54 protein-coding genes and 1 tRNA gene (2 of these 55 cut by a window edge) are annotated in these 56,150 nt (G+C 65.3%); 31 read left to right on the top strand and 24 right to left on the bottom strand.

What is annotated here, in order from left to right; all coding sequences use genetic code 11:
- The 3 genes from I6F21_RS29520 to I6F21_RS29510 form a co-directional block, all read left to right on the top strand.
- A protein-coding gene (locus tag I6F21_RS29520) for an extracellular solute-binding protein (RefSeq protein ID WP_225140151.1) crosses the window boundary here: on the top strand, positions 1 to 1,133 show its 3' portion. Its footprint begins 712 nt before the window's first position; the window shows 1,133 of its 1,845 coding nt (coding positions 713–1,845); the start codon falls outside the window, past its left edge; it ends in the stop codon at positions 1,131 to 1,133.
- 4 nt (positions 1,134 to 1,137) lie between these two features.
- Complete coding sequence (locus I6F21_RS29515; RefSeq protein ID WP_074447962.1) at positions 1,138 to 2,640, top strand: class I adenylate-forming enzyme family protein; 1,503 nt, start codon at positions 1,138 to 1,140, stop codon at positions 2,638 to 2,640.
- A gap of 87 nt (positions 2,641 to 2,727) precedes the next feature.
- Entirely contained in the window at positions 2,728 to 3,951 is a 1,224-nt protein-coding gene (locus I6F21_RS29510; protein WP_225139958.1) for a GGDEF domain-containing protein, read from the top strand.
- A 132-nt stretch (positions 3,952 to 4,083) separates the two neighbouring features.
- Here I6F21_RS29510 and mfd read toward each other — a convergent pair whose 3' ends face one another.
- The gene (gene mfd / locus I6F21_RS29505) at positions 4,084 to 7,602 is read right to left on the bottom strand and encodes a transcription-repair coupling factor (protein WP_225139959.1); all 3,519 of its coding nucleotides are present in this window, start codon (positions 7,600 to 7,602) and stop codon (positions 4,084 to 4,086) included.
- Positions 7,599 to 7,889 (bottom strand): succinate dehydrogenase assembly factor 2, encoded by a 291-nt coding sequence (locus I6F21_RS29500; protein WP_057029242.1) that lies wholly within the window; start codon positions 7,887 to 7,889, stop codon positions 7,599 to 7,601. Before I6F21_RS29500 ends, mfd begins: the two co-directional genes overlap by 4 nt.
- 253 nt (positions 7,890 to 8,142) lie before the next feature.
- Here I6F21_RS29500 and recG point away from each other — a divergent pair, with 253 nt between their 5' ends.
- Positions 8,143 to 10,251 carry an ATP-dependent DNA helicase RecG gene (gene recG / locus I6F21_RS29495; protein ID WP_225139960.1) on the top strand — a complete coding sequence of 703 codons (2,109 nt, stop codon included), beginning with the start codon at positions 8,143 to 8,145 and terminating at the stop codon, positions 10,249 to 10,251.
- Between the two features lie 160 nt (positions 10,252 to 10,411).
- Here recG and I6F21_RS29490 read toward each other — a convergent pair whose 3' ends face one another.
- From I6F21_RS29490 to glmS, 3 genes are all read right to left on the bottom strand, one after another.
- Complete coding sequence (locus tag I6F21_RS29490) at positions 10,412 to 11,269, bottom strand: NAD(P)-dependent oxidoreductase (protein WP_225139961.1); 858 nt, start codon at positions 11,267 to 11,269, stop codon at positions 10,412 to 10,414.
- A 103-nt stretch (positions 11,270 to 11,372) separates the two neighbouring features.
- Positions 11,373 to 12,143, bottom strand: coding sequence for a DUF502 domain-containing protein (locus I6F21_RS29485; RefSeq protein ID WP_036012517.1), 771 nt, complete (start codon positions 12,141 to 12,143; stop codon positions 11,373 to 11,375).
- An 83-nt stretch (positions 12,144 to 12,226) separates the two neighbouring features.
- Positions 12,227 to 14,053, bottom strand: a complete 1,827-nt coding sequence (glmS, locus tag I6F21_RS29480) for a glutamine--fructose-6-phosphate transaminase (isomerizing) (RefSeq protein ID WP_225139962.1) — start codon at positions 14,051 to 14,053, stop codon at positions 12,227 to 12,229.
- A gap of 220 nt (positions 14,054 to 14,273) precedes the next feature.
- Between glmS and I6F21_RS29475 the strand changes: the two genes are divergently transcribed.
- Positions 14,274 to 14,492, top strand: coding sequence for a hypothetical protein (locus I6F21_RS29475; RefSeq protein WP_036012532.1), 219 nt, complete (start codon positions 14,274 to 14,276; stop codon positions 14,490 to 14,492).
- A gap of 6 nt (positions 14,493 to 14,498) precedes the next feature.
- Here the strand turns inward: I6F21_RS29475 and glmU are convergent, their stop codons facing one another.
- Entirely contained in the window at positions 14,499 to 15,854 is a 1,356-nt protein-coding gene (glmU, locus tag I6F21_RS29470; protein ID WP_225139963.1) for a bifunctional UDP-N-acetylglucosamine diphosphorylase/glucosamine-1-phosphate N-acetyltransferase GlmU, read from the bottom strand.
- 174 nt (positions 15,855 to 16,028) lie between these two features.
- Here glmU and I6F21_RS29465 point away from each other — a divergent pair, with 174 nt between their 5' ends.
- The 3 genes from I6F21_RS29465 (at position 16,029) to I6F21_RS29455 (ending at position 18,255) form a co-directional block, all read left to right on the top strand.
- Positions 16,029 to 17,408: a hypothetical protein gene (locus I6F21_RS29465; protein ID WP_225139964.1), complete on the top strand. Its 1,380-nt coding sequence runs from the start codon at positions 16,029 to 16,031 to the stop codon at positions 17,406 to 17,408.
- A gap of 133 nt (positions 17,409 to 17,541) precedes the next feature.
- A complete protein-coding gene (locus I6F21_RS29460; RefSeq protein WP_036012541.1) occupies positions 17,542 to 17,982 on the top strand; it encodes an MgtC/SapB family protein in 441 nt (146 codons plus the stop codon).
- Positions 17,983 to 18,099: 117 nt separating this feature from the next.
- The gene (locus tag I6F21_RS29455; protein WP_157786023.1) at positions 18,100 to 18,255 is read left to right on the top strand and encodes a hypothetical protein; all 156 of its coding nucleotides are present in this window, start codon (positions 18,100 to 18,102) and stop codon (positions 18,253 to 18,255) included.
- Positions 18,256 to 18,288: 33 nt separating this feature from the next.
- Here the strand turns inward: I6F21_RS29455 and I6F21_RS29450 are convergent, their stop codons facing one another.
- On the bottom strand, positions 18,289 to 18,435 hold the full coding sequence (locus I6F21_RS29450) for a hypothetical protein (protein WP_156447140.1): 147 nt from the start codon (positions 18,433 to 18,435) through the stop codon (positions 18,289 to 18,291).
- Between the two features lie 141 nt (positions 18,436 to 18,576).
- On the opposite strand from I6F21_RS29450, the gene I6F21_RS29445 reads away from it, so the two are divergent.
- Entirely contained in the window at positions 18,577 to 18,957 is a 381-nt protein-coding gene (locus I6F21_RS29445; protein ID WP_036012544.1) for a hypothetical protein, read from the top strand.
- Here the strand turns inward: I6F21_RS29445 and I6F21_RS29440 are convergent.
- The gene (locus tag I6F21_RS29440) at positions 18,917 to 20,476 is read right to left on the bottom strand and encodes a beta-(1-6) glucans synthase (RefSeq protein ID WP_225139965.1); all 1,560 of its coding nucleotides are present in this window, start codon (positions 20,474 to 20,476) and stop codon (positions 18,917 to 18,919) included. The two genes, I6F21_RS29445 and I6F21_RS29440, sit on opposite strands and share 41 nt — an antisense overlap.
- 327 nt (positions 20,477 to 20,803) lie before the next feature.
- On the opposite strand from I6F21_RS29440, the gene I6F21_RS29435 reads away from it, so the two are divergent.
- The 8 genes from I6F21_RS29435 to I6F21_RS29400 all read left to right on the top strand — a co-directional run bounded on the left by I6F21_RS29435 (position 20,804) and on the right by I6F21_RS29400 (position 29,025).
- A complete protein-coding gene (locus I6F21_RS29435; protein WP_036012549.1) occupies positions 20,804 to 21,391 on the top strand; it encodes a hypothetical protein in 588 nt (195 codons plus the stop codon).
- Positions 21,392 to 21,622: 231 nt separating this feature from the next.
- A complete protein-coding gene (locus I6F21_RS29430) occupies positions 21,623 to 24,286 on the top strand; it encodes a glycosyltransferase (RefSeq protein ID WP_109143693.1) in 2,664 nt (887 codons plus the stop codon).
- A gap of 315 nt (positions 24,287 to 24,601) precedes the next feature.
- Positions 24,602 to 24,677: transfer RNA gene (locus I6F21_RS29425), tRNA-Lys, on the top strand.
- 1,189 nt (positions 24,678 to 25,866) lie between these two features.
- A complete protein-coding gene (locus I6F21_RS29420; RefSeq protein ID WP_036012559.1) occupies positions 25,867 to 26,214 on the top strand; it encodes a response regulator in 348 nt (115 codons plus the stop codon).
- 116 nt (positions 26,215 to 26,330) lie between these two features.
- Complete coding sequence (locus I6F21_RS29415; RefSeq protein WP_225112455.1) at positions 26,331 to 26,522, top strand: hypothetical protein; 192 nt, start codon at positions 26,331 to 26,333, stop codon at positions 26,520 to 26,522.
- 1,447 nt (positions 26,523 to 27,969) lie between these two features.
- Positions 27,970 to 28,164: a hypothetical protein gene (locus I6F21_RS29410; RefSeq protein WP_225112456.1), complete on the top strand. Its 195-nt coding sequence runs from the start codon at positions 27,970 to 27,972 to the stop codon at positions 28,162 to 28,164.
- A 207-nt stretch (positions 28,165 to 28,371) separates the two neighbouring features.
- A complete protein-coding gene (locus tag I6F21_RS29405; protein ID WP_164936882.1) occupies positions 28,372 to 28,530 on the top strand; it encodes a hypothetical protein in 159 nt (52 codons plus the stop codon).
- 324 nt (positions 28,531 to 28,854) lie between these two features.
- A complete protein-coding gene (locus tag I6F21_RS29400; protein WP_225139967.1) occupies positions 28,855 to 29,025 on the top strand; it encodes a hypothetical protein in 171 nt (56 codons plus the stop codon).
- 13 nt (positions 29,026 to 29,038) lie between these two features.
- Here I6F21_RS29400 and I6F21_RS29395 read toward each other — a convergent pair whose 3' ends face one another.
- Positions 29,039 to 29,710, bottom strand: coding sequence for a hypothetical protein (locus tag I6F21_RS29395; protein WP_036012564.1), 672 nt, complete (start codon positions 29,708 to 29,710; stop codon positions 29,039 to 29,041).
- A 1,275-nt stretch (positions 29,711 to 30,985) separates the two neighbouring features.
- Positions 30,986 to 34,084 (bottom strand): DEAD/DEAH box helicase, encoded by a 3,099-nt coding sequence (locus I6F21_RS29390; RefSeq protein WP_225140152.1) that lies wholly within the window; start codon positions 34,082 to 34,084, stop codon positions 30,986 to 30,988.
- Between the two features lie 500 nt (positions 34,085 to 34,584).
- Here I6F21_RS29390 and I6F21_RS29385 point away from each other — a divergent pair, with 500 nt between their 5' ends.
- On the top strand, positions 34,585 to 34,869 hold the full coding sequence (locus I6F21_RS29385) for a hypothetical protein (protein WP_036028134.1): 285 nt from the start codon (positions 34,585 to 34,587) through the stop codon (positions 34,867 to 34,869).
- Between the two features lie 4 nt (positions 34,870 to 34,873).
- On the opposite strand, the gene I6F21_RS29380 is transcribed toward I6F21_RS29385, so the two are convergent.
- A complete protein-coding gene (locus tag I6F21_RS29380; protein WP_157286040.1) occupies positions 34,874 to 35,266 on the bottom strand; it encodes an NUDIX hydrolase in 393 nt (130 codons plus the stop codon).
- Positions 35,267 to 35,411: 145 nt separating this feature from the next.
- A complete protein-coding gene (locus I6F21_RS29375) occupies positions 35,412 to 36,497 on the bottom strand; it encodes an AI-2E family transporter (protein WP_109143691.1) in 1,086 nt (361 codons plus the stop codon).
- Positions 36,498 to 36,717: 220 nt separating this feature from the next.
- Here I6F21_RS29375 and I6F21_RS29370 point away from each other — a divergent pair, with 220 nt between their 5' ends.
- Positions 36,718 to 36,945: a hypothetical protein gene (locus I6F21_RS29370; RefSeq protein WP_225139968.1), complete on the top strand. Its 228-nt coding sequence runs from the start codon at positions 36,718 to 36,720 to the stop codon at positions 36,943 to 36,945.
- A gap of 102 nt (positions 36,946 to 37,047) precedes the next feature.
- Positions 37,048 to 37,350, top strand: coding sequence for a hypothetical protein (locus tag I6F21_RS29365; RefSeq protein ID WP_027575377.1), 303 nt, complete (start codon positions 37,048 to 37,050; stop codon positions 37,348 to 37,350).
- A gap of 24 nt (positions 37,351 to 37,374) precedes the next feature.
- On the opposite strand, the gene I6F21_RS29360 is transcribed toward I6F21_RS29365, so the two are convergent.
- Both I6F21_RS29360 and I6F21_RS29355 read right to left on the bottom strand, forming a co-directional pair.
- Entirely contained in the window at positions 37,375 to 37,821 is a 447-nt protein-coding gene (locus tag I6F21_RS29360; protein WP_225139969.1) for a hypothetical protein, read from the bottom strand.
- 126 nt (positions 37,822 to 37,947) lie between these two features.
- Entirely contained in the window at positions 37,948 to 38,163 is a 216-nt protein-coding gene (locus I6F21_RS29355; RefSeq protein WP_036012594.1) for a hypothetical protein, read from the bottom strand.
- Between the two features lie 657 nt (positions 38,164 to 38,820).
- On the opposite strand from I6F21_RS29355, the gene I6F21_RS29350 reads away from it, so the two are divergent.
- The 3 genes from I6F21_RS29350 (at position 38,821) to I6F21_RS29340 (ending at position 40,476) form a co-directional block, all read left to right on the top strand.
- Positions 38,821 to 39,408 carry a formyltransferase family protein gene (locus tag I6F21_RS29350; RefSeq protein WP_036012580.1) on the top strand — a complete coding sequence of 196 codons (588 nt, stop codon included), beginning with the start codon at positions 38,821 to 38,823 and terminating at the stop codon, positions 39,406 to 39,408.
- A 227-nt stretch (positions 39,409 to 39,635) separates the two neighbouring features.
- Entirely contained in the window at positions 39,636 to 39,986 is a 351-nt protein-coding gene (locus I6F21_RS29345; RefSeq protein WP_036012597.1) for a hypothetical protein, read from the top strand.
- Positions 39,931 to 40,476, top strand: coding sequence for a hypothetical protein (locus tag I6F21_RS29340; RefSeq protein WP_036012583.1), 546 nt, complete (start codon positions 39,931 to 39,933; stop codon positions 40,474 to 40,476). The genes I6F21_RS29345 and I6F21_RS29340 overlap by 56 nt, the downstream gene beginning before the upstream one ends.
- Positions 40,477 to 40,527: 51 nt before the next feature.
- On the opposite strand, the gene I6F21_RS29335 is transcribed toward I6F21_RS29340, so the two are convergent.
- Positions 40,528 to 40,926, bottom strand: a complete 399-nt coding sequence (locus I6F21_RS29335; RefSeq protein ID WP_225139970.1) for a RidA family protein — start codon at positions 40,924 to 40,926, stop codon at positions 40,528 to 40,530.
- Between the two features lie 153 nt (positions 40,927 to 41,079).
- Between I6F21_RS29335 and I6F21_RS29330 the strand changes: the two genes are divergently transcribed.
- The gene (locus tag I6F21_RS29330; protein ID WP_225140153.1) at positions 41,080 to 41,955 is read left to right on the top strand and encodes a DMT family transporter; all 876 of its coding nucleotides are present in this window, start codon (positions 41,080 to 41,082) and stop codon (positions 41,953 to 41,955) included.
- A 201-nt stretch (positions 41,956 to 42,156) separates the two neighbouring features.
- Positions 42,157 to 43,590, top strand: a complete 1,434-nt coding sequence (locus I6F21_RS29325; protein ID WP_057029251.1) for a caspase family protein — start codon at positions 42,157 to 42,159, stop codon at positions 43,588 to 43,590.
- A gap of 191 nt (positions 43,591 to 43,781) precedes the next feature.
- Here I6F21_RS29325 and I6F21_RS29320 read toward each other — a convergent pair whose 3' ends face one another.
- Together I6F21_RS29320 and cysK are read right to left on the bottom strand one after the other, a co-directional pair.
- Positions 43,782 to 44,021, bottom strand: coding sequence for a BrnA antitoxin family protein (locus I6F21_RS29320; RefSeq protein ID WP_036012607.1), 240 nt, complete (start codon positions 44,019 to 44,021; stop codon positions 43,782 to 43,784).
- A gap of 3 nt (positions 44,022 to 44,024) precedes the next feature.
- The gene (gene cysK, locus I6F21_RS29315) at positions 44,025 to 45,002 is read right to left on the bottom strand and encodes a cysteine synthase A (RefSeq protein WP_036012610.1); all 978 of its coding nucleotides are present in this window, start codon (positions 45,000 to 45,002) and stop codon (positions 44,025 to 44,027) included.
- A gap of 222 nt (positions 45,003 to 45,224) precedes the next feature.
- Here cysK and I6F21_RS29310 point away from each other — a divergent pair, with 222 nt between their 5' ends.
- Entirely contained in the window at positions 45,225 to 45,443 is a 219-nt protein-coding gene (locus I6F21_RS29310) for a hypothetical protein (RefSeq protein ID WP_036028144.1), read from the top strand.
- Between the two features lie 15 nt (positions 45,444 to 45,458).
- Here I6F21_RS29310 and tgt read toward each other — a convergent pair whose 3' ends face one another.
- Complete coding sequence (tgt, locus tag I6F21_RS29305; RefSeq protein ID WP_225139971.1) at positions 45,459 to 46,604, bottom strand: tRNA guanosine(34) transglycosylase Tgt; 1,146 nt, start codon at positions 46,602 to 46,604, stop codon at positions 45,459 to 45,461.
- 191 nt (positions 46,605 to 46,795) lie between these two features.
- On the opposite strand from tgt, the gene I6F21_RS29300 reads away from it, so the two are divergent.
- The 4 genes from I6F21_RS29300 to I6F21_RS29285 all read left to right on the top strand — a co-directional run bounded on the left by I6F21_RS29300 (position 46,796) and on the right by I6F21_RS29285 (position 51,026).
- Positions 46,796 to 48,004, top strand: coding sequence for a patatin-like phospholipase family protein (locus I6F21_RS29300; RefSeq protein ID WP_051057135.1), 1,209 nt, complete (start codon positions 46,796 to 46,798; stop codon positions 48,002 to 48,004).
- 135 nt (positions 48,005 to 48,139) lie between these two features.
- A complete protein-coding gene (locus I6F21_RS29295) occupies positions 48,140 to 48,886 on the top strand; it encodes a TetR/AcrR family transcriptional regulator (RefSeq protein WP_036012628.1) in 747 nt (248 codons plus the stop codon).
- A 253-nt stretch (positions 48,887 to 49,139) separates the two neighbouring features.
- Positions 49,140 to 49,742 (top strand): PepSY domain-containing protein, encoded by a 603-nt coding sequence (locus tag I6F21_RS29290; RefSeq protein WP_036012631.1) that lies wholly within the window; start codon positions 49,140 to 49,142, stop codon positions 49,740 to 49,742.
- A gap of 258 nt (positions 49,743 to 50,000) precedes the next feature.
- Positions 50,001 to 51,026 (top strand): aspartate-semialdehyde dehydrogenase, encoded by a 1,026-nt coding sequence (locus tag I6F21_RS29285; RefSeq protein WP_225139972.1) that lies wholly within the window; start codon positions 50,001 to 50,003, stop codon positions 51,024 to 51,026.
- 121 nt (positions 51,027 to 51,147) lie between these two features.
- Here the strand turns inward: I6F21_RS29285 and queA are convergent, their stop codons facing one another.
- From queA to coaD, 5 genes are all read right to left on the bottom strand, one after another.
- The gene (gene queA / locus I6F21_RS29280; RefSeq protein ID WP_225139973.1) at positions 51,148 to 52,221 is read right to left on the bottom strand and encodes a tRNA preQ1(34) S-adenosylmethionine ribosyltransferase-isomerase QueA; all 1,074 of its coding nucleotides are present in this window, start codon (positions 52,219 to 52,221) and stop codon (positions 51,148 to 51,150) included.
- Positions 52,222 to 52,365: 144 nt separating this feature from the next.
- The gene (locus I6F21_RS29275) at positions 52,366 to 52,830 is read right to left on the bottom strand and encodes a peptidylprolyl isomerase (RefSeq protein ID WP_225112460.1); all 465 of its coding nucleotides are present in this window, start codon (positions 52,828 to 52,830) and stop codon (positions 52,366 to 52,368) included.
- Positions 52,827 to 53,252: a hypothetical protein gene (locus tag I6F21_RS29270; RefSeq protein WP_225112461.1), complete on the bottom strand. Its 426-nt coding sequence runs from the start codon at positions 53,250 to 53,252 to the stop codon at positions 52,827 to 52,829. Before I6F21_RS29270 ends, I6F21_RS29275 begins: the two co-directional genes overlap by 4 nt.
- A gap of 8 nt (positions 53,253 to 53,260) precedes the next feature.
- Positions 53,261 to 53,824, bottom strand: a complete 564-nt coding sequence (locus I6F21_RS29265; RefSeq protein WP_036012644.1) for a peptidylprolyl isomerase — start codon at positions 53,822 to 53,824, stop codon at positions 53,261 to 53,263.
- A gap of 39 nt (positions 53,825 to 53,863) precedes the next feature.
- Complete coding sequence (gene coaD, locus I6F21_RS29260; protein ID WP_036012646.1) at positions 53,864 to 54,358, bottom strand: pantetheine-phosphate adenylyltransferase; 495 nt, start codon at positions 54,356 to 54,358, stop codon at positions 53,864 to 53,866.
- Positions 54,359 to 54,625: 267 nt separating this feature from the next.
- Between coaD and I6F21_RS29255 the strand changes: the two genes are divergently transcribed.
- Positions 54,626 to 54,883: a hypothetical protein gene (locus tag I6F21_RS29255; protein ID WP_036012649.1), complete on the top strand. Its 258-nt coding sequence runs from the start codon at positions 54,626 to 54,628 to the stop codon at positions 54,881 to 54,883.
- 179 nt (positions 54,884 to 55,062) lie between these two features.
- Here the strand turns inward: I6F21_RS29255 and gyrA are convergent, their stop codons facing one another.
- Positions 55,063 to 56,150: the 3' portion of a DNA gyrase subunit A gene (gene gyrA, locus I6F21_RS29250; protein ID WP_225112462.1), read on the bottom strand. 1,645 nt of this gene lie beyond the right edge of the window; only the last 1,088 of its 2,733 coding nucleotides appear in the window; the start codon falls outside the window, past its right edge; its stop codon occupies positions 55,063 to 55,065.

Here is a 56,150-nt window from a genome sequence, read left to right as displayed (position 1 = left end):
TGACACTCACGCGCAATCCCGATTATTGGGGCCGCAACCTCGCCATCAATCGCGGGCTCTACAATTTCGACGAGATCCGGCTCGACTATTTTCGCGAGGCCAACGGGCAGTTCGAGGCGTTCAAGCGCGGCCTCTACGATTTCCGCGTTGAGCACGAGCCGCTGCGCTGGCACGACGGCTACGATTTTCCAGCCGCCAAAAGCGGCGAGGTGATCCGCGACACCGTCAAGCCCGGCCTGCCGCAGCCGTCCGAATTCCTGGTGTTCAACACCCGCCGTCCTGTCTTCGCCGACATCCGCGTGCGGCAGGCTCTGACGCTGCTGCTCGATTTCGAGCTGGTGAACCGCAGCTATTTCTTCGGGCTCTATTCGCGCGTGGCCGGCTATTTCGCCGGCTCGGAGCTATCAGCCTATGGCAAGCCTGCGGATGCGCGCGAGCGTGAGCTGCTCAAACCGTTCGCCGCACGGATTCCGCCCGACATCCTGGACGGCAGCTACCGCCTGCCGGTCACTGACGGATCAGGCCGCGACCGCACCACGCTGCGCGCCGCGCTGAAGCTGCTGTCGCAGGCCGGCTACGATCTCGACGGCACCGTGCTGCGCAATCGCGCGACCAAGAGCCCCTTCACCTTCGAGATCATGGTCACGACGCGCGACCAGGAGCGCATCGCGCTCGCCTTCCAGCGCGACCTCAGACGCGCCGGCATCGAGGCCAGCGTGCGCTCGGTCGATCCCGTGCAATTCGACCAGCGCCGGCTCGCCTACGAGTTCGACATGATCCAGAACCGCTGGGACCAGTCGCTGTCGCCCGGCAACGAGCAGTACTTCTATTGGGGCAGTGCGGCCGCGGACAATCCGGGCACCCGCAACTACATGGGCGCCAGGGATCCCGCCGTCGATGCCATGATCGCCACCCTGCTCGAGGCCCGTGAACATACGGATTTCGTTGCGGCGGTGCGCGCGCTCGACCGCGCTCTGATCGCGGGCTTCTACACAATCCCGCTGTTTAACGTATCGGAGCAATGGATCGCGCGCTGGAATCGGATAGAACGGCCCAAGACCACCTCGCTCTCGGGCTATTTGCCGGAGACCTGGTGGTCGAAGGGGCAGCCGCAAGCTCATCAAGCGAAGTGACGCCGTGAACCAGCCAGCAATATCGCCGACGCTCGACACATTGTTTCAGCGCACGCTGATGCGGCAGCCGCACGCGACCGCCCTGCTCGATCCGCTCAACAAGGCACGCATCACCGGGCACCAGCCGCGGCGGATGAGCTATACCGAGGCCGATACCGCCATCGAGGCGCTGTCGGCGCATTTCGTCGAATCCGGCCTGCCCGCCAATTCCGTGATCGCGATCCAGTTGCCCAACACGGTCGAGTTCGTGCTGACCGTGCTCGCCGCCCATCGCGCCGGCCTCGTCGTCGCCGTGCTGCCGCTGCTCTGGCGCCATGCGGAACTGACCGCAGCGCTCAACCGCACCGCCGCGCGCGCCATCGTTACCATGAGCACGGTCGACGGCGTCAGCTATGCTGATCTCGCCATGCACGCCGCGGCCGAGGCGTTCTCGATCCGGCACGTCTACGGCTTCGGAAGCGACCTGCCCGAAGGCATGGCTTCGCTCGACGACGTCCTGGCACGCCCGCCCGGCACCACGCGCGCCGTGATCCAGGACGGCCGCAAGGCGGCCATGATCTCCTTCGACGTCACGGCGGAGGGCTTCCGTCCGGTGCCGCGGCCGCATTTCAGCCTGATCGCGGGCGGCCTTGCGATGTCGCTCGAAGCCGACATCAAGCAGGGCGCGACCGTGATGGCGGCGTTCACGCCGATGTCGTTCGCAGGGCTCGCCTCCTCGCTCGCGGTGTGGCTGCTCTCGGGCGGCACGATGGCGCTGCATCATCCGTTCGAGAACGATGTGCTGGAGCAGCAGATCAACGAGCACGAATGCGAGGTGCTGATCGCGCCGGCGCAGCTCGCGCTGCGGCTCGGCGATGCCGACCTCGCGGCGCGGATGCCGACTTTGCGCAACGTCATCGGCCTGTGGCGCGCGCCCGAGCAGGTCGCGGCGAGCGATGCCTGGATTGCGCCGCATGCGCCGCTGACCGACGTCTACCTGTTCGGCGAGGCCGGATTGTTCGGCGCCCGCCGCGGCGAGGACGGCATGCCGGTGCCGGTGATGCCGGGGCCGCACGGCGCTCCGCGCGAGCAGTCCGGCTCCTCCATCGCCGGCGAGATCCTGCTGACGCCGAAGGGCACGCTTGGCCTGCGCGGCGCGATGGTGCCGATCGCGGCCTACGCCCCGCCGCAGCCGGTCGGCGAGACGCTGACGGCGCAGCCGCCGCGCGACTATGTCGACACCGGCTATGCCGCGCGGCTCGATCGCCCGAGCGGCGCGATCTGCATCACAGCGCCGCCCTCCGGCATCATGGCGGTCGGCGGCTATCGCTTCCTCTCAAACGACCTGCAGGAATGGGCGCGCCGGCTCGGCCAGGGCGCGCTGCTCACGGCGCTGCCCGACCGCCTCTCCGGCCACCGGCTCGCCGGGCGCGCCCAGGACAATGCCCGCGCCCGCGAGGCGCTCAGCGAGCTCGGGCTTAACCCCCTGATGGTCGAGGCTTTTCGCGACCGCTCCGGGCCTGTCTAGGCGCGGTTTCAGCGCCTGCGTTGACGCAGCATTAAGGCGGCCAAACTAGATTGCGGCGGCAAATTGTTGCGCGATCAGAGTTTTTACATGTCCCAGGCGGGCCCGATCCTGTTTGTGTCCGATGCCGAACGCCCCGCCTTCGTGGCGGCGCTGGACGAGGCCCGGCTCTTTCCCGTCGTCGACACCGACTGGACCAGCGCGCCGCGCGCGGTCGAAGAGGTGCAGCCGGCCGCGGTTCTCGCTGCGGTCCATGCCGGACACGAGCCGCATGTGACGCGGCTTGCTCAGAAGATCGCCGCTCAATCGCCTTACCTGCCCTTCGTGGCGCTGGATGCGGCGGGCACGCTGCCGCACAACGCCCTGCCCTTCTCCTCGCGCGGCGGCAATCCCGACCGGCTGATCGCGCGGCTCCGGGCGGCGCTGCGCGTGCGCACATTGCACGCAACGGTTCTGCGCCGGCTGCCCGAAGTGAAAATCGCGCTGCCGCAGGGCGATCCCGCACGCGATGCCACCGTGCTCCTGATCGGCCGCGGCGCGGCTTACCCTGCGCTCTCCGTCGCGTTCGGCGAGCGCGTCGGCGTGGTCGGTGCGCTCTCGATCGAGGCGGCCGCGAAACACCTCAACACCCGCGATCTCGACGGCGTCGTGCTCGCTGAAGGTTTTACCGCGCGCGTGACCGATGCGTTTCTGACCGTGCTCGCCGAGGACACCCGCTTCCGCAGCCTGCCCGTGGTCGTCACCGCCCACCAGCTCACCCAGAGCTACGACCTGCCCAATCTCGAGCTGATCGCGGGCGAGCCGGCGAGGATCGCGGCCAACGCATTGCCCTTGATCCGCCAGCACGCCATGGAAGCGCAGCTGAGCCGCACCTTGCGCTCGATCGATGCCGGCGGCTGGCTCGATCCGCGCAGCGGCCTGCTCACGGTGGAAGCCTTCGCCCGCGATTTCGCCAAGGCGGTCGAGCAGACGCTGGCGCGCGGCGGCGGCCTTTCGGTCGCCCGCTTCGCCTTCGATCCCAACAATCCCCGCGCCCAGCTCGACGCCGCGCGTATCTTGAGCCGCCTGATGCGGCAGATGGATTTCGGCGCCGCGCAGAAGGACGGCTCAGTCATCGTCGTGTTCGCCGAGACCGACTTTCGCACCGCGCACATGATTGCGCGCCGCCTGTCGGCGGTGATGCGCCACACCTCCAATGGCAAGCACGAGATGCGCAGCGATCCCGTGGTCAGCGTGGACTCGCTGTCGCCGTCGGATACGGCAAGGTCCTTGCTGGCGCGGCTGTCGGCGGACGCGTCAAGGGCGGCGTCTTAGCTTTCTCGCGGGCTGTCGCAATAACCACCGTCATTGCGAGCGCAGCGAAGCAATCCAGAATCCCTCCGAGGAAAGACTCTGGATTGCTTCGTCGCAAGGGCTCCTCGCAATGACGCGGTGAGGCCGGTGCCTCTACGCCGCCTTCTTGCTCTCGGCGAGCTGCGCCAGCTGCCGCATGATCTCCGTGGTGCCGGCAAGACGCTCTTCCGGGGTCTCCCAGTCCTGCAGGAACACAACCTTCATGTCGGGCCGCACCTTGGCGGCCTGGCCGTAGCTGCGGATGAAGCTCACGAGGCGCTCGGGATGGGCGAAGGAATTGTCGCGGAAGACGATGACGGCGCCCTTCGGGCCGGCGTCGATCTTCTCGACATTGGCCCGGCGGCAGAACGCCTTGATCGCGGCGACCTTGAACAGATAGCGCACCTCGTCCGGCAGCACGCCGAAGCGGTCGCGCATCTCGGCGCCGAAATTCTCGATCTCCTCCTCGGTGTCGAGATCGGCCAGGCGCCGGTACAGCGACAGCCGCACCGAGAGGTCGCTGACATAGTCCTCCGGAATCAGCACGGGCATGCCGATGGTGATCTGGGGCGACCAGCGATCGGCGGCGGGCTCGGAGACGCCGGCCTTGAGGTTGACGATCGCCTCCTCCAGCATCGACTGATAGAGCTCGAAGCCGACCTCCTTGATGTGGCCGGACTGCTCCTCGCCGAGCAAATTGCCGGCGCCGCGGATGTCGAGGTCGTGGGAGGCGAGCTGGAAGCCGGCGCCCAGCGTCTCCAGCGACTGCAGCACGGTGAGCCGGCGCTCGGCCTGCGCCGTGATCTTCTGCTGCGCCGGCAGCGTGAACAGCGCATAGGCCCGCAGCTTGGAGCGGCCGACGCGGCCGCGCAGCTGGTAGAGCTGGGCAAGGCCGAACATATCGGCGCGATGCACGATCAACGTGTTGGCGTTGGGGATGTCGAGGCCGGACTCGACTATGGTGGTCGACAACAGAACGTCGAACTTGCCGTCGTAGAACGCGGTCATGATGTCCTCGATCACGGCCGGCGGCATCTGGCCATGCGCGACCGCGACCTTCATCTCGGGCACGTTCTTGTCGAGGAAGTCCTTGACCTCGGCGAGATCGTCGATGCGCGGCACCACGTAGAACGCCTGGCCGCCACGATAGCGCTCGCGCAGGAGCGCTTCGCGGATCATCAGGGGATCGTGCGGGGCGACGAAGGTTCGCACCGCGAGACGGTCGACCGGGGGCGATGCGATGATCGAGAGCTCGCGGACGCCGGTCAGTGCCAATTGGAGCGTGCGCGGGATCGGGGTCGCCGACAGCGTCAGCACGTGCACCTCGGCGCGCAGCGCCTTCAACCGCTCCTTGTGGCTGACGCCGAAATGCTGCTCCTCGTCGACGATGAGCAGGCCAAGGTCGCGGAATTTGATCGCCTTGCCGAGCAACGCGTGGGTGCCGACGACGATGTCGACCGAGCCGTCGGCGATACCCTTCTTGACCTCGTTGAGCTGCTTGGTCGGGATCAGGCGCGAGGCCTGCGCGACATTGACCGGGAAGCCTTTGAAGCGCTCGCTGAAGGTCCGGTAGTGCTGACGCGCCAACAGCGTGGTCGGCACCACGACCGCGACCTGCTTGCCGTCGAGCGCCACGGCGAAGGCGGCGCGCAGCGCCACCTCGGTCTTGCCGAAGCCGACGTCGCCGCAGATCAGGCGATCCATCGGGCGGCCCTTTTCGAGATCCTTCAGCGTGGACTCGATCGCGCCCAGCTGGTCCTCGGTCTCGTCATAGGGGAAGCGTGCGCAGAACTCGTCGTAGACGCCCTGCTGCACCGGCAGCTTCGGCGCTTCGTGCAGCATGCGTTCGGCCGCGATCTTGATCAGCTCGCCCGCGATCTCGCGGATGCGGTTCTTCAGTTTTGCTTTTCGGGTCTGCCAGCCCGAGCCACCAAGGCGGTCGAGCTCGACCGTGGTTTGATCAGAGCCGTAACGCGATAAGAGCTCGATGTTCTCGACCGGCAGGAACAGCTTGGTCTCGGCGGCATAATGCAGCTCGAGGCAGTCATGCGGCGCGCCGGCGACGTCCAGCGTCTGCAGGCCGATGAACCGGCCGATGCCGTGATCGACGTGGACGACGATGTCGCCGGCGGTGAGGCTCGTCACCTCCGAGATGAAATTGTCTAGCTTGCGACTGGCCTTGCGCGGCCGCACCAGGCGATCGCCGAGGATGTCCTGCTCGCTGATGACGGCGATCTCGTCGGTCTCGAAGCCGCTCTCGAGGCCGAGCACGGCGAGCATAGTCTCGTTGCGCGGCGTCGCCTGCACCGTCCGCCATGAGTTGACGCTGGTGGTGTGGGCGAGCTTGTGGTCGCGCAGCATCGAGGTCATGCGGTCGCGCGAGCCCTCCGTCCACAGCGCGATCACGACCTTCTTGCGCTGCGCCTGCAGCGCCATGACGTGGCTGACCACGGACTCGAACACGTTGACATTGCTGTCGTTGCGCTCCGGCGCGAAGTCGCGGCCCTTGCGCGCGTCGGCATCGACTACGCCGGTGCCATCGGTCGGCACCGAGAACGGCGTCAGCCGCGCCAGCGGGATCGCGCCGAGGCGCTTGGTCCATTCCTCCTCGGTCAGGTACAGCCGGTCGGGCGGCAGCGGCTTGTAGATCGCGCCGCCGCCGGGATGCTCCATCGCCTCGCGGCGGGCCTCGTAATAGTCGAGGATCTGCTTGAAGCGCTCGCGCACGGCGTCCTCGGCCTGCGGCTCGATCGCGATCGGAGCGCCTTGCAGATAGTCGAACAGCGTATCCATCCGGTCCTGGAACAACGGCAGCCAGTGCTCCATGCCGGGATGGCGGCGGCCCTCGCTGACGGCCTCGTACAGCGCATCGTCGCGCTCGGGCGCGCCGAACTCGGCGACATAGCCCATGCGGAATCTGCGGATGGTGTCGGTGACGAGCTGAAACTCGGAGACCGGCACGAGGTCGAGCGAACGCATGTCGAGCAGCGTGCGCTGGGTCTCCGCGTCGAAGGAGCGGATCGATTCCAGGCTGTCCCCGAAGAAGTCGAACCGCACCGGCTGCTCGAGGCCGGCCGGAAACAGATCCAAAATGCCGCCGCGCACGGCGTATTCGCCGGGCTCGCGCACGGTGGAGGAGCGGTTGTAGCCGTTGTGCTCGAGCCAGGCGACGACGGTGTCCATCGGCACGACGTTGCCCGGCGCGACCGACAGCGCCTGCGCCGCGACCAGCTCGCGCGCGGGCACGCGCTGCACCACCGCGTTCACCGTGGTCAGCACGATCAGCGGCTTGTCGCTGCCGGTGAGCGAGGCCAGCCGCGCCAGCGTGGTCAGGCGCTGGGCGAGAACGCCGCCATGCGGCGAGACGCGGTCATAGGGTTGGCAGTCCCAGGCCGGGAAGGTCAGCACCGGCAGATCGGGCGCGAAGAACCTAAGTGCGCGTTCGAGCGACTGCATGCGCCCGCCATCGCGGCAGACCACGGCGAGGCTGACCGCCGGCTTCTTCGGCCGCGCCGCGATGGCACGGGCGAGATCGGAGACGACGAGGCCTTCGGCACCTTCCGCGACATTGGCGAGCGTCAGCGCGCGGCCGGGCGCGAGCAGCTCGGCCGGAGATTTCATCCCCTGCTTCATGCGTTGTCGTCCGCGATCGGGAACGCCTTGATGCGGGCAAACAGCGCGCCGGTGACGTCGGCCGGCAGCACCTTGTCACCGGTGATGGCGGCATAGAGATCGGGATCGTTGACCTCGAGCAAGGTCTCGAGCTGGCTCAGCTCGTCGTCGGACAGATTGCCGATCTCGGCATCCGCGAAGCGGCCGAGGATCAGGTCCATCTCGCGCGTGCCGCGGTGCCAGCAGCGGAACAGAAGCCGCTTGCGGCGGTCATCCAGCCCGCTGCTCGATCGTGTCGTTCCCGTCATGTCTCAAATCCAGTCAAACGCAGAAAGCCCGGACGTGCCGGGCGGGGGTGATATAGCCACTTGGACCCCCGGTGTCAGCCCTTTGTTGCGGGAGGTCGTCCCTCCAATCCGTCATGGCCGGGCATAGCCGTCTGAAGGACGGCGTCGCTTCCGCTCGCCTATGTCCCGGCCATCCACGTCGCGCGGAAAAAAAGCCGTGGATGCCCGGCATAAAGCCGGGCATGACGGCGAGGAACGATCTTAGATTCCCCGAATGCGCCCCAGCCTGCTCAATCCACTGTTTGCTCCCGTGACCAGCCTGTCCGGCGTCGGTCCGAAGCAGGACAAGCTGTTGCAGTACCTGCTCAGCCGCAGCGAGACGCCGCGGCTAATCGATCTGCTCTTGCATCTGCCGAGCCAGGTGATCGACCGCCGGGCCCGGCCGAAGATCCGCGACGCGGCAATTGGAACCATGGTGACGCTGGAGGTCACCGTCGATCGTCACCGCCCGCCGCCGCCGCGCAGTTCGCGCGCGCCGTATCTGGTCTACGCCAGCGACGATACCGGCGACGTGGTGCTGACCTTCTTCCGCGCCAAGCCGGGCTTTGTCGAGAAGCTCTTGCCGGTCGGCGAGAAGCGCTTCGTCTCCGGCACGCTGCAAATGTACGACGGCATCCCGCAGATCGTGCATCCCGATCGCGTGCTCGACGAGGAGGCGATCTCGAAGCTGTCAGGGATCGACCCGGTCTATCCGCTGACGGAAGGGCTCGCGCTCGGCTCGCTCCGCCGCGCGATCGCGCAGGCGCTGCAAAAGCTTCCCGCGCTGCCGGAATGGATCAGCCCGGAGGTGCTGCGCCGATGTGACTTCCCGCCGATCGCGGAGGCGCTCAATCGCGTGCACCAGCCGGTCGAGCTGACCGACATCTTGCCCGACCGGCCGTTCTGGTCGCGCCTCGCCTTCGACGAGCTCTTGGCCGGCCAGCTCGCGCTCGCCCTGATCCGCGCGCAGCTGCGCCGTCCTGCGGGCGTGCGCAATGCCGGCGACGGGCATCTGCGCAACAAGATCATCGATGCCCTTCCTTACGCGCTCACACCGTCACAGCGCAACGCTGCGGCGGCGATTGCCGAAGACCTCAAGCAGCCGCTGCGCATGCTGCGCCTGCTGCAAGGTGACGTCGGCTCCGGCAAGACCGTGGTGGCGCTGCTCGCGGCCGCCGCGGTCGCCGAGGTCGGCAAGCAGGCCGCGTTGATGGCCCCGACCGAGATCCTGGCGCGCCAGCACATCAAGACCATCGCTCCGCTCGCCGAGCGCGCGGGATTGCGGGTCGCGATCCTCACCGGCCGCGAGAAGGGCAAGGAGCGGCGCGAGATCATCACTGAGCTCGCCGAGGGCGGGATCGACCTGCTCGTCGGCACCCATGCGCTGATCCAGGACGATGTCGTGTTCAGGGATCTCGCGCTCGCCATCGTCGACGAGCAGCACCGTTTCGGCGTGCGCGAGCGCCTCGCGCTGACGTCCAAGGGCGAGGCTGTCGACGTGCTGGTGCTGAGCGCAACGCCGATCCCGCGCACGCTGGTGCTGACCTATTTCGGCGATATGGACATCTCCGAGCTGCGCGAAAAGCCGGCCGGCCGCCAGCCCATCGATACCCGCGCCGTGCCGATGAGCCGCATCGGCGAGGTCATGGAAGGCGTCGGCCGTGCGCTCGAAGCCGGCAAGCTGGTCTACTGGATCTGCCCGCTGGTCGAGGAGTCCGAGGCTGAGGGCACCGAGCATCTCACCAACGCCACCAAGCGTTTCGAGACCCTGCAAAAGCGCTTCGGCGATCGCGTCGGCCTCGTCCACGGCCAGATGAAGGGCACCGAGAAGGACCGCGTCATGGCCCAGTTCGCCGCGCACGACATCGGCCTGCTGGTCGCGACCACCGTGGTCGAGGTCGGCGTCGACGTTCCGGCCGCCACCATCATGGTGATCGAGAACGCCGAGCGTTTCGGTCTTGCCCAGCTCCACCAGCTCCGCGGCCGCATCGGGCGCGGCTCCGAAGCATCGACCTGCATCCTGCTCTATGGCGAGCCGCTCGGCGAGATGTCGAAGGCGCGGCTGAAAGTGATCCGCGAGACCACCGACGGCTTCCGCATCGCCGAGGAAGACCTGAAGCTGCGCGGCGAAGGCGACGTGCTGGGCGTGCGCCAGAGCGGCCTGCCCGGCTACCGCATCGCGCGCCCGGAGGTGCATGGCCAGTTGATCGCCCAGGCAAGAGACGAGGCGCTGCGAATCCTCAAGGAGGATCCGAAGCTGAAGGGCGAACGCGGCGAAGCGCTGCGGTGCCTGCTGTATCTCTATGAGCGCGACGAGGCGATTCCGCTGATCGGAGCGGGCTAACTTTGAGGCAGTGCCGCAAGATTCGTGACAGACGCAAAGGCACCGGAACCTCCACGTCATTGCGAGCGCAGCGAAGCAATCCAGAATCTTCCCGCGGAGGCAGCCTGGATTGCTTCGCTGCGCTCGCAATGACGTGTTGAGAGAGCGAGAATGCGCGCGATCAGGCCTTCTTCCGCGCGATGCTCGCCGCGAAGGTCTTCATCAATCCCGCATCCACAGCCTCCCCCTTCGCATCCTCCGCCAGATGCTCGAACCACCGCGCAAAGCCCTCGTAGATCTGGCTGGCCGGATGATCGGGCCCGAGGAATCCTGAAATCTCCCGCATCTCGGCGACCCAGCGATAGGCCTTCGGGATCATGTCGGGCAGCGCGACTTCGAGCCGCGCCAAGATGGCGGGCTGGCTCAGCGCGAGCTCGTCGCGCAGTGCATCGGCCGCGCCCGCCTTCGTGGCTGCGATCACCATCGCCGATCCGATGCCGGCGAGGCCCTTGACGATGCCGGCATAGGACATTTTCAACGCCGAGGCCGCGCCGACCGGGCCTTCGACGATCCGCACGTCGAGGCCGAGATCCCCAAGCACGGCAACGTCCTTGGCATGCTCGCCCGACATGTAGAAGGCCGGGCTCTTGCCACCTGGCTGCGGCGGAAAGCCGATGATGCCGGCATCGACGAACGGCGCCTGCGCCGACCCGATGATCTCCTCAATTCTTTGCACGGTATCGACATTGACGGCGTTGCAATCGACCACGACCGGCTTCTTCTCGCGCCTGACGATCAGCGCGGCCAGCCGTTCGGCCAGCGCGACGGCTTCGCCCGGCGGCACGATCGAGAGGATGATGTCGGCGTCCGCGATCGCATCGTCCTCGGCGCCGACCATTCCGGCGTCCGCGGCGCGTTTGCGCGTCGCCTCGCTCCGCCCCTTGAGCGACGTCAGCACGCGCGCACCGTTCTCGCTGAGGCGCCGGGCCACGGCGCTGCCCATGGCGCCGGGGGCGAGGATCGCAATGGTTTTGGACATCGTGCACTCCAGGTCGAATTCCGAGCGGCAGGTTCGGTCGACCTGAGACTAACAGAGGACGAATGCGCCCGCGTGAACGCGACCATCCCGCGGCGGAATGGCCCTACTCCGCCTTCGCAGGCTCGGGCCGGAGCGTGGAGGCATTGGCAATCCGCGCAGCATTCGCCATGCCCGCAAGCGCGGCCGCCTTCTTCGGATCGGGCGACGAGCCCGGCTGCACCACGCCGGCCGACATGATCAGCGTCGCGGCGTCCTCGGCGGTGAGATCGACCTCGATGATCTTGCTTTTGGGGACATAGAAGAAGAAGCCCGTGGTCGGGTTCGGCGAGCACGGCAGGAACACCGACACGTGCTCCTCCTGCCCCGGCAGGCTGCGCGAGATGTCCTCGTTCGGCGACTGCGAGATCAGCACGATCGACCACATGCCCGGCGAAGGAAACTCGACCAGGCCCACTTTCCGGAAGCTCGAGCCCTTGCCCGAGAACAGCGTCTCGAACACCTGCTTCAGGCCGCGATAGATCGCGCGCACCGCCGGGATCCGGCCGAGAAAGGTCTCGCCGACATCGACCAGCGTGCGGCCGATCAGATTGGCCGCGAGGAAGCCGACCAGCGTCAGCGTGAAGAATGCGACAATCAGTCCCCAGCCGGGAATGACGTAGGGAAGATAGGTTTCCGGCCGGTAGGCCAGCGGCACGAACGGCCGCACCACGCCGTCGACCCAGGTAACGAACCACCAGACCAGATAGAGGGTGATCGCGATCGGCCCCGTCACCACGAGGCCGGTCAGGAAATAATTGCGGAAACGGCCCATCAGGCCGGTATGCGGTTCCGGAACGGGATCAAGAGGCGCAGGCGCGTCGTCGCGGGGGGTCATTCGGGTTCCAGGTCGGTCGCTACCACAAGCTAGGGTCTTCTAGCAGGTTTTGGAAGAGAGCGGCCGATCGATATCCAGATTGCCTATTCCACGGTCACCGATTTTGCGAGGTTGCGCGGCTGGTCGACGTCGGTCCCCATCACGACGGCCGTGTGATAGGCGAGCAGCTGCACCGGGACAGCATAGACCATCGGCGTGAAGGCTGCTGCCATATCGGGCATGACGATGGTGACGAGGGACTCGACCGTCGCCTCCGCCGCGCCCTTGGCATCGGTCATCAGAATGATGTTGCCGCCGCGCGCGGCGACCTCCTGCATGTTGGAGACGGTCTTCTCGAACACGCGGTCGTGGGGTGCGATGACGACGACCGGCATGGTCTCGTCGATCAGCGCGATGGGGCCGTGCTTGAGCTCGCCGGCGGCATAGCCCTCGGCGTGGATGTAGGAGATCTCCTTCAGCTTGAGCGCGCCTTCGAGCGCCAGCGGGAAGCTGGTGCCGCGGCCGAGATAGAGCACGTCGCGCGACTTGGCGATCCGGTGCGCCAGCTTCTCGATCTGGAGCTCGCTCGTGAGCGCATCGGCCATCAGGCGCGGAACCTCGACGAGCCCGTGGACCAGCTTGGTCTCGTCCTCGTCCGACAATTCGCCGCGCGCCTTGCCGGCCGCGATCGCAAGGTTTGCCAGCACCATGAGCTGGCAGGTGAACGCCTTGGTCGAGGCGACGCCGATCTCGGGTCCCGCCAGCGTCTGCAGCACCGTCTCGCTCTCGCGCGCGATCGTCGAGGTCGGCACGTTGACGACCGCGATCGTGTGCACGCCCTCGGCCTTGGCATAGCGCAGCGCCGCCAGCGTGTCGGCGGTCTCGCCCGACTGCGAGATGAAGATGGCGAGGTCGCCCTTGCGCAAGGGGGCCTCGCGGTAGCGGAATTCGGAGGCGACGTCGACCTCGACCGGCAGGCGCGCAAAGCGCTCGAACCAGTATTTGGCGACGAACCCGGCATAGCTCGCTGTGCCGCAAGCGGTGATGTTGATGCGCTGGATGTTCTTGAAATCGAACGGCAGCTTGACCGGTAGCGCGACGCGCTCGGTCGCCATATCGACGTAGCGCGCCAGCGTGTGGCCGACCACCTCGGGCTGCTCATGGATCTCCTTGGCCATGAAGTGACGGTAATTGGCCTTGTCGACCAGCGAGGTCGAGGCGGCGTGCCTGATCTTGTCGCGCTGGACGGCATGGCCGTCCTTGTCGAAGATCGCGGCGCTCTTGCGGGTCAGCACCGCCCAGTCGCCGTCCTCGAGATAGCTGATCGTGTCGGTGAACGGGCCGAGCGCAATGGCGTCCGAGCCGAGATACATCTCGCCGTCGCCGTAGCCGATCGCCAGCGGCGGGCCGTTGCGGGCGCCGATCATGAGGTCGTTGTCGCCGGCGAAGATGAAGCCGAGCGCGAAGGCGCCGCGCAGGCGCGCCAGCGTCAGCTTCACCGCTTCCACGGGCTTATTGCCGCGCGTGAGCAAATCGTCGACGAGATGCAGCACGATCTCGGTGTCGGTCTCGGTGTGGAACACCGTGCCCTTCTTTTCGAGCTCCTCGCGCAGCTCGCGGAAATTCTCGATGATGCCGTTGTGGACCACGGCGACGCGCTCGGTCGCGTGCGGGTGGGCGTTGTTGACGGTCGGCTTGCCGTGGGTGGCCCAGCGCGTGTGACCGATGCCGGTGGTACCCTTGAGCGGCTCAGCCTCCAGCCGCTTCTCCAGATTGTTCAGCTTTCCCTCGGCGCGGCGGCGCTCCAGGTGCTTGCCTTCGAGCGTGGCCACGCCCGCGGAATCGTAGCCGCGATATTCGAGGCGTTTGAGCGAATCCACCAATTGCTCTGCAACCGGCTCGCGCCCGAGAATGCCGACAATCCCGCACATGCGGATCACTATCCCCCAAATCGTCGAAAATCGCCTAAACGACACGCCCGGTTTTTAGCGAAAATCGCAGGGAACCAGATACTCAATAATTATTGCTGATTGAGTCAGCACGGGCCCGCGACCGCTGCGTCGTCTGCGTCGAATTGGCCGGCCTTAAACCGCGCCAGTTAACTCATTGTCAATACATTTGGCCAACGATTCGGGTCAGGAGAACCAGGCCATGAAAGGCTCATCCGACCGCAAGGGTCTGTCGTCGATGTATCTGCGCGCCAGCGAGACCACGGGCACGCACCTTGCGCATTGGCCGCCGCCGCTGCGCGGCAAAGAGAACAAGCCCCTCTTCATCAAGCATCCCGAAGGCGAGCCGGTGAAGCGCGCCAAGCCGCGCGGCTGGCGCCTGACCCGCGCGATCTTCTCCGAATTCGCCGACGAAGAATAGCGCCGCTCACGTCTCCGGCTTCTTGCCGCCGGTCTTCATCTCGCGATAGCGCGCCGCGCCGCCTTCCCGGATGGTCTGCGGGCTCCGCTCCAGCGCCATCGCGTCGTCGGGTACGTCCTTCGTGATCACCGAGCCCGAGCCGATATAGGCACCATTGCCGATCGTCACCGGGGCGACCAGCGAGGAGTTGGTGCCGACGAAGGCGCCCTTTCCGATCACCGTCTTGTGCTTCTTGAAGCCATCGTAGTTGCAGGTGATGGTGCCGGCGCCGATGTTGGAATTCGCGCCGACCGTGGCGTCGCCGATATAGGAGAGATGGTTGACCTTGACGCCGGCCTCCAGCGTCGCCGCCTTGGTCTCCACGAAATTGCCGATGCGCGCGCCGTCGCCGAGCGAGGTGCCGGGACGCAGCCGCGCATAGGGTCCGATCGAGACCTTCTTGCCGAGCGTCGTCTCGACGATGTGCGAGAACGAGTGGATCACCGCGCCGTCCGCGATCGACACGCCGGGGCCGATCACCACGAACGGCTCGATCGTCACGTCCTTGCCGAACACGGTGTCAGTGGACAGATACACCGTCTCCGGCGCGATCAGCGTGACGCCGGCCTCCATCGCCGCCTTGCGCAAACGCGCCTGCATTACGGCTTCGGCCTCGGCGAGCTGCGCCTTGGTGTTGATGCCGCGCACCTCGTCTTCGCTGGTTTCGATCACCACCGACTCCCATCCCTGCCTGCGGACGATTTCGACCGCATCCGTCAGATAATATTCGCCCTTGGAATTGGCATTGCCGATCTGCCCGAGAATGTCGAGCGCACGGCGGCCGTCGATCGCCATCACGCCGGCGTTGCACAGATCGATCTTGCGCTCGTCCGCGCTGGCATCGGCCTGCTCGCGGATCGCAACCAGGCGGTCGCCCTCGACGATGAAGCGGCCGTAGCCGGTCGGGTCGGCGGCGCGAAAGCCGAGCGCGGCAATGGCTGCGCCGCGGGCGAGCGGCGCGCGCAGCCGCGCAAAGGTCTCGGCCGAGATCAGCGGCGTGTCGCCGAACGCGATGAGGAGATCGTCGGCGCCGCTCGCGATCGCCTCGCGCGCCGCCAGTACCGCATGCGCGGTGCCGAGCCGCTCGGCCTGCACGAAGGTCAGCGCGTCGGGGCGGATGCGCTTGGCTTCATCCGCGACTGCCTGATGATCGGGGCCGATCACCACCGCGAGCGAGGTGCCGGTTCCCTTGGGTGCGGCGGCGAGCACGTGCGCGAGCAGACTCCGGTGCGCGACCGGATGCAGCACCTTCGGCAGGCTCGATCGCATGCGCGTGCCTTCGCCGGCGGCGAGCACGATCGTGAGGCTGGAACGGGCGGTCATCGAAATCCTGACAGCTATGGCCGAATCAAGTTGGCGCGGACGGGCGGCAACGCCCTCGGAAGCTATCGCCTTGCTACCCCCGCAAACGCCCGGAATTCAAGTGCGGCGCGCTTTTCCTGTTAATGTTCCCTGATTGATTCGGGGAAGCCGGACGGGGCTGGGCGCTTAACATTCATGGCAAAGGATTCCGACCCACTGGCGGACGCTTTCTCCACCAAGGAGACCGGCGGGCTGTTCTCCGGACTTTTGGCCGAGGAAAGCGCCTTCGACGGGCGCTTGATGTGGCGGCTGGGCTCGTGGGGCGTGGCGGCCGTCGGCGCCGTCGTCATTGCCGTGATGGTCAACCAGGCCCAGCTCGGCTGGCGGCGCGACCAGGTTGCGTCCGCCGATCTCGTGCGCCAGGCCGACCGGCTGCAGCTGCTGACCAAGGAGAGCCAGAACGAAGCGCGCCGGCTCGCCGCCGCGATCGAGACGCTGAACAGCGACCGCGACCGGCTGTATTCGCGCGTCACCGTGCTGGAGCAAGGGCTCGATTCCGTCACCGGCGCCATTGCCAAGCAAGCGGCCGCGCCGCCGCCGGGCGCGAAGCCGCAGGACGCAGCACCCGCGGCTCCCAATGTCGCGCCGGTTGCTTCGACGCCGACGGCGACGAGCGAGAAGCCGCGCAGCGAAGCCGCCAAGGATGCTCAGAAGGATTCGCCAAAGGATGCTCAGAAGGAAACGTTGAAGGAGCCGCCGAGCCCGCCGCCGCAGACCGCGGCCGCCGCCTCGCTCGTGCAACAGAATCCGGCCATGACTTCGGCGCTGCCGACCATTCCGCTGGTGCCCGCCAAGTCGCTCATGGCGCCACCTGACCCGGCCGCATCGAAACTGATTCAACCTGAGACAGCCGAGCAGAAGGCCGAGCCGGCGCCCGCCGCAGCCGAAATCGTGGCGGCAGCAACCAAGCCGCCAGAGCCAGCCGAGAGCGAATCCCCTGCCATCGCCGTTCAGCAGACGCGCTTTGCGATCGATCTCGGCGGCGCCAACTCGATCGACGGCCTGCGCGCGCTCTGGCGCGGCGTGACCAAGTCCAACCCGGAGATCGCAGCGCTGCGGCCGATCATCATGATCAAGGAAGGCAACACCGGCCTCGGCATGCAGCTCCGCCTGGGCGCCGGCCCCCTGGTCAATGCCGCCGCCGCCGCAAAATTCTGCGCGGGTCTCGCCGAGAGCAATCGTCACTGCGAGACCACCGTGTTCGATGGCCAGCGCCTGTCGATGCGTGGCGGTCCGGACAAGGTACAAGACAAGGCGCAAGAGAAGACTCAGGACAGAGTCCCGGACAAGGGTTCGGAGACGAGCCAGGACGCTGGCCCTCCAGCTGAAACGGCCCCTGTGTCGAGCGCGAAGCCCGAAAAGCCGCAACGCCGCCGCAGCTACTCCTCAAAACGCACCAAGCGCGACGAGCCCGCCCCCGCTCCCGCCGCGCAGCCGGCGCCAGCACCGGCGAAACCGGAGGCGGCAGCGTCGTCCGCGGGATCGACGCTGTCGTCGTTCTTCAGGCGGCAATGACGCCTCGGTCCCGGCGCGCACGCAGCCAGCATGCGACCAACGGACGCTTGGACCTCGGCCGCGCTTGGCAGCAAGTTCGCAGGTCCATGTCCGACGTGCGCGAAGCGTCGCCCCTCCAGAAACGCGGGTCTTGATGAACGAACTGGATGATGTGCTGAGACTGCTCGTCGCGGCGGCTACGGGCCTCGTGATCGGCATCGACCGCGACATGAACGACAAGCCGGTGGGCATGCGCACCCTGGCGCTGGTGGCCTTGGGCTCTGCGCTGATCTCGATTTCCGTGATCGAGTTTCAGAATTTGCGCGACCACCCGGATGCAGTCTCGAGGGTGGTCCAAGGCATTGTTACCGGCGTGCTGAGCGGCGTCGGCTTCATCGGTGCGGGCGTCATCCTGCACGACGTCAAGGCCAAGACGGTTCATGGCCTCACTACCGCGGCGACTGTCTGGATCGCTGCCGGTCTTGGCATCGCCTGCGCGCTGGGCGCCTGGCTGCTGGTGGGCGCCGCCATCGCAGTCACGTTATTCGTGCTGTTCGCGCTCAGCTGGCTCGAACGTCGCCTGGGGTTGAAGTAAGTCTGGTAGGCGCACATGGCCGGTGAGCGGCTTCATGCCTCCGCCCAAGTACCAAATGATACGAACGAGACCAACCTGACACGGCACACTCCGCACCGGACTTGATTCGGAGCGGAGATGACGGACGCGAACTTTCTGCGGGAGCAACTCGCGTTGATCCGCGAACTGGCCGAGCTGGCCGATCCCCACATCAGGAAGCGACTGCTCGCCTTGGCGGAAAAATACGAGCGCCGGCTGGCGGAGCAGAGCCGGAACACGCAAGGTCGCAGCTGATCGTCCTTGATCGCCCTTGGCGCAGGCGATGACCTATTCCATGCGCGCCTTCTCCTTCAGATCGCGGATGCGCATCTCCGCCTCGTCCTTGGACTGGACGATGTCCGACCAATCCTCGACCCGCGCCTCCTTGCTCAGCCTCTTGAGCTCGCTCAGCTGCTCCTGCGTCGGCTTGTCCATGCCTCACTCCTAGGCGGTGTTGGCAACACAATGTTGAGAACCAGCGGGAGGCTCGCGTGTTCCTGGAGAGTGCCCGGGCGGATCAACAGAAACCTCGCCTGCCCTGTTGCCTGGCCGCGCCTTCCCGACCATATTGCGGCCATGACAAAGAAGCCCTTCCGCCTCACGCCCTACCAGGTGCAGTTCCTGCTCGTGGTCGGATTCGTCACCGTCGGCTGCGCGCTCTACGTGCGCTATCTCGCGATCGAATTTTCGCAGGTCGCGCTCGCCTGCGACGCCGGGCTTCAGACCCTGGTCTGCAAGTCGCGCTCGGTCTCGACCGTGCTGTTCAAGAATTCGGTGTTCGGCATCGTGGCGCTGGTGGTTGCGACGCTGAACCTGATGCGGCCGTCGATCGTGCTGCTGACCGTCGGCCTCATCGCCGCCGGCCTCGGCATCGTGCTCTACAATGTCGTGCTGTCGGGCCTTGCGATCGGCCTGCTTATTCTTGGCTTTGCTCGGCCCGCGCCCGCCACAGCGTGAGCGCGAACAACAGATAGATCGCGCAGGTCCATAGCGACTGCCAATTGTCGCGACCTTCGTTGAACAGCACGTACACGGCGGACAGCGCCAGCACCCCCGCGAACACCGCTTCGGCGATCGGACGCTGGCCGATCTGCGGCCGGTTCAGCATCAGAAGCGCAAACGGCACCACAGCCATCGTCAGCGCGGCGTAAGGAAAATCCTTGTAACGCGGATCGAACACGAAGCCGAGCGCGGTCGCGGAAGCGATCACCGCGGTCACCGCCAGCGTCAGGCCGAGCACCGCCGTGAGCTTCGACCATTTCCGGCCCTCGCGCGGGCCGAGCAGGTCGAGGAAGGTCGGCAGGCTGCGGCCGATCACCATCGCCTGCGCGCAGAAAATCGGCGACAGGATGCCGGCCAGCAGCAACGCGCCCCAGAGCAGCCAGCCGCCGATCCCGTAGCTCTCGTAGTACATCTTGTCGGCGCCGATCCCGAGCAGGATTCCGGCGGTCGTCGCCGAGATGCCGACGCCGAGCCAGGCCGGGAAACGCGGTGTCCACGGCCGGCGGCGCAGCGTGATCAGCGCGACAGCGAACACCAGCACGGAAAGCCCCATTCCGGCGCCCATGTACCATTTCCAGTACGGGAAATTGCTGATCGGCTGTCCCGGCGGATATTTCAGGCTCCTGCGCACCGAGTCGTAGAGGCCCCAATAGCCGCCGACGGTGCCTTCCAGCCTGCGCTTCCAGGGCTGGTCGTAGGACTCGATGAGATTGACGCGGAACTTCTGCGCCTTCGCAAGGCCGAGGATTTCCGAGACGACGCGCGCCTGATTGGTGCGCGAGGGCAGTGCGCCGTCGCGCATGCGGCCCGCGCTCGGCCAGCCGGTTTCGCCGATCAGGATCTCCTTGCCGGGAAACGCCACCGCCATGCGCTCGCGGATCTGTTCGACATGGGCGGCAGCGAACTTCGCCCTGATCGGGAAATCCTCCCAATAGGGCAGGATATGAATCGTGACGAAGTCGACGGCGTCATACACCTCGCGGTTCTTCAGCCAATATTCCCACACATCGGCATAGGTCACGGGCACGCCGACCTGGGTCTTAACCAGGCGGATGAGAGCGACGAGGTCCGCCGTCGTCATCTCACCGCGCAGCAGCACCTCGTTGCCGACGATGACGGAGGTGATGACGTCAGGGAATTGCTTGATGAGGCGAATGGCGAGCCCGGCCTGCTCGTAGTTCTTGGTGCGGTTGCTCGAGAGCCAGATGCCCTGCAGCACCTTCATCCCGCCGACCTTGGCGGCGATCGCCGGCACCTGGTCGAGCCCGTTCTCCAGCGAATAGGTGCGGACGCAGTCGGTGATCTCCTTGAGCTGGCGCAGGTCCTGTTCGATCTGGTCGGCATCGATATGGGTCCATGCGTCCAGCGGCGACTGCTCGCCGCGGAACGGCGCGTAGGAGACGCATTGAACCTTGTCGGCGGGATCGATCGGGGCGCGCGCGAGCGTGATCGGCGTGGCAAGCCACCACCACACGGCAGCGATCGCACCCAGTGAGACGAGCAGAAGCGCCAGTGGCGTACGAAGAGAAATCGGTTCCGTCCTCCGCGAAGGGCCGTCGATTACCTTCTCGCACGCCGTCTGCCAAGGGGGCACGTCCGGTGGATCCCTTGCGCCCCCAAGGAATTTACCTGCGCCGGTTCACCGGGATCTAGGATCGTGACTTTGCTGGACAAAATTCGAAATACAGGTCATGGACTCCGAAAGACTTTTCCGCCGCATTGGAGACCCATTTGGACGCCATCAGCTAGCGCGTCCGCGGGGCTCCTGACGCGGACGGCCAGCGGATACATTGGGGAATTCATGCGGCAACGGGTGTTCGAGTCACGAAATGCGGTCCTGCGGCAGTTCGCCGCCACCTTGGCCGTCTCCTGCCTGCTCGTTCTGACCGGTGCTGGCGGCGCCTCCGCCCAGAGCGGTCCGCCGGGCCCCGAACAGGGCAAGGCGGCAGCCCAGCCCGCCGACGCCGCCAAGGACGCCGCCCAGAATCAGCGCCGCACCGACGAGTTCGCGGAAGCCGCCCAGGTCATCAACGGCCCGGCCGGCAATCCCGAATGCGTCTGGCTCGGCCGGCGCGTGGTGCGGCTGATGTGGCGGGACGACCTCGATACCGCATTCCGTCATCTCGACCTCTACGACCGCTTCGGCTGTCCCGGCGGCCACATCCAGGCCGCGTTCCGCTGCCTGACCCGTTTCGGCGGCCAGATCGACCCCAAGGTGGCCGAAACTCTGGATAGCCGCGTGCACGCGTGCTGGATCAACCCGGCCGCCCAGCCGCAGCAGGCGGCGGCCGCGGCCGCTCAGCCGGCAGCGCCGGCCGCCAATGCGCAGCCGCAGCCCGCCGCGAGCCCCTCGCCTGCGGCAAGCCCGTCCCCGACGCCGGCGAAATAGCCCAAGCCAAAATCGCTCCGGTCGTTTCAGCTGCCGTTCAGGAACGACCGGCCATAGAGACGGTTGGCACTGCCGCGCGTCGTTCGAAAAGGCCATGCCCTCATAAGGACATGAGGCCATGACAGTTGTGAAACCGCGCGGCAGAGATATGCTCCCTTTGCCGCGGACTTGGTCGGATCTCGGGGTCGGATCCGCTTCCCTGCCACCTCAGCCCCTATTGGTTTAGCCGCGATGCGCGTTGTCGCCGCCGTTCTGTTGCTCGTGTCTGCGCTCCACGCAGGCAGTTGGGGAGTCCTGCGCGACAGGGAACCTGCGCCGGACTTCAAGGGCCTGGTGCCGAGCCTGTCCTATACGCCGTTCGAACCGGGCCATGTCGTCGACCTCAAGGTCGACCCCGACAAGATTCGCGCGGACTTGAAGAAGCTCTCGACCCTCACGCGAGCGATCCGGTCCTACACCGCGACGGAAGGCAGCGAGCTGGTGCCGCCGATCGCGGCCGAGTTCGGCCTCAAGGTCACGGTCGGCGCGTGGATCGACAAGGACGAGGATCGCAACGAGCGGGAGATCAAGGCCGCCATCGAGCTCGCCCGCAAGAACAGCAACGTGATCGGCATCGTGGTCGGCAACGAGGTGATCTACCGCGGCGAGATGAAGGTCGAGGACCTCATCAGCAAGATCAAGAAGGTCAAGAGCGCGGTCCGTGTTCCCGTGACGACGGGCGAGATCTGGAACATCTGGCGCGATTTTCCGGACCTCGCCTCCAGCGTCGACTTCATCGCCGCGCACGTGCTGCCCTATTGGGAAAACTTCCGTTCGGATCAGGCCGTCGACCAGGCCGTGGACCGCTACGACCTCCTGCGCAATCAGTTCCCGGGCAAGCGCATCGTGATCGCCGAGTTCGGCTGGCCGAGCGCAGGCTATAATTTGCGCAACGCAGATCCAGGTCCGTTCCAGCAGGCGCTGACCTTGCGCAACTTCGTCACCCGCGCCGAAGCGCTCGGCATGGACTACAACATCGTCGAAGCCCTCGATCGGCCCTGGAAATTCTTCGAAGGCGGCGTCGGTCCGTATTGGGGCGTCCTCAATGCCAGCGGCGAGCCGAAATTCGCCTGGACCGGCCCGGTCGAGAACCCCGACTATTGGAAGCTGATGGGTATCGCGCTGCTGGTCGGCGTGCTGCTGTCGTTACCGATCCTGCGGATCGAGAAGGCGACCGCGAGGCAAGCCTTCCTGCTGTCGGCGACCGCCAACGGCGTCGGCGCCTGGGCCGCGACCGTGTTCGCCTATTGGAACGGCCACTACTTCCTGTTCGGCTCCGCTTTCGCGCTGACGCTCGGCATGATCCTCCTTGTTCCGCTGGTCCTCATCGCGATGGCGCGCATCGACGAGATCGCCGCGGTTGCCTTCGGCCGGCCGCCGCAGCGCCTGATCGCCAAGAACAAGCCGGTCGAGAACGTGCCCGAGGATTACTGCCCCAAGGTCTCGATCCATATCCCCGCTTATTTCGAGCCCGTCGAGATGCTGAAGCAGACGCTGGATGCGCTGTCGCGGCTGAACTACCCGAACTACGAATGCGTGGTCATCATCAACAACACGCCGGATCCCGCCTTCTGGCAGCCGATCCAGGACCATTGCCGCGCGCTCGGTGAACGCTTCAAGTTCATCAACGCCGAGAAGGTGCAGGGCTTCAAAGCCGGCGCGCTGCGGATTGCGATGGACCGCACCGCGGCGGATGCCGAGATCATCGGCATCCTCGATGCCGACTATGTCGTCGAGCCCGATTGGCTGAAGGACCTCGTGCCTGCTTTTGCCGACCCGCGCGTCGGCCTCGTGCAGGCGCCGCAGGAGCACCGCGACGGCGATCTGTCGATCATGCACTACATCATGAACGGCGAATATGCCGGCTTCTTCGACATCGGCATGGTCCAGCGCAACGAGGCCAACGCCATCATCGTGCACGGCACGATGTGCCTGATCCGCCGCGCCGCGATGGACATGGCCGGCGGCTGGTCGAGCGACACGATCTGCGAGGACTCAGATCTCGGCCTTGCCATCCAAGAGCTCGGCTGGACCACCCACTACACGAATACCCGCTACGGCGCAGGCCTCCTGCCGGACACCTACGAGGCCTTCAAGAAGCAACGGCACCGCTGGGCCTATGGCGGCCTGCAGATCGTCAAGAAGCACTGGCGCCGCTTCCTGCCCGGCGCAAGCCGGCTGACGCCCGACCAGAAGCGCGAATATGGCCTCGGCTGGCTGAACTGGCTGGGCGCCGAAAGCCTCGGCGTGGTCGTGGCGCTGCTCAACCTCATCTGGGTGCCGATCGTCGCCTTCGCCGACATCGCCATTCCCGACAAGATCCTGACGCTGCCGATTGTCGGCGCCTTCATCGTCTCGCTGGTGCACTTCCTGTCGATGTACCGCGCCCGCGTCGCCATCAAGCCCGGCCAGATGCTGGGCGCCATGATCGCGGCGATGAGCGTGCAATGGACGGTGTCGCGCGCGGTGGCGCAGGGCCTGATCACCGAGCACATCGCCTTCGCCCGCACCTCCAAAGGCGGCCTGTCCCGCATGTCGATCGAGTTCCAGGCGTTCTGGGAAGCCGTGATCGGCACCCTGCTCCTGGTCGGCGCCGGCGTGCTGATCGCCACCAACAGCTACAAGCAGATCACCGAGATCTACATCTTCGCCGGCGTCTTGGTGCTGCAGAGCCTGCCGTTCCTCGCCGCCGTCGCCATCGCCATCCTCGAGCTCAGCCGCATCAACTCGTTCCAGTTCTGGCGCGACAGCGCGATCCGCACCGCCGAGCTGATCGGCCTGCGCCCGGTCGCGCTGCCCCACCCGACCGGCACGCCGCAGCCGGTGCCGAGCGAGGTCCGGCGGGAGACGAACTGATCCTGCTCCACGCCGGTCTTCGGCCTCGTGCCTGGAATCACGTGGTCTCCGGCGTGGATGACCGGCCGCCAATCGAGGTGAGAATTTTGGCCTAAGCGACGGATAGCCCAGGCAAATCCCCGCTCCTGCCGCGATCTTCGGCAACCACCCGCACTATTGACCTCCGCAGCCACTCCCCCTACACAGCGCGGGCCGAAGGCATGATCCGGAAACAGCCGGTTTTCCCCGCGACGCGATCTCTAGGCGAAGCGGCAAGACATGCCTCTCGAATGTCCGAACACGATGGCGATCTCTTCGAGCCATCAGCGGCCATGGGAGCGCGTAGCTCAGCCGGTAGAGCACGTGACTTTTAATCACGGGGTCCTGGGTTCGAGCCCCAGCGCGCTCACCAAGCTAATCAAGCACCTAGAGCCAAAATTCAGCCCTTCGAGTTGAGGGGATTTTTGGGGCCTGCACACAGTGTGCACACTCGCCGGGTGCAGCCATGACCGCCATCGATATTGTCGGCTGGGTTCTCTTGGCAGTGGTTATGGTGCTAACCCTAGGCTTTGCGAAGAAGCCGCCAACGTGAGCCGTGCCATTCACAGCGGGTTCATACGTGCTGAGGCACGCTGCGCCCCATGGAGATTCTCAGATGATCGTTTCCGTGCTCGCCGCAGCATTACTTATGGGCCCGCCCGTGCCGGGGCTGGTTCAGCCACCCATCCAGCAGGTCCAGTATGGTGTGCAAAGACACCCGCCTCCATGCGGCCACGGTTGGGACCTGAGCGCCCGAGACGGCATGTGTTATCCGAACGGAGCCCTCCCTCCTCAAGAACAAGCTGCGCGGCAGTACTATCATCGCGGCGGCGGAGGTTACGGTGGAGGCTACGGTAGACATCCCGTCCGATGCGGCCACGGCGCCGACGTCGATATTCGAGACGGTCGGTGCTACCCCAACGGCACGGTGCCGCCACAGTTTCAGCAGGGCCGGCAGGGATATTACGGTTATGGCGACTATTATCACCGCCCAAGGCGCCATTACTATTAAGCTATCAAAGGCCCGCCAGCGCGAACCGGCGGGCTCCTGTCACAAGCCTGTGGCATGTCCGTTGCACAGTCGAAGCCAACTGGGATTTCAGCGCTCAGTTTGAGAATGACACGCTGCCGGGACATGTATTTCGAGCCCGGCAGCGTTCGATTTCGAGACTCGTGAGACAACCGCTATGGCATGAGCAGAATCAAGCGCACGGGCACATTTCCGGAGCCTGCTGCTTCGCCTCCTCCGGATCATCGTCCTCAGCGTCGCTGTCGTCCTGCTCCATGTCGGTGAAATAGTCGCCTCGCATGCTCTTGGTTCATTGCCCGATCCAGGCTCCCGGCCCTGGGTTCGAGCCCAGCGCGCTCACCAATAAAATCAAGTAGCAAAAATCGAAATGCCGTCCGGCTCAGCAGGTGGGCAGGAACAAAGGTCACCCGTTCCAGCTTGAGTCTCGCTGGCTCGTCGGCCGAGTTGGCGGAGGCGGCGCCGACCAGCCGGCACTATGTTTTCTGCGCATGGGTCCTCATGTCGTGGACGAAGAGCGCGACTGGAGGGAGACTTGCGGGTTCTTGTAGCCGAAGACGAAGACCTGATCCGGGACGTGGTGGTCGACATCCTGGAGACTCACGGGCACGAGGTGATGGAAGCTGATAGCGGCGAGCGCGCGCTCGAGCTCTGTGCCGAAGCCACACCCGATCTCTTGTTCACCGACATCAGGTTGGCAGGCTCCCTGACGGGCTGGGATGTCGCCATCCAGTGCAGGCAATCCAATCCGCGCATGCCTGTGATCTACGCCACCGGCTACACGCACGCCGCTCCGCGTCCGGTGTCCGGCAGCATCATGCTCCAGAAGCCGTTCGGGCTTGAACGCCTCTTGGAAGCGATGCAGTCGCTCGCGGGCGATTAGCTGCAGCCAGCCGCGGTCAATGCTCCGCAGACTGACAATTGTCAGTCGTTCGACTCCACGCAGGAACGAAGGGCCTTCCGCACGCTTTGGCAGGAATGCCAAATGTCTCGCCCGGGATGGTCAGGCCGCTGCGGCTCGCTCTGCTGTATGGGCACCTGATCGCGCGGGGCACGCGGCTGTATCATCCGGGCGGCTCGCAGCCGGTGTGCAGCCTGTCATTTGCCAAGCAAATGGTCGAGGCGGGTTTGCTCTGCGCAAATGGCGAGAGCTTCGAGCTGACGCAGGAAGGCCGGAGCTTCGCCGGTTGATGCGCACATCATTGGCTTCCCCACGAACTCAACAACCGCTGGCGCGTGACCACGGTCGTGAAGTCAAGCGAGGCGTTCCAAGCAGCCCCCCGCCGGATCTGACAATCTACGGTGACAGTGCACTCAACTGTGAACGAAAACTCGACCAATTGCCACTTTTTCCCGAAACGATTCACATATGCGAATGAAGCTACAAAGAAGAATGCCGCTTCCTGAGAGGTGCTGGGCAAATCGGGAGCATGCTTCATTGACTGACGAGGTTCCGTCGCAAAGCCGATTTTTCATTCGCATGGGCGGCAAGGGTTGGATGGTCTACGATCGAGAACGCAGGGGCCCAGCACTGATCGGGACCGATATGGCGGCCAATCTGACCAAGGAGCGAGCTGAACAATTGCTACTTCTGCTGATGCCCTCACGCGCGGAGAGGTCGCGTGCGGCGAACGATGGTGGTCCGCCAGCGTGAACCGGTAGGCCCCAATGGTTGCGGCCTCCTTTCTCGGGCGCCGCATTCGAACGTGTTCACCGGCCGCCGTTCGCGTTGCCGTCGGGGCTGGTTCTGGCCTAGACCTCGAAATTTTAATGCTGGACGGTATCTTTTGAGACACCCAGCTCGAATGTTTGAGCAGACGATATCACCCGGCGTGCCACGCTGAGTGGTGCGTCGGGCGGCCTCGGTGTGTCCGCAGCCAGCCCCGGGACGCCCGGGGCCGTTCCTTTGGATTCACGTTTGTTGATGCAGGAACGTCCCTCCAGGACGAACATGTCGTTACCGGGGCTGGCAAGTTTCATCTCGGATCTATCGTAACCCGGTAGGGCCGCTGTTCCAGGGCGGCGGCCCTTGTTCTGAAGCGTGAACCGGGGGCCGCGCCTAGCGCCTCTTTGGCCGATCGGTTTCTGCTGATCGCGATTTAGGGTTGCCACCCTTGCGAATTGTCGGGGGCGGCTTGCCCGCGTGACTATGCCTCTCTTGCATTTGCTCGGCTGCGACTACGCGCGAGCGCAGATCTTCCAATGCGGAAAGCCCAGAAGCAAGCTCATCGAAACGCTGCTTCAGAACAGCGGTGTGATCGAAAGTGCCCATGTACCCCCTCCGTCAACGAGCCGACCGAAAAGTGGGAAAATCATGCAATCGAGGAATGCAGAGGCATGGAGTCAGTTCCTTTGAAGAGTGCTGCGCCGTTGTCGCAGTTCGTGCGATGCGACTCGGCTCCTCCATCCGCGAACGCTCAGAGGCAGGCGTAACGGCCACGATCGCAAATCGCGCCTAGCGCCAATGACGGCCCCGACCGTGGGGGGCTTTTGGGGTGTGAGGCCGGGGCCGCTGGAGGTGCTTGGACCTTTGGGGAAGGCCAAAGCCACCGAAGACTAGGAAAAATCGGCAATCGCTTCTGCTCGCTTTCGCACATTGCTTGTACGTTTTGTTTGCGCAGAACGAAGCCAATTGCCAATGAAGGACTATCTGGCGCAGATCGAGAAACTTGGCAAAGATGCGGCCGAACGCGCCCTGATCCGCGACTTGGCTACCGATCCGGCCAAGCGCGAAGTGTTCGACAGGCTCGCAAGCCACCTCACGGTCCTTGCTGACCAAGTGGAAATGGCGATGGTTGAGCGGAAGGCCGGGACCGACCCGTCACGGCCTTAGAAGCACGTCGCGGATCCGGTGCCCGATCCGCGCAGACATGGCCCAGTGATTTTGTGGCTCCAGGCTTCGTAGCCGCATTGGTGGTCGACATGCTGAGCGGAGCTGCGGAGATGCTGATGCACCGCCAATCCAGATCAGCATGGGAACGTTTCGATCGGCACTGAGTCCTACAGGCGCAATCCATCCCGTTTCCTCGTGGATCGAACGATGGAAAAAGCACTCGCCTATGCCATCTCGGCGGCCCTTGTGGGCTTCGGTCTTTTGATCTTTTTCGCCGGTCTGTCTTCCAGCTCGCCCGCCTTATGGACGATCGTCGCGCTGGTCCCGATCACGATCGGGATCGTGAGCGCCTTTGGTCCTGTGTGACTTGATGTGGAAACCAGGGCTTTAGGTCAGCCCGTCTGTATTTTCCGAATCGGCAACCCGTGTTCGCTCTCTCGGAGCTTCCAACCGCTGGTGACGCGCGTGAGCCATTTCGTCTCGATGCTTCTGCTTGCGACGGCCCTGGTCCTGACGTTGTGCTTCGGAGTGGCGGCCTGGCGCCTCTCGGCAGACAAAGAGGCCGACATCACCGCCACGATTTCCCATCAGGAATACGGTTGGAGGCCAAGGCCCAGCAACTGAAACTTTGACAAACCCGCTGACATCGCGCCGGAAACGTGTAGGATTCCCCAAAACCGGAGGGACGGCATGTTTGAAATCAACGGTTTCGACACGGCGGGCGTCGTCAATCTCAAGCGGTCCTCACTCGCCGCGGCCCTCAAAAAGGCCAGGGAGCTGGTCGAGGACGGATGCTGGGACGTTCGGGTCGTTGATCCCACAGGCCGGGTCTATACCTCGTTCAAGGAGGAAGCGGCCTAGCCAGAACGCGTCCTCAGCTCTCCGGCGCCGCCACCGCAGCCGGCGCGGTCAGCGGAGCCCCTCCGATCGACACCGGCCCTAGAGGCCCCAGGGGCTTGGGCTCACGCACCAGCCGCTTGCGCATCGCGGCGGATAGTCCGTAGCGCGCATTCGCTCTGCGAACGGACGATGTCACGTCCGACATCATCACATTCTGCAGCGAGTCGACCTTGGCGATCAGCGTGGACAGCTGCGAGGAGATCTTCTTCACGTCGACCCGCTCGTCCGTGATGCTCTGCCGCAGCGACAGCAGCAAGAGTGAATCCTGCTGCAGCAAGGCTGCATTCTGCTGCAGCGTCTGGTTGTTCTCATGCAGCGAAGCGGTGTGCTGCTGCTGGGCCGACTGGATCTCCTTCAGGGCGGTGACGACCGGATCCGGTTTCGGTGCCGGTGCCTCCTGCCGCGGCAGCAGTTCGGCGAGGCTGGCAACATTCAATGACGGCATGCCGGAGGGCGACGTATAGATGGCCGCCGCGCCGTTGATGGCGAGGGCACACACCGCCAGCGGCAGGATCGTCTTGCGGCGGGGCGTGATTGGCGGCGTTTCAGCTTCCGGGCCTGCGGGTTCCTGCGCGCCTGCAGCGTCTGCAAGGGCGACGGCGTCGAGCTCTTCGGCGAAGCTTGGCGTTTCGAAGGACGTGGTCATTTGCACTGACCCCCATGGAGCGAGCAACAGGAAGCCGCCCCCTGGAACGCCCTCGCGACGATCCGCTTACGCAGCACCCATACACAACTGCCTAAAATTGTCGGCTTTCTGGATTAATTCCGCGTTAGCGGCGCGGCCGGCGGACGGGCCGGCGCCCCCGGCCGATTACGGATCCGGCGCAAGCTCCTCGCCGCGCATCCGGCAACAGCCATGCCAGCAACGGATTTTCCGAAGTTGGCATAATGCCACTGTTTTGCCCGACAAATCAACGGCCAAGTGACGGCGCCTCCGGCACGGACTCGGCACGATAGGCCTGATTCGGGTCGTGGACCACGCTTGCTTGGGCCACCTCGGCCGCGATGGACGCGCCGAATGCAGAACGCCTTATCGCACAAGCACATAGCTACTGTGCATGGGGTTGTTTTCGCACTTTCCGATTTACCCCTCGTCCAGCAGCTCGAACAGCTCGTGCGTCCGCTCAAACCGCGAGCGCCACATGTGCTTTGGTAGAGCGCGATGCACCGAGTCGACCTGTTCCCCCGTCGCTCGCAGATTACAAACCTGGTCCTATCGGGCTCGTAACGCGTTTGGGCGACACAGTCGTTCGTCGCTCGACCCGGGCCTTGGCATCCAGCACCTTGTCTCCAGCTCGTGCGGCTCGCGGCCGACTGATCTGGTCCGAAAGGCTCGAACCTCTCCCTGACAGACTATTTGAACCAACACTGGCGTTTCCTTGAGCCTGTGTTGCCGGTCGGAATCTTCTTTGGGAGAACGCCGAACCAGCGGCCTTTTGATCTTCATTGCTCGTGCCGCTGCCAATTGCGCCGATCGGCAGGCCATTTTGAGCGCGACCAGCCCCGGCATTTCTCGCGGCCTGAGCTGCCGCCCGCGACCTCGCAGGCGTGGCGGGCTGGACGTTCGAATTGGTCGCTTCGCTGTTGGTGCCCAGATCTCCGCCGGGCGCGATGTCCTTCGTCCCCATCCCTGGGGGTGCTGAGGGACCTGCATTGCCCGCACTCGTCCCCATTCCAGAAGGCGCCGAGCCGCCAGCGCTACCCTGCCCCGTTCCCATGCCCGCTCCGGCGGAGCCGGCATTTGCGCCGCCCGCTTGCACCAGGGCCAACAGACATGAGCCTGCGACAATCGTGGCAATCACTGGACGAATGGCATGTGACATCGGACGATCTCCTTCGCCACGCCCAAATTAACTATAATGGTGGAGCAGGGTTTCCGCTACGAATTCGCAGTTGCGAGCGCTGACGAACGCGCAAGCCCCTACCCCTCGTCCAGCAGCTCGAACAGTTCCTCTACCCGCTCGAACGGCGCATCGCGCATCGGGCTGTGATAGACGACGCGGTCGCCGTCGCGTTGCAGTGACTTGCCTCGCGACTTGCGCAGGCGTCCGGGCAGGAACGTCGCGGCCGCAGCTTCAGGCCCGACGTCGAGGCGGATGATGCCGCGTCGCTTGCATTCGATCCTGAGCTTGGCCGCGGCGAAGAAGTCGCGCGCGAGCTTTGGCAAGGGTCCGAAGCGGCGGGAGGTTTCCTCCTCGAGGTCGTCGAGATCGTCCTCGTCGTTGCATCGTGCGGCGCGGGCATAGAGCTCGAGCCGCACCGGCTCGGACTGCACATAGCTCTCGGGCAGCATGTCCCCGACCGGCAGGTTGAGGTCGGGCACCCACAGCTGCTCGTCGCTCTTCTCCGAGGCCATTTTCAGCAGGTGGCTGTAGAGCACCGGCCCGAACACCTGGACGTGGCCGGATTGCTGCTCCGAGAACAAATCGCCCGCGCCGCGCAGATCCAGGTCGCGCTCGCTGATGGCAAAGCCCGCGCCCGGCCGGCTGAACTCCTCGAGCACGGCGAGGCGCTTCTCGGATTGTCCGGACTCCGTCTCGGTGAGCAGATGCGCGAAGGCGCGGATGCCGCCGCGGCCGACGCGTCCGCGCAGCTGGTGCAATTGAGCGAGGCCGAATTTTTCCGGCCAGCACACCACGATGGTGTTGGCGCGGGGAATGTCGAGACCGCTCTCCACGATGTTGGTCGCGAGCAGGACGTCGGCATGGCCTTCGACGAAGCTCATCATGCGGTCGTCGATCTCGTCGGCCGCCAACCTGCCGTGCAGGCAGACGATGCGCAGGTCCGGCGCCACGGCCCGCACCCGCGCCAGCATGGGATCGAGATCCTGGATGCGCGGGCAGATCAGGAAGCTTTGGCCGTGGCGGCGCTGCTCGCGCAGCAGCGCCGAGGCGATCGCCGCATCCGACAGCGGCGCGATCCGGGTCGCGACCGGAAGCCGGTGCACCGGGGGCGAGGCGATCACGCTGAGATCGCGGAAGCCGGCGAGACCGGCGGCCAGCGTACGCGGGATTGGCGTCGCGCTCATCATCAGCACATGCACGTTCTTGGCGAGCCCCGCGAGCTTTGCCTTTTCCGCAGCGCCAAAATGCTGCTCCTCGTCGACGATGACGAGGCCGAGATCGTCGAACCTGACGTCCTTGCCGGTGAGCGCCTGCGTGCCGATCACAACCTTGATCCGGCCGCTGCGCAGGCCCTCCTTGGTCTCCCGCAGTGCCGCGCCCGAAGTGGCGCGCGAGAGGTTGCCGACCTCGATGCCGAACGGGGCAAATCGCTTCTGGAACGTCGCGACGTGCTGGCGGGCCAGCACCGTCGTCGGCACCGCGACCGCCACCTGCTTGCCTGACAGCACCACCGCGGCTGCGGCGCGCAGCGCGACCTCGGTCTTGCCGAAGCCGACATCGCCGCAGATCACCCGATCCATCGGATGGCCGGATGCGAGATCATCCAGCACGTCCCGGATCGCCTGGGCCTGGTCGATCGTCGTGAAGTAAGGAAAACGCGCGACGAACTTCTCGTAGGCCGATCCCGGCGGCACCAGCTTTTCGCCGCGCCGCCGCCGGCGCTGGCTGATGTGCTTGGCGAGCGCCTTGCCGGCGATCTGGATCTCGCGCTCGGCCTCGCTGCGGCGCGCCCACCACGTGCTGCCGTCCGCCTTATCGAGCGAAAGCCTGCCGAGCTCGGCGGCGTAAGGCCACATCAAGGCGAGATCGGGCGGCGGCACCAGCACCGCATTGTCGCCGGCGAACTTCAGGCGGATCATCTCGCGCATCGCGCCCCCGCCGGTGTTGACGGTCTGCAGGCCGTCGAGCACGGCAAGGCCGCGCTGGAGATGAACGACCACCGTGCCCTGCTCCGGCGCATCGGCATGGTCGAAGGCCGCGCTCCAGGCGCGCGCCATCGGCTGCGGATGATGCGCGCGGCTGCCGAGCACGTCGGACGCCGTCACCACGACCAGAGGCTTCTTCGCCGGCACGACGAAACCGGCATCGAGATCGGCGAGCAGCGCTGCCTCGCCGCCCCGCCCGCGCGCGGCCTCCTCCCAGTCTTCGCAGCGCTCCGCCTTGACGCCGCTCATCCGCTCCATCACGCGCAGATCGTCCTCGTGCGCGGCAACGAGGATCAGCCGCGACCCGGCCCGGCGCGTCTCCTCGACGAAGCCACGCAACGCCTTCCGGGAGGATGTCAGCTTCGAAAATTCCGGGATGGCCTGGAACGGTGCCGTCCGCGGCAGCACCTTGATGCCCTTGGAGAGCCGCCTCCAATCGCTGCGCCCGAGATATTCGCGCTCCCGCTCGCTGCGGGGCGCGGCCTCCTCGATCGTATCGAGCCATCCGTCGGCATGCGACGGCACGCCGGCATCGGCGATCCATCTGGCGCCCGCGCAATAATCGAACAGGCTGGCGCGCTTGCCGCCTTTGCCGGCAAGGCCGAGCCGCTCCGACATGGGATCGACGAGCAGCTCCCTGGTCTCGAAGATGATCCTATGCTCATGCGGGTCGAAGGCCACGATCCGTTTGATCGTGTGCTGCGAATGCTCGATCCGGAACGGCCCCAGCGCGCCCGCCGGGAATATCTCGAAGGTCTGGCCGTGGAACAGCGCCCCGCCCGGATAATCCGGCTCATCGTCAAGATCGTAACCGAGGGATTGCAGGCGGGACTCCAGCTCCTGCTCGGAGAACGTGCCGCCCACCTTCAAGCTCAGGCTCAGGCGCGACAGGCTGGCCGGCGGCGGCATCCGCTCCATCACCGCTTCGGCCGTCGATACCAGAAACACCGGCTTCTTGGACTTCGCAAGGCGCCTCAGCACGGAGGCTCTGCGCCCCGCGAGCTCGTGCGAGGGCTCCAGTTGATCGAACGGCAAGGTATTCAAGCGCGGAAACACCAGCACCTCGCAGGCGGGGTCGAGCGCGTGAATGACGCTGCCGAGCCGCTCCGCCCTGTTCTCGCTCTCGGCGAGAAACACGATGCCGCTGCGTCCGGACTGCTTCCATTGTCCAAGCAGATGAAGGGCCATCATGCCGAGAGGCGACGAAGACGAGATCGTGGCGCGCTGCGATCCTTTGCTCTTCTTCGGCGGCTTCTTGGCCACCCTTGCCTTCGTGGAAAGCCTCACTTGGACCCGTTTCTGCTCTTGAACCGCCGCAAACTGAATGCGAGCCGCCTTGCCCCTCGAATCGGCAGCTCGGCGCCATGCATATGGGATTTGCCCTGCGAACGCACCCCTCCTCGATAACGTTCGAGGCGGCGGCGCGATCCCTTTCGATCTGCTCTTGGCTGTGAGAATGGAGGCACGAAAAAGCCCCAGCGCTTGGAGCCACGCTGGGGCGTTTCGTTCGAAATGAATCGGTTAAGCAATGACGTCTTCATAGCAGCGGTTTCGCCGCGCGCTTGTGAACTGGTTCACACGTCTTGTTGGCTCGGCGATATCTGACGGCATCCAGCCAAGCCGGCATTCAAGCTTTCTTCAGACATTTCGGATCAGCTGACGATCCATTTCAAAGTGATTGTCATCCGCGCATGAGTTCGGTCCAGGTTCAGTGCACGCGGTGCAAGAACGTGTTTCGCGATCGCGCCGGCCGGTTGCAGGACGGCTATTCCAGGCAATGTCCGAGCTGCGAAGTCGTGCTGTTCTTCGCCGAGGACTCGCAGCATCCCTTCATCAAGCGGGCGATGCGCAGTGCGCGCCAGGCCCGCAAGGAGATGCGGGAGCTCCAGGCCGCGAAGCTCGCCGCACCCGAGCCGGAGGTGGCGCAATCGAGGAGGTTTGCTGGCAGGACGCGATCGGCGGCGCGGGAGGACTAGCGGCTCAGCTTCGCCGCCGCTTGCGCGGAAACAGGCGGTCGCGGATGTAGCGCGAGGTCGCCGTCAGGCGGATGCCGCGGGGCTTGTGCCAGGCGGCGCGGTCGATCTCCTTCTTGTCGCCGATCGCCAGCCTGCCCTTGGCGGACTTGGCGATGAAGATCGCGTCGCTCATCTTGCGGCCGGAGCGCTTGTTCCTCGCCTTCACTTCCTTCCAGAGGCTGATCCTGCCGAGCTTCAGCTTGGGCAATTCCTCCTTGATCTCCCGCCGCAGGCAGTCCTTCTCCGACTCGCGCGCACGCTTGCGGCCGCCCGGAAACATCCACAGGCCGTCCGACCGGCGTCTGACCAACAATACCTTGCCGCGCCTGGCGGCAACCAGCTTGGAAGACTTTGCCATTGCTGCCGTTGTCGAAAACAGAATCGACCCAATGGTAACTTGTCTAGTCAAACAGACAAGTTAGCGACGCAGCTTGATCACAGGCCGAACCGTACCCGATCCCGGTGCGCCATGGCGGGCAGTCCGCGCGCTGGCGGGCGCGAGATCAACCCTTCCCCGCCTCCGCCCGGTCCTCGGTCCTGATCCAGGCCATCATCATTTCCCAGGCCACCGACAGGATGATCGGTCCGATGAACAGTCCGACGATGCCGTGGGCCAGCGTACCGCCGATCACGCCGACGAAGATCACGATGGTCGGGGTGGTCAGGCCACGGCCCATGACCAGCGGCTTCAGCATGGTGTCGATGAAGCCGACCAGGACGAAGAACACGGTGAGCAGCAGCGCGGTGGTGACGTCCTTAGCGGTCCAGATCCAGATGATCACTGGCAGCAGCACCAGGAAAGCACCGATCTGCACGATCGAGAGCAGCAGCACGATGAAGGCAAGAAGGCCCGCGCTCGGCACCGAGGCGAGCTTGAAGCCGATTCCGGCGAGCAGCGCCTGGACGATCGCCACGCCAATGACGCCCTGCGCCACGGCGCGGATGGTCGCACCGGCGAGCGAGAGGAAATGCTCGCTTTGCTCCGGCACGATGCGAAACAGGAAGTTGCGGCCGGCCGCGACCAGGCGCGGCCCATGCGGAAACAGGAAGCCGGCCACGAACACGGAGACGAGAAACTGGAGCGTGCCAAGGCCGGCGTCGCCCGCGAGCGAGAGCAGCGGGCCGGCCAGCGGCTGAAGATACGGCGCCACCTCGCGCACCGCCGTCCGAACGTTGTTGTAGGCCTGATCCCAGAGCTCGTAGAGCCAGGGGCCGACCAGCGGCCAGGACTTAAGCTGCTCCGGAGCCGATTGGAGCACGAGGTCGCCGGTGCCGAGCTGGTGCGCCAGCTCACGCACGCCGTCCACCGCGCTGATGCCGAGCCAGGTCGCCGGGCCGATGACGATACCCAGCGTGATCAGGGTCAGGATTATTGCTGCGGTTTTGGGTCGGCCGCCCAGGATCTTGGCGACCCAGCTGAATGCCGGATAGAACGCGACCGCCAGCACGCCGCTCCAGGCCAGGATCGGCACGAATGGGCGGATGATCAGGAAGGTCCAGATGATCAGCAGGGCGAGCAGGCCGAGGCGGATCACGAGCTGGATGACGTCCTCGCCCGTCAGCAACTGACGGAGGCTTTTCACGGGCACAGCTTTCCTTGCGGCATGAACGCAACTTCCGCGCTTGCGGGCTCAGCCGTTATTGCCAGCAACGTATCTGGCGTCAAGACGACCGGCTGCCGGATACCGCATCGCCCGTCCCAACCCGGCTTGGCTAACGCGGGTTAACCGGATTTCCCCGCGCCGGTTTACGCCGCTGCAAATGCTGGTGACTACCGTTCTTCGTAGTCACCGAAACGCATTCTGGGCCATGGCCAACAGCATCTGGACGACCGAAGAATTCACCTGCACCGGTTGCGGCATGAACTACACCGCGACCAGAGAGGAGCACAGCGAGGCTCACAGCGGCAGCTTCAAATGCGGCATCTGCAGCGGCATCGTGCATGCCTGGTCCGGCAAGCACCACTTCTTCGGCTGGCAGGCCGTGAAGACGAGGCCACCGGTGTTCGGGCGGCGCTGGGCCGGCGTCGAATGGTAAGCCGCCTGCGGTGACGCCGGATCCGCCGAATTGCGCCGGCGCCGTTTGCACTCCGTTCACCGATCGCGGCTAGATCAGGACGGATCCTCCGCTTCGAACGCCATGGCCGACCTCAACGCCGTCCTGACCAGGCTCAACGACCGTCTGCTTCGTCTCGAGGGCGAGCTGTTCGTGCTGCGCTCGCTGGCGCGCGCGACATTGACCGCGGGCGACGACCATGCCGCGCGCATGCGCAAGCTGGTCGAGGCCGCAAAAGTCGCGCTCGACGACGAGGCCAAGCGCCCTCTCGACAAGCCGACCCGAAAATATGTCGATGCCGCAACCGCACTGGTAGAGGAGCTGCTGGTCGAACCCACCCCGGCGCGGCCGCTGTTCACGGTGATCGACGGCGGCCGGCGCGACTGAGCGCCCGCCTCAGCACGGCGATGACTACCGCCCATACATGCCCGGCGCACGTGCCCCGTGCGGGTAGCACTGTCCCTGCGAGTAATTGTAATCATAGCCGTCCGGACAGAGCCCGCCGCGTCGTCCGTAATATTGAGGGCGACCGTAAGCGCCGGGCGCGTGCGCACGATTCGGGTAGCACTCGCCTGTCGAGTAATTATAGTCGTAACCGTGCGGGCACAGGCCACCACGGCGCCCATAGCCCGAGCCGTGGCCCCCGGTGTAGACACCCGGCGCGTGACGGTCGTTGGGATAGCAGCGGCCGTTCGAGTGGTTGTAATCGTAGCCGTGTGGACATTGCCCGCCCGGACCGCCCCTGAACTGAACCTGCTCCACCATGGGCGCTGTCGGCGCCGCAGGCACGGTTGCAAACGCAAGCAGGCCGGCCAGCGCAAGTTCGATCATGACGATTCCTTCAAAACACGGGGACAAGCCTATCAGGATTCGCGTCCCACGAAACGACATGGCAATTGACGCATGGCTGGCCTGAACCCCGCATGAACCGGGCTCGGACTGCGACAATGCGTCAACGCCAGGCATCGCGCACGATGCCGACGTCTAGATCGTGGACTTATCCGACTTGAGCCGGCTGAGCCCCGCCTCGATGATCGCGATCTCCTCGTCGATCTGACCGATCGGCAGGCTGAAATCATAGCCGGACCGGCTCTTCAGATCGACCGCGAGCCGCTGCCTGTGCATCATCAGCTCGTCCAATCCACGGCGGTTCTTCAGACGCACATAGGCGTCGACGATCTGCTCGATCGCGTTCGGCATGAGATCTGTCCCGGCGAAAAGGCCCGGCGGCGCGCCCACGCCGGCGGACGATTTCGGTGTCGCGGTACGCAATACAAATCCGCGACGGATTCGTCGATACGCCAAGCTGGTTGAGATCGTGTTACCGTTCGATGATTTCGTCAGTCGTGGGCATGAAAGGCCGCCGGCGGCCAAAAGCCGGGGTCGAAAACGGATGCGGGTTTGATTTGAAATGTCACCAGCCCCGGTTGGCGCACCCTTATCAGCCAATCCGAGTCAGCCAATCCGAGGCATCTCTGTTAAGAACGAAACACAGGAACCCGCTACAGGCTCTCGTCCACGACGCAGGGCCCCAGGCAACGGTAGGCGTCCGAGATCGGCGCCACCTGATGGCGCAACGCCGGTCGGGACCGCCGGGTAAGGCCCGCCAGCTTGGGCCGAAGTGGCCGCCAGCAGTGTCGCGACAGCGAAAAACCCGACGCTGCGCATTGCCTTCGCTCCCAAGCCGATGTCATGCCCGCTTGGAAGGCGCCGGACGGCTCGACGGCGCAATCCCGGCGTTCGCGCAAGCGGCGCCCGGCGCATTGTTGATAACCCACGCAAACGCTGCGCGGGTGGTGACAGGGCATGCGGACGTGTTATCGGGGGTGACGCAGTTGCGAGACGGATCGGACACCCATGCGAATTACCCTCGTCGGCTCCCGCCATTTTGGCGTGACCACCCTGAACATGCTCCGGGAGCATAGCGTCTCGGTCGTCCGGGTCGTGGTGGCGGACGCCGACGACCGCCTCGCCGCGGCGGCCAAGGCGGCGGGCATCGAGGTGCAGGTGCAAGCCAATCCCAAGCTGGTGGTGGCCTCCGAGATCGCCCCGGACACCGATCTGATCATCACCGCGCACAGCCATGCCAGGATCGGCAAGGATGCGCTCGCCGCCGCTAGGCTCGGCGGGATCGGCTATCATCCCTCGCTGCTGCCGCGCCACCGCGGCAAGGCCGCGGTGGAATGGACCATCAAGGAAGGCGACCCCATCGCTGGCGGCACGATCTACCATCTCGCCGACCGCATGGATGCCGGCGCGATCGCCGCCCAGGACTGGTGCTTCGTCAAGAAGGGCGAGACCGCACGAGAGCTTTGGGAGCGCGCGCTGGCGCCGCTCGGGCTCAAGCTGCTGGCCGACGTGATCGATTACGCCAAGGTCCACAAGGCGCTACCCGCCAAAGTCCAGGACGAGCAGTTCGCGACCTCCGCGCCGAGCCTCTCCTGAGCCAAGACCCTCTGAGCCGAAGTCTCCTGGAGCAAGCTCTTTCCGAGTCGTCCTGACGTTTACCCTTAACGTGCGGCGCCCTTGATTCTGCTTCGGAAATTGGAGCCAAAAGCGCAAATAAACCATTGTTCCCAAAGGAACAATTTTCGCTTTGGCATCGCAACAAATTTCCGTCACATTTCGTCCGAATAAGCGTCAACAACTCAGACACATTCAAGGACGAATTCATGCGTTTTGGTCGCATTGCGGTGTTCTGTGCCGCCCCAGTTCTCGCTGGCACCCTCGCCGCCCCCGCCTTCGCCCAGAATCCCTATGACGGCAATTGGCAAGTCACCATCGTGACCAAGAGCGGTTCGTGCGAGCCGACCGCAAGCTCGATGCTGACGGTTGCCGGCGGCAAGATCACCGCGCCCGGCGCTAACGTTTCCGGCACCATCGGCAGCGGGGGACTTGTGAAAGTTTCGATCAATGGTGCATATGCCAACGGTCAACTCAGCGGCAACGCCGGATCGGGGAAGTGGAATGGAGCATCTGCAGGCATACCGTGCAGCGGGCGGTGGGAAGCATCGCGCCAATAAACCAATTGAGGCTCGCGCCCGGAACCGGCGGCTGCTGATCGCGGCCGCCGTTTTGTTTGGGGCTGGGATCGCCGCGACCGAAAGCAGTGCCCAGTCCGGCCCGTTCGCCCCGCTGGCGGGCAGCTGGAGCGGCGGTGGCACGGTCACGCTGGATGACGGCTCGACCGAGCGGATCCGCTGCCGGGCCAAATACGCTCCGATCGGACCGACCATGGAGATGTCGCTGACCTGCGCCAGCGATGCCTACAAATTCAACCTCGGCGCCAACGTGAAGGCCGAAGGCGGCGCCATTGCAGGCAGTTGGTCCGAGACCAGCCGCAACATCTCCGGTTCGCTCCAGGGCCGCGGCAGCGGCGGAAGCTACGAGCTGGTGGCCTCCACCGCGGGCTTCAACGCCAACATCTCTCTCAAGACGTCCGGCAACAAGCAGAACGTCACGATGCGCGCGGACAGTCAGTTCCGCGGCGCGCACATCTCGATGTCGAAATAAGACGCTAGCTCACGCGACAATCGATCCGGCGCCCGCGCCGGATCGATTTTTTTATGGGCCGGGCACAAACGCCGTGACCTCGATCTCGACCTTGGCACGCTCGTCCACGAGGCCTCCGATATAGAGCAGCGTCGAGGGTGGAAAATTGCGGCCGAGCGTTTCCTTCCAGGCCGCGCCAATGCCGGCACCTGCCGCTTCGTACTCGGCGCGGCTGGTCAGGTACCAGGTCAGGCGGACGATGTGCTCGGGGCCGGCACCGGCCTCGCCCAGCAGCTTGACGATCCGCTTCAGCGCCGTCGCGACCTGGGCTGCCATGTCCGGATCGTAACTGCCGGCCTCGTCGCCCCCGGTTTGGCCGGCGAGTACCACCCACCGGCCCGGCCCCTCGGTCGCGACGCCGTGGGAAAAGCCGCGCGGTTTTTTCCACTCGGCCGGCTGCAAGATGCGCATGGGCAATGTCTCCCGATCTTTGTCGTTGTTCGCTGATGCCTTAGCATGCCGCCCGGCATCGCTGCATCCGCAGATTTGGCCGTTGCAAACGGCGGCAATGTCGCCGATACCGGCCGCCCCTCCTTGGTCCATCCCTTTCCGTATCCGCCGCAGATGAGCACCACACCGTCGAAAATGATGGCTGCACTGTGGATGGCCGGCTGGCTGTCGCTGATGCTGATCATGGCAGTGGCCGGGCGCGAGACCACGCGCGAGCTGAATGTTTTTCAGATCATGGAAATGAGGTCGCTCGCCGGCTTCGTCTTGCTCTCACCGATTATCTACCGCGCCGGCGGCTGGAAGGTACTCAAGACATCGCGCCTGCCGCAGCATGTCGGCCGCAATTTGGTGCACTATGTTGCCCAACTCGGCTGGTTCTTCGCACTGACACTGATCCCGATCGGCCAGGTGGTGGCAATCGAGTTCACCATGCCGATCTGGACGGCCGTCCTCGCGGCGAGCTTCCTGTCCGAGCGGATGACGCCATGGAAGATCGCCGCCATCGTGCTCGGCCTCGTCGGCGTTATCGTCATTGTCCGCCCCTCAACCGGGGAGATCAATCCGGGGCAGCTCATCGCGCTTGGCGCCGCCATGGGATTTGGCGTCGCGATGGCGCTGGTCAAATCGCTGACCCGCACCGAGAGTGCGCTCTCGATCCTGTTCTGGATGCTGGTGGTGCAGTCGGTTGCGGGCTTCATTCCGACGCTGTTGGTCTGGACGTGGCCGTCGCTCTATGTCTGGGGCTGGGTCGGCGTGATCGCCGTCTGCGGCACGTTCTCACATTATTGCCTGGCCAGTGCGATGCGCTACGCTGACGCGACGGTCGTGGTTCCGATGGACTTCCTGCGGGTTCCACTGACTGCAAGTGCCGGTTGGCTGTTGTATTCCGAGCGGCTCGACGCCTGGACCGTGCTCGGCGCCGCGCTGATCCTGTTCGGCAATTTACTCAATTTGAAGCCCGCTTCGTCGGTTCCCGCCCGGGCCAGGTGAACCTGGCGCCGTCTCGCGCGACAAAACCAAGTGGCCGTGTGATTTGGATCACGTTGGAGCGACACTCCATCGTGCACATTCGGCCACACAGCAGCGGGTTGAACGCAACGGACTGCCGTTTTGGTGGCGCGAAGTCGGGCACTTCGTGTAGGTTCGTGGCCGATTTGTTGCTGCCTGCAATTCGATTCTGGGGATTTCAGAATGCGCTATCTCACCCTCCTCGCTTCGCTGATGTGCATGGCGCTGTCGATCAGTGCCGCCAAGGCTGACCGCCGCGTCGCCTTCGTCGTCGGCAACGGCTCCTACAAGAACGTCGCGCAATTGCCGAACCCGCCGATCGACGCCAAGGCGATGGCGGCCACGCTGCGCAATGTCGGCTTCGAGGTGATCGAAGGCTCCAATCTCAGCCGCGACCAGATGACCGAGAAGCTGCTTGATTTCGGCCGCAAGGCGCAAGGCTCCGATATCGCGCTGTTCTATTATGCCGGCCACGGCATCGCCGTCAGCGGCACCAATTACCTGCTGCCCGTCGATGCCGACATCAAGTCGGAGATGGACGTCAAGCTGGGCGCCGCCATCAACATCGACCTGACGCTCGAGCAGACCATGGGCGATGCCAAGGTCAAGCTCGTCTTCCTCGACGCCTGCCGGGACAATCCGTTCGCCGCGAAGATCAAGTCGAATTCGGCGACCCGCAGCGTCAACGTCCAGAGCGGCCTCGCCGAGATGAAGTCCGGCGAAGGCACGCTGATCGCGTTCGCCACCGGCCCGGGCCAGACCGCACTCGACGGCCAGGAAGGCAACAACAGCCCGTTCACGCGGGCGTTGATTGACAACATCACCAAGCCCGGCGTCGAGATCCAGCAGGCCATGACGTCGGTGCGCGCTCAGGTCAATGAAGAGACCCGCAAGGGCCAGCTGCCCTGGGGCCACACCAACCTGACCGGCTCCGTCTATCTCAATCAGGCGCCGACCACCCAGGTCGCCGCTGCGGCCCCGACCGCGACCGGCATTGTGCCGGCGGCGACCGGAAGCTCGGACGGTGTCGAGCTCGAATACTGGCGCTCGGTTAAGGAGTCCAACAAGGCCGAGGAGCTCAATGCCTACCTCACCGCTTACCCGAACGGCCAGTTCAAGGCGCTGGCGCTGGCGCGGCTAGCGGCGATCAAGAGCGGCCCCTCGACCGCGACCCGCACGCTCAATGCCGGCGTCGATCCCGCCACCTTCACGGATGAGGCTACCCAAGTGACCGAGGACCAAATCGGTCTCGACAAGAACAAGCGTCGCGACGTGCAGCGTCGACTCACGGCGCTCGGCTTCGACACCAACCAGACCGGCGTCTTCAACGACGAAACGCGGTCCGTGCTCAAGCGCTGGCAGACTGCGCGCGGCTATCCCTCGTCGGGTTATCTCAACAAGAACCAGCACAAGGCCCTGCTCTCGGAAATCGTGGCTGCCCCGGCAACGGCGAGCGACGGCAGCCAGAAGCCGGCTCGGCGCGCCGCCACCGCCCCGGCTCAGAGCAGCGCGCCGGCACCGGCTCCCCAGCCACGCAGCAATCCCGGCGATGCTGCCGGTGCGGCCTTCGTCGGTGGCGTCGTCGGCGGCATGATGGGCGGCATGTTCCGCCGCTGAGAGCGAGACGGATCCCAGACGACAGAAGCCCGGCTCGCGCCGGGCTTTTTCGTTTGTGATCCTCATGGTGAGGAGGCGCGAAGCGCCGTCTCGAACCATGAAGGCGCGCCTCGACCAGCGGGGCCTTCATCCTTCGAGACGCTTGCTTCGCAAGCTCCTCAGGATGAGGAGCTACAGCCCATCCGCGAAGTCTACTTCCCTGCCACCTTGCGCAGCGCCTCGTTGATGCGATCCTGCCAGCCAGGACCGCCCTCCTGGAAGAACTCCAGCACGTCCTGGTCGATGCGCAGCGTGACCTGCTCCTTGATGCCGGGCACGGCGTTTTGCTTGGGCGGCGCCGTGGCGACCTTGGCCGTCACCTTCTTGAACGCCGCCTCGGCCTCGGTCCTGGCATCGCCCAGCGTGCGCGGCCGTCTCGGTTGATCCGCCATGTCCTAGATTCCCTCAAACAGAGCCGTCGAAAGATACCGCTCGGAGAAGGACGGCACGATCGCCAGGATGGTCTTTCCGGAAGCTTCCGGCCGCTTGCCGATCTCGAGTGCGGCGGCGATCGCGGCGCCCGAGGAGATGCCGCCCGGAATGCCCTCATGCCGCGCCAGCGCGCGCGAGGTCTCGATCGCCGTGGTCGAGTTGATCTTCACGATCTCATCGATCACGGAGCGGTCGAGGATGTCAGGGACGAAGCCGGCACCAATGCCTTGGATCTTGTGCGGAGTATGCTGTCCCCCCGAGAGCACCGGGCTCTCCTCCGGCTCGACCGCGACCACACGCAAGCCCGGCTTGCGCGGCTTGAGTACCTGGCCGACGCCGGTGATCGTGCCGCCGGTGCCGACGCCGGCCACGAAGAAGTCGATGCTGCCGCCGGTGTCGTTCCAGATCTCCTCCGCGGTGGTGCGGCGGTGCACCTCCGGATTGGCGAGGTTCTTGAACTGCTGCGGCATCACCGAATTCGGCGTCGTCTTCAAGAGCTCCTCGGCGGCCGCGATGGCGCCCTTCATGCCCTGCGCCGCCGGCGTCAGCACCAGCTCCGCGCCGAGAAAGGCCAGCATCTTGCGTCGCTCGATCGACATCGATTCCGGCATCACCAGCTTGAGCCGGTAGCCGCGGGAGGCCGCGACGAAGGCGAGCGCAATGCCGGTATTGCCGGAGGTCGGCTCGATCAGCACGGTGTCCGGCTTGACGATGCCCGCCTTCTCCATCGCGATGATCATGGCCGCGCCGATGCGGTCCTTCACGCTCGCGGCAGGATTGAAATATTCTAGTTTTGCCAAAATGGTCGCGTTCACGTCGTGCATGCCGGGCAGCCGGCGCAAGCGCACGATGGGCGTGTTGCCGAAGGCATCGACGATCGAGTCATAGATCCGGCCACGGCCGGGTTGGTGCGCTGCACCCGTGTTGGACGATACGTCCATGATGAACTCCCTGTGGCGACGATCTGCACGTCTGTCGCGGCCCTGCGCAGTTACGGACAGCTTGCGGCGACACGCAAGCGGCTATGCAGCACATGTTAAATACGCTGCATCGCAAAATCGCGTGAGCTTTAATTAGCAGAAAACCAACGCATTTGTGTTGCGACCTCGTCAACTGATTCTGCTTATGTTAGACTTAGGTCTCAAAGCAGGGAGGTCACCACGATGTCAGCGGTTGCTGAAGTGATGTCGACCGTAGCGCTAAGGCGTGATCCGCGTTGCAGCGAGTTGCCGACCTGTCCCGTCTGCGCCGACTCCATGGTCGCCGCTGAAGCATCTGCCTACGTCTCGGACCACATCATCAGCTACCTCTGGACTTGCGACAATTGCGGCTACGGCTTCGTGACCAAGCATGCCGTGAAGCGGCGGCTCGTGTGCAACTGAGTTTGGACTGTTGAGCTAGCGCGGGGCGATATCGCCCCTCGCCCAGTCCGCGCGCGTACGCTGATAGAACTCCTCGAAATTTCCTTGCGCGATCGCGTCCCTGATGCCCTGCATCAGGGACTGGTAGTACGCGACATTGATCTCGGACAGCAGCATCGCGCCCAGCGTCTCGCCGGCCTTGACGAGATGATGCAGATAGGCGCGCGCGCAGTTCCGCGTCGACGGCCATGAGCTCTCTTCATCGAGCGGGCGTGGATCGTCGGCATGGCGCGCGTTGCGCAAATTGACCTGGCCGTAGCGCGTGAAGGCGACGCCGTGCCGGCCGTTGCGGGTCGGCATCACGCAGTCGAACATGTCGATGCCGCGCTTCACCGCTTCGAGGATGTCGTCGGGCGTGCCGACGCCCATCAGATAGCGTGGCCGCTGCTTCGGCAGCAGCGGCGCGGTCTCGTCGATCATCGCCAGCATGACCGCCTGCGGTTCGCCGACGGCGAGCCCGCCGATCGCATAGCCATGGAAGCCGATCCCGACCAGACCTTGCGCGCTCGCATGGCGCAGCTCGGGCACGTCGCCGCCCTGCACGATGCCGAACAGCATGTGGCCATCCGGGGCGCTCGCGAAGGCGCGCTTGCTTCTCTCCGCCCAGCGCAGCGACAATTGCATCGCGCGCTCGATGTCGGCGCGCTCGGCAGGCAACCGTACGCATTCATCCATCTGCATGGCGATGTCGGAGCCGAGCAAACGCTGCACCTCGATCGACCGCTCCGGCGACAGCTCGACCTTGGCGCCGTCGATGTGCGAGCGGAACGTGACGGCGTGCTCGCTGACTTTGCGCAAATCCGCCAGCGACATCACCTGGAAGCCGCCGGAATCGGTCAACATCGGTCCGTTCCAGCCTGTGAACGTCTGCAGGCCGCCGAGCGCCGCGATCCGCTCGGCGCTTGGACGCAGCATCAGATGGTAGGTGTTGCCGAGCACGATGTCGGCGCCGGCATCGCGCACCTCGCGCCAGTGCATGCCCTTCATGGCACCGGCGGTGCCGACCGGCATGAAGGCCGGGGTCCGCACCACGCCATGCGGGGTGGTCAGGCGCCCGGTGCGCGCCGCCCCGTCGGTGGCGAGCAACTCAAAGTGATTGGGAAGGTCATTGTCGGGATTCATGGCGGTGCTTATTGCGTGTCGGAGCAGGCTGATCAACCCGCCGACCGCGCTCGGGCCGGTTTGTGCATCAGACTGGACAACGACCCACACAAGGATCGTGTGCCCGCACCCTTGTCAAACGAAACGATACAGTGTAGTTTTTGTCTGGGGGCTGGAACGAGATGCCGCGGCGAACTTGCCGGCGGCGGTAGATGCGTGATCGCCAGCCACCGACAATGCCGTACCCTTCGTGTTCGACCGACGCATCCGTCTCCTCGCGTGACCGGATCAGGCAGACTGGCGTGGGCCTGATCGGATCGGTGGTCCTGATCTGCAGCCTGGCGCTCGGCGCCTGCACCGCCCTGCCCCGCACGCCCTACACGGCCGCTGAAGCCAGCGCCTCGCGCGTGCTGGATATCGACGGCCTCCGGCGCTACGCCGACGAGCCGGTCACCAAGTTCAGCTTCGATAAAGACAACAGCACTGCGACGAGAACCTATCTGGCGCTGTCCGGCGGCGGCGCTGACGGCGCCTATGGCGTCGGCGTGCTCAACGGCTGGACCGCGGCCCGAACCCGCCCCACCTTCTCGGTCGTCTCGGGCGTCAGCACCGGCGGCCTGATCGCGCCGTTCGCGTTTCTCGGACCGCAATATGACGACACGCTGAAGGAGGTCTACACCAGCGGCATCGCGGAGAGCCTCCTGAACGATCCCAGCATCATGCGCGTGCTGTTCGGATCCGGCCTGTTTGGCAACACCAGGCTGCGCGAGCTCGTCGCACGCTATGTCGGGCCCGAGATCATGGCACAGGTCGCGCGCGAGCACGCCAAGGGCCGCAGGCTGCTCGTGGTGACGACCGACCTCGACACGCAGCGCACCGCGATCTGGGACATGGGCAAGATTGCCGCGGTCGGAACGCCCGAGGCGCTCAAGCTGTTTCGCGACGTGATGGCGGCCTCCGCCAGCATTCCCCTGGTGTTTCCGCCCATCATGATCGATGCCGAAGGCGGGGGCCGCAAGTTTCAGGAGATGCATGTCGATGGCGGCGTGACCGCGCCGGTGCTGACCTTGCCCGAAGCTCTGCTGTTCCAGAGTGGCCGTCTGCCCGGCAATGCGAAGGTGGACATCTACATCCTCGTCAACAAGAAGATCGAACGCAACTTCGAGCTCGTCTCCAACGGCACCATCGACGTCGCCTCGCGCAGCCTGTCGGCGATCACCCAATCGCAGACGCGCTCGATCATCTTCTCGACCTACGATTTCGCCAAGCGCAACCGGCTGGGCTTCCATCTCTCCTACATCGCGCGCGACTATCCTGCGCCGCCGTCGGAAGGGTTCGACACAACCTATATGCGGGCGCTCTACCAGTACGGATACGAGAAGGCTGCATCCGGCCAGGCCTGGACCTCGACGCTGCCGTGATCCCTCGTGACGGAACGAGGCAATACCGAAACCGTTGACGATATGGCCAATTCGGCCAGATTCGCGATGACGCCTCCGCTCCTGCGCGATATAGAGCGAATGACCGATATCACGACCGCGCAGGAATCATTGGGCATGGGATTGACTGCGACCAGGACAAGACCGGCAGCGCCACGGCGCGAGGTGCCGAAATCGCGTGGTGGCCGGCCGACGAAGACCGCTGCGATCGAGCGCGATCTGCGGCTGATCGAGGTCGCCACCCGCCTGTTCCTTGATCGCGGCTTTGATGCGACCTCGCTCGATGCGGTCGCGGAAGCTGCGCGGGTCAGCAAGCCCACCGTCTATTCCCGCTATGGCGACAAGCGCGGTCTGTTCGCGGCCGTGCTGAGGCGCGAGATCGAGCGCTGGCTTGCGCCGCTGTCGGCGGCGGCGGAGACGCAGCTCTCCAGCGCCTCGAACATCCCGGTCGAGCAGCGGCTGGTCGAGATCGGACGCGAGATGCTGACCTTCACCTGCGGCCCGGATGCCGTCGCCTTTAGCCGCATGATGACGGCACAGGCCATCAACTTCCCCGACGTCGCCAAGCTCGGCAAGGAGGAAGGCTGGCTGAAGGCCGTCGCCACCACGGCGCGCTTCTTCGACCATCTGGTGGCGCAAGGCGCGCTCGATGTCGACGACACCACCATCGCAGCCGAGGTGTTCCTCGACGTCGTCGTCGGCCACACCCATCGTATGGCGACGTTCGGAACGGCGCTGGAGCTGAAGGCTGCCGAGAAGCGCATGCGCGCGGCGATCAAGCTGTTCCTGGCCGGCGCGCTGGGACCTGCCGACCGCGTCCAGGACACCTCGAAACTCGCGCCACGGCGCCGCTCCTCCCGCTGACAATTCCGTGAGCTTGCGTGCTTTCCCCAGGGGGCGACGATGCGGCGTCATTGACCGAAATAAAACGATACGGTATGGTTTCATTAAAGTCGGTTCGGGCCGCTTTTTTCACCAGCCCCAAAGAGGTCCGGACCCGCTTCGATCGCCGCGGCGGGTACAGCCTGCCGCGGCGCTCCGCGGCCGGCCGATGCCCAAGGCCGGCCGCGAATTCTTTACGATCATCCGGCACACTCGCTGGCCGAGGGTTTCGAGCATGACGACTGCCCAACGATGGACCTCGCACCTGCTTGCGATCGCATTGCCCGCGCTGCTCATCGCCGCACCGGCACAGGCCATCGTGACCGCGAGCACGCCGACCGCGCTTCACAGCGACACAGATGGTGATGCCGAAGCGGACCGCCAGGCAGTCAGCCGCGAAATAGAGCGGTTCCGCAGCTCCTCGATCACGATCAGCCAGGCCATGGCGATTGCCGAAGCCCGCCATGCCGGCGCCACCACCGCCGATGTGAGCTTCGATGGCGGCTCGGGCGTGCCGGTCTACCGCGTGAAGACCCTGCACAACGACCGGATCTGGCGCCACACCATCAATGCTTCGACCGGCGAACTGGTCGGCGGGGAAGCCGCCCTACCCCTCACCGAGCTCGACCGCGAGGACCGCAGCAACCTCGCAGCGCTGGGTGCGATCAGGCACCGCCTCTCCGATGCCGTACGCGTCGCCGAGCGCGCCGCCGCAGGCAAGGCCATCAGCGGCGGGCTGGTCCGCGAGCGCGGCCGGCTGAACTTCTCGATCGTCGTCGTCAGCGGCGACGACCTCAAGGAGGTCACCCTGGAGCCGCCTGGCGCCAAGGGGAAATAGCGGGTGCCAAATAGCGGCAGGCTGCCCCCGGCGTCGGCCGGGCCGAAAAGCCATTGACGGCCGCAAGACTCTCCCGCATAAGTCGCCGCCATGTTCACGACCACCAAACGCACGACCAAAACCACCACGGCCGAAGGGGCCCGGGGAGGCGTGCGCGCGTAGGTCGTCGACTTAAACGCATCAGCTCTACGGCAAGCCCCGCCCTCGATGGTCCGGGGCTTTTTTGTTGTCTAAATTCTCAATGCAACGGAGGACAAAGTGAGTAACGATCCCGTCGTCGCGATTGTCGGCGTCACCGGTGCGGTGGGCGCCGAATTCATCGCCACCATGGACAAGCACGGCTTTCGCGTCGGCAAGCTCAAGGCACTGGCGAGCGCCCGCTCGGCCGGCAAGACGGTGTCGTTCCGCGGGCAGAGCGTGGCCATCGAGGAGTTGACCGAGCGCTCCTTCGACGGCGTCGACATCGCGCTGTTCTCCGCCGGCGGCAGCATCTCCAGGAAGTATGCACCGATCGCGGTGAAGGCCGGCGCCGTCGTGGTCGACAATTCCTCGGCCTTCCGCATGGACCCAAACGTGCCGCTGGTGATCCCCGAGATCAACGCGAGCCGCATCCGCGACCACAAGGGCATCATCGCCAACCCGAACTGCGCCGCGATCACCGCGCTGGTGCCGCTGTGGCCGATCCACCAGCAGAACCGCATCAAGCGCGTGATCATCTCGACCTATCAGGCGGCCAGCGGCGCCGGCGCCGCCGCGATGGAGGAGCTCGTCGAATCCACCCGCGCCAACCTCAACGGGCAGGTCTATACGCCGAAGGTGATGCCACACCCCTACGCCTTCAACCTGTTCAACCACAACACCGCCATCGACCCCGAGACCGGCTACAACGACGAAGAGACCAAGGTCATCAAGGAGACCCGCAAGATCTTCGAGGACGACAGCATCGCCGTCGGCGTCACCTGCGTGCGCGTGCCGGTGCTGCGCGCCCATTGCGAAGCCATCACCTTCGAATGCGAGAAGCCGATCAGCGAGGACCAGGTCCGTGCCATCATGGCGCGCGCGCCCGGCGTCAAGGTGGTCGACGACCGCGCCAAGAACTACTTCCCGATGCCGATCGACGCCTCGGGCCAGGACGACGTTCTGGTCGGCCGCATCCGCAAGGATCTCAGCGACCCCTCAGGCCATTCGATCTCGATGTTCGTGGCAGCCGATCAGCTGCTCAAGGGCGCGGCGCTGAACGCCGTGCAGATCGCCGAGCTGTTGCCGCAGAAGGTGATGGCGTAACGGGAGGTGCGTAGGGTGGGTTAGCCTAGCGGATGCGCGAAGCGCGGCCGCTGGGCGTAACCCACCTCTTTCATATCCGCGGAAACAGAAGCGGTGGATTACGCCTGACGGCTAATCCACCCTACGGGACCGCTCGAAACAGCAAACACGCATCGCCATACGAATAGAACCGGTATCCGCTCGCGATCGCGTGCGCATAGGCCTGCTTCATCGTCGCGAGCCCGGAGAAGGCCGACACCAGCATGAACAGCGTCGACTTCGGCAAATGGAAATTCGTCATCAGAATATCGACTGCGCGGAAGCGATAGCCGGGCGTGATGAAGATCGACGTCTCGGCGGCGAATGGCTGGATCGTGCCGTCCTCGCGCGCTGCGCTTTCGAGCAGCCGCAATGACGTTGTGCCGACGGCAACGATACGGCCGCCGGTCTTCCGCGCGGCGTTGAGCCGCTCCGCCGTTGCGGCCGAGATCGTGCCCCACTCGGCGTGCATCTTGTGGGCTTCGGTGTCGTCGACCTTCACCGGCAGGAACGTCCCTGCCCCGACATGCAGCGTCACGCGGTTGAGGCCGACGCCGCGGTCGCGCAGCGCCTGCTCCAGCGCGGGCGTGAAATGCAGCCCCGCGGTCGGCGCTGCAACTGCGCCTTCATTCGCCGCGAACATGGTCTGGTAATCAGCGAGGTCCTGATCGTCTGGCGTGCGCTTGGAGGCGATGTAGGGTGGCAGCGGCGGACTGCCGAGATCGGCGATGGCCTGGTCCAGCGCCGGGCCGTGGAACGAGAACGACAGCGTCACCTCGCCCTCGGTGCCCTTGGCCTCGACCTCGGCGTCGAGATGGCCGAGCAGGCAGACCTTGCCTTCGTTGCCGAAGCGGATGCGGTCGCCGGGGGCGAGCTTCTTGGCCGGCTTCACCAGCGCCTGCCAGCGCGAGCCGTCGAGACGCTTGATCAGTGTCGCCTCGATCTTCGGCTCTGTGTCTCGGCCGATGCGGCGACCCTTCAATTGCGCCGCAATCACCTTGGTGTCGTTGACGACGAGTTGGTCGCCCGGCCTCAGCCATTGCGGCAGGTCGGAAATGATCTGATCGCGCAGCGCGCCATTCTCGACGACCAGCATCCTCGCGGAATCGCGCGGGCTCGCCGGGCGCAGCGCGATGCGCTCGGGCGGCAGATCGAAATCGAAGAGATCGGTGCGCATGAGCAGGCTTGGCACGACACAGCCAGACCCTCATGGTGAGGAGGCGCTTAGCGCCGTCTCGAACCATGAAGGCCGGGTTGCAGCAGTGGGGCCTTCATCCTTCGAGACGCGCGTTCCGCGCTCCTCAGGATGAGGATCGAGTGACTATTCCTTGTCTGCGGCCATCCGCGCCTTGACGATCTTGTCGGGGTTCTGCACCGGCTCGCCGCGCTTGATCTTGTCGACGTTCTCCATGCCCTCGGTGACCTTGCCCCACACCGTGTACTGGTTGTCGAGGAAGCGGGCGTCGTCGAAGCAGATGAAGAACTGGCTGTCGCCGGAATCGGGATTGGCGGCGCGGGCCATCGAGGCGGTGCCGCGCACATGCGGCTCCTTGTTGAACTCGGCCCTCAGCTTCTTGCCGGAGCCGCCGGTGCCGGTGCCGTGCGGGCAGCCGGTCTGCGCCATGAAGCCCTCGATCACGCGGTGAAATACGATGCCGTCGTAGAAGCCCTCACGGACCAGCTCCTTGATACGCGCGACATGGCCGGGCGCGAGGTCGGGGCGCATCTCGATGGTGACGGGGCCCTGCGTGGTCTCGAGGATCAGGGTGTTTTCGGTGACGCTCATGCTCGTCTCTCTTGCGTTGGGGGTGAAGTCTTGTCGGGTGACGTCTTGCGGCTGCGGAACTGGATCGCGAATGGACGTCCCGCGGCGGCGCCGGCCATTGCATCGGTAAATGGCACCGGCGTGCAGCGTTGCAACGCCTCCATCACCGCGATCCGGTATTGCAGCCGGTCGTTGTCAGAGGCCTCCGCGGATTCATAGGTAATCCTCGGATGGCCCAGAATGTTTCCGGCCCGGTTAAAGCTCACCAGGACGGTGATGTCGAGTGGGCGGGCCCTCGCCGGCGACGGCGGTCTCCAGCAGGTGCGCAGGTGCCGGAAGATGTCCTGGATCGTGTCGACCTGGGCGGCCTCCACGGCCGCAAGGGAGGTGGCGAGCAACAGCACCGCGGCAACCAGCAGGAGCCTGCCACCGCGGCGCGCCATGGCCGCGCCTATTTGATGTCTGAGGCGACCTGCACCTTCACCATCTTGTCGGGATCGGTGACGGAGCCGCCGGGCGAGCCGGGGGGCGCCTTCTTCAGCTTGTCGACGACGTCCATGCCCTGCACCACCTCGCCGATCACGGTGTACTGGCCGTCGAGGCTGCCGCCGTCGGCGAACATGATGAAGAACTGCGAGTTGGCGCTGTCGACGCTGTCGCCGCGCCGGGCCATGCCGACGATGCCGCGGGCAAAATGCACCTTGGAGAATTCCTGCTTCAGGTTCGGGTATTTCGAGCCGCCGGTGCCGTTGCCGTTCTGGCCGTCGCCGGTCTGCGCCATGAAGCCGTCCATGACGCGGTGGAACGGCACGTTGTTGTAGAAGCCTTCGCGCGCCAGCTGCTTGATGCGTTCGGCATGCTGGGGCGCGATGTCGGTCCTGAGCTTGATGACGATGCGGCCCTTGGTGCTGTCGATGACGATGGCGTTGGCCTTGTCGAGATTTGCCGGCAATTGCTGCGCCACCGCCGGCGCCGCGAACAGAAGCGCGGCAAGAACTGCGAGAATTCGGATCATGACAACTCCGGATCAGAGAGAAGAGGAAGCGCGCCGTTTTCAGGCGAATTTGGCCTTGAGCTGTGCCGCGACCTGCGGCGGGACGAAGGCCGAGACGTCCCCGCCCATGCCGGCGATCTGGCGCACCAAAGTGGCGGTGATCGGGCGGACCATGGGAGAGGCCGGCAGGAAGACCGTATGCACCTCCGGCGCCATGGCCTCGTTCATGCCGGCGAGCTGCATCTCGTAATCGAGGTCGGTGCCGTCGCGCAGGCCCCGGATCATGATGGTCGCGCCGTGCTTGCGCGCCGCGGTCACCGACAGATCGTCGAACGTCGTCGCCTCCAGCACGCAGCCGGCCTGCGCCGCAATCGGACCGCAGACCTCCTCGAGCATCTTGAGGCGCTCCTCGGTCGAGAACAGCGGCTTCTTGCCGGGATGCACCCCGATCGCGACCACGAGCCTGTCGCACAAGGAAACGCTGTGCCGGACCACGTCCAGATGGCCGTTGGTGATGGGGTCGAAGGAACCTGGGTAGAAGGCGATGCGCGGCATGGCCCCGTCCTACCGCGCCCCGCCCGGGCCGGCAAGCCGGGCAGGTTCCTAGCCCGTTTCCGGTCCAGCCCCTCCGAAAATGTCCCGTTGGGCGTCAGCGGCAGCCGGTTTGTTTCGTCCTCGGGCGGCCACGAAACAAAACGGAGCGCGAACGAAACCATTTCCCACATCGGCGAAGACGTCCGGAAACTGGCCATGGTTACTAATCCGGCCAACGAATGACGGGCCGCGTACTGGGCGTAGGCGGCCGCATCACAGGGGACTGTCATGATCAAGACCATTTCAGCGATCGCTCTGTCTGCGTGTGTTGCCGCGGCCCTCACCCTCCTGCCCGGCTTTGCCCCGAAGGTCGAAGCCAGCGTGCCGCAGCCGCTGGCCAAGAGCGACCGGCTCGACATCCGCAGCATCGGCCGTGACTGCTCGCAGCAGGCCTGGCCGAACTTCGAAGCGTCCTGCCTGCGTAGCGCCGGCACCAAGGCCAACGTCCGCGAGGCCCGCCTCGTGACCGCCAACCGCACGCCGTAATCGGATCTGTCAGGTTCGTGTCGGGCGGGTCCCTCAAGACCCCAGGAATTTCTGTGACGTCTCGTCGCAGACTACGCGACGCTCGCGCCCGTCGGAATGGCCCGACGGGCGCGATCTCGTTCAGGGGGCACTATCGGCTGCGAGGAACGGCGGGTGGATGAGTCCCGATTCGCCAGCCTCTATTCCCCGTTCGCTCCATTCCCGTTCTCGGCCTCTTCCGTGATGTGCTCGACTGACACCACGTGCTCGTCCTCGGCGGTGTCGAACACGATCACGCCTTGCGTCGAGCGGCCGGCGATGCGGATGCCTTCGACCGGGCAGCGGATCAGCTGGCCCTTGTCGGTGACCAGCATGATTTGATCCGCCTCCTCCACGGGGAACGAGGCGACGAGATTGCCGTTGCGGTGGTTGACGCTCATAGCGACGATGCCTTTGCCGCCGCGGCCGGTGGTGCGGTACTCGTAGGACGAGGTCCGCTTGCCGTAGCCGTTGACGGAGACGGTCAGCACGACCTGCTCCTGCGCCGACATCTCGACATAGCGCTCCTGCGGGAGCTGGAAGCTGCCCGAGGTCTCCTCGGCCTCGGCATCGGCCGGCGCCTCGTCTGCGGCGGCTTCGCCCGCGACCGCGCGGCGCATCTTCAAATAGGCCGAGCGCTCGTCCGAGGTGGTGTCGACGTGGCGCAGGATCGCCAGCGAAATCACCTTGTCGCCTTCGCCGAGCGCAATGCCGCGCACGCCCATCGAGGTGCGCCCGGTGAATACGCGCACATCGGTGACGGGGAAGCGGATGCACTGGCCGCCCGCAGCGGTCAGCAGCACGTCGTCGCGCTCGGTGCAGATCTGCACGTCGACGATCGCCTCGTTGTCGTCGAGCTTCATGGCGATGATGCCGGAGCGGCGGACGTCAACGAAGTCGGACAGCTTGTTGCGCCGGACGTTGCCGCCCGTGGTCGCGAACATCACGTCGAGCTGGCCCCAGGTCGATTCATCCTCCGGCAGCGGCATGATGGTGGTGATGCGCTCGCCCTGCTCCAGCGGCAGGATGTTGATCATGGCCTTGCCGCGCGCGTTCGGCGCGGCCATCGGCAGCCGCCAGACCTTTTCCTTGTAGACCTGGCCGCGCGAGGAGAAGAACAGCACCGGAGTATGGGTCGAGGCGACAAAGAGCCGGCTGACGAAGTCCTCGTCGCGGGTCTGCATGCCGGAGCGGCCCTTGCCGCCGCGGCGCTGCGCCCGGTAGGCCGACAGCGGCACGCGCTTGACGT

The sequence above is a fragment of the Bradyrhizobium sp. NBAIM03 genome (assembly GCF_020194055.1).
Taxonomy (GTDB): domain Bacteria; phylum Pseudomonadota; class Alphaproteobacteria; order Rhizobiales; family Xanthobacteraceae; genus Bradyrhizobium; species Bradyrhizobium yuanmingense.
This window is presented reverse-complemented; position numbering and strand designations above follow the sequence as displayed.

Coding starts and splice junctions, on each gene's coding strand:
- I6F21_RS29510 (WP_225139958.1), top strand. CDS start 2,728: ATGTCCCAGGCGGGCCCGATCCTGTTTGTGTCCGATGCCGAACGCCCC.
- mfd (WP_225139959.1), bottom strand. CDS start 7,602: ATGAAGCAGGGGATGAAATCTCCGGCCGAGCTGCTCGCGCCCGGCCGC.
- I6F21_RS29500 (WP_057029242.1), bottom strand. CDS start 7,889: ATGACGGGAACGACACGATCGAGCAGCGGGCTGGATGACCGCCGCAAG.
- recG (WP_225139960.1), top strand. CDS start 8,143: ATGCGCCCCAGCCTGCTCAATCCACTGTTTGCTCCCGTGACCAGCCTG.
- I6F21_RS29490 (WP_225139961.1), bottom strand. CDS start 11,269: ATGTCCAAAACCATTGCGATCCTCGCCCCCGGCGCCATGGGCAGCGCC.
- I6F21_RS29485 (WP_036012517.1), bottom strand. CDS start 12,143: ATGACCCCCCGCGACGACGCGCCTGCGCCTCTTGATCCCGTTCCGGAA.
- glmS (WP_225139962.1), bottom strand. CDS start 14,053: ATGTGCGGGATTGTCGGCATTCTCGGGCGCGAGCCGGTTGCAGAGCAA.
- I6F21_RS29475 (WP_036012532.1), top strand. CDS start 14,274: ATGAAAGGCTCATCCGACCGCAAGGGTCTGTCGTCGATGTATCTGCGC.
- glmU (WP_225139963.1), bottom strand. CDS start 15,854: ATGACCGCCCGTTCCAGCCTCACGATCGTGCTCGCCGCCGGCGAAGGC.
- I6F21_RS29465 (WP_225139964.1), top strand. CDS start 16,029: ATGGCAAAGGATTCCGACCCACTGGCGGACGCTTTCTCCACCAAGGAG.
- I6F21_RS29460 (WP_036012541.1), top strand. CDS start 17,542: ATGAACGAACTGGATGATGTGCTGAGACTGCTCGTCGCGGCGGCTACG.
- I6F21_RS29455 (WP_157786023.1), top strand. CDS start 18,100: ATGACGGACGCGAACTTTCTGCGGGAGCAACTCGCGTTGATCCGCGAA.
- I6F21_RS29450 (WP_156447140.1), bottom strand. CDS start 18,435: ATGGACAAGCCGACGCAGGAGCAGCTGAGCGAGCTCAAGAGGCTGAGC.
- I6F21_RS29445 (WP_036012544.1), top strand. CDS start 18,577: ATGACAAAGAAGCCCTTCCGCCTCACGCCCTACCAGGTGCAGTTCCTG.
- I6F21_RS29435 (WP_036012549.1), top strand. CDS start 20,804: ATGCGGCAACGGGTGTTCGAGTCACGAAATGCGGTCCTGCGGCAGTTC.
- I6F21_RS29430 (WP_109143693.1), top strand. CDS start 21,623: ATGCGCGTTGTCGCCGCCGTTCTGTTGCTCGTGTCTGCGCTCCACGCA.
- I6F21_RS29415 (WP_225112455.1), top strand. CDS start 26,331: ATGGTCAGGCCGCTGCGGCTCGCTCTGCTGTATGGGCACCTGATCGCG.
- I6F21_RS29410 (WP_225112456.1), top strand. CDS start 27,970: ATGAAGGACTATCTGGCGCAGATCGAGAAACTTGGCAAAGATGCGGCC.
- I6F21_RS29405 (WP_164936882.1), top strand. CDS start 28,372: ATGGAAAAAGCACTCGCCTATGCCATCTCGGCGGCCCTTGTGGGCTTC.
- I6F21_RS29400 (WP_225139967.1), top strand. CDS start 28,855: ATGTTTGAAATCAACGGTTTCGACACGGCGGGCGTCGTCAATCTCAAG.
- I6F21_RS29395 (WP_036012564.1), bottom strand. CDS start 29,710: ATGACCACGTCCTTCGAAACGCCAAGCTTCGCCGAAGAGCTCGACGCC.
- I6F21_RS29390 (WP_225140152.1), bottom strand. CDS start 34,084: ATGATGGCCCTTCATCTGCTTGGACAATGGAAGCAGTCCGGACGCAGC.
- I6F21_RS29385 (WP_036028134.1), top strand. CDS start 34,585: ATGAGTTCGGTCCAGGTTCAGTGCACGCGGTGCAAGAACGTGTTTCGC.
- I6F21_RS29380 (WP_157286040.1), bottom strand. CDS start 35,266: ATGGCAAAGTCTTCCAAGCTGGTTGCCGCCAGGCGCGGCAAGGTATTG.
- I6F21_RS29370 (WP_225139968.1), top strand. CDS start 36,718: ATGGCCAACAGCATCTGGACGACCGAAGAATTCACCTGCACCGGTTGC.
- I6F21_RS29365 (WP_027575377.1), top strand. CDS start 37,048: ATGGCCGACCTCAACGCCGTCCTGACCAGGCTCAACGACCGTCTGCTT.
- I6F21_RS29355 (WP_036012594.1), bottom strand. CDS start 38,163: ATGCCGAACGCGATCGAGCAGATCGTCGACGCCTATGTGCGTCTGAAG.
- I6F21_RS29350 (WP_036012580.1), top strand. CDS start 38,821: ATGCGAATTACCCTCGTCGGCTCCCGCCATTTTGGCGTGACCACCCTG.
- I6F21_RS29345 (WP_036012597.1), top strand. CDS start 39,636: ATGCGTTTTGGTCGCATTGCGGTGTTCTGTGCCGCCCCAGTTCTCGCT.
- I6F21_RS29340 (WP_036012583.1), top strand. CDS start 39,931: ATGGAGCATCTGCAGGCATACCGTGCAGCGGGCGGTGGGAAGCATCGC.
- I6F21_RS29335 (WP_225139970.1), bottom strand. CDS start 40,926: ATGCGCATCTTGCAGCCGGCCGAGTGGAAAAAACCGCGCGGCTTTTCC.
- I6F21_RS29330 (WP_225140153.1), top strand. CDS start 41,080: ATGAGCACCACACCGTCGAAAATGATGGCTGCACTGTGGATGGCCGGC.
- I6F21_RS29325 (WP_057029251.1), top strand. CDS start 42,157: ATGCGCTATCTCACCCTCCTCGCTTCGCTGATGTGCATGGCGCTGTCG.
- I6F21_RS29320 (WP_036012607.1), bottom strand. CDS start 44,021: ATGGCGGATCAACCGAGACGGCCGCGCACGCTGGGCGATGCCAGGACC.
- cysK (WP_036012610.1), bottom strand. CDS start 45,002: ATGGACGTATCGTCCAACACGGGTGCAGCGCACCAACCCGGCCGTGGC.
- I6F21_RS29310 (WP_036028144.1), top strand. CDS start 45,225: ATGTCAGCGGTTGCTGAAGTGATGTCGACCGTAGCGCTAAGGCGTGAT.
- tgt (WP_225139971.1), bottom strand. CDS start 46,604: ATGAATCCCGACAATGACCTTCCCAATCACTTTGAGTTGCTCGCCACC.
- I6F21_RS29300 (WP_051057135.1), top strand. CDS start 46,796: ATGCGTGATCGCCAGCCACCGACAATGCCGTACCCTTCGTGTTCGACC.
- I6F21_RS29295 (WP_036012628.1), top strand. CDS start 48,140: ATGGGATTGACTGCGACCAGGACAAGACCGGCAGCGCCACGGCGCGAG.
- I6F21_RS29290 (WP_036012631.1), top strand. CDS start 49,140: ATGACGACTGCCCAACGATGGACCTCGCACCTGCTTGCGATCGCATTG.
- queA (WP_225139973.1), bottom strand. CDS start 52,221: ATGCGCACCGATCTCTTCGATTTCGATCTGCCGCCCGAGCGCATCGCG.
- I6F21_RS29275 (WP_225112460.1), bottom strand. CDS start 52,830: ATGAGCGTCACCGAAAACACCCTGATCCTCGAGACCACGCAGGGCCCC.
- I6F21_RS29270 (WP_225112461.1), bottom strand. CDS start 53,252: ATGGCGCGCCGCGGTGGCAGGCTCCTGCTGGTTGCCGCGGTGCTGTTG.
- I6F21_RS29265 (WP_036012644.1), bottom strand. CDS start 53,824: ATGATCCGAATTCTCGCAGTTCTTGCCGCGCTTCTGTTCGCGGCGCCG.
- coaD (WP_036012646.1), bottom strand. CDS start 54,358: ATGCCGCGCATCGCCTTCTACCCAGGTTCCTTCGACCCCATCACCAAC.
- I6F21_RS29255 (WP_036012649.1), top strand. CDS start 54,626: ATGATCAAGACCATTTCAGCGATCGCTCTGTCTGCGTGTGTTGCCGCG.